The sequence below is a fragment of the Micromonospora sp. NPDC005299 genome (assembly GCF_042872345.1).
In the GTDB taxonomy this organism is placed as follows: Bacteria; Actinomycetota; Actinomycetes; order Mycobacteriales; family Micromonosporaceae; genus Micromonospora.
In genome coordinates, this window is record NZ_JBIAKG010000003.1 from 714,246 (window position 1) to 757,631 (window position 43,386).

General features: G+C 74.9%; 37 protein-coding genes (1 of these 37 cut by a window edge). 18 read left to right on the forward strand and 19 right to left on the reverse strand.

The annotated features are described in order from the left end of the window. The 5 genes in view from ACFYPD_RS12865 to ACFYPD_RS12885 are tightly spaced (at most 55 nt apart) and all read left to right on the forward strand, a layout consistent with a single transcriptional unit that may run on beyond the window. Positions 1 to 1,168 carry the 3' portion of a cytochrome P450 gene (locus ACFYPD_RS12865; protein WP_387112189.1) on the forward strand. 35 nt of this gene lie to the left of the window's left edge, so 1,168 of the gene's 1,203 nt are visible here — the last part of the coding sequence; its start codon lies beyond the left edge, outside the window; it ends in the stop codon at positions 1,166 to 1,168. A gap of 42 nt (positions 1,169 to 1,210) precedes the next feature. After that, on the forward strand, positions 1,211 to 2,422 hold the full coding sequence (locus tag ACFYPD_RS12870) for a cytochrome P450 (protein WP_387112192.1): 1,212 nt from the start codon (positions 1,211 to 1,213) through the stop codon (positions 2,420 to 2,422). Positions 2,423 to 2,477: 55 nt separating this feature from the next. Further along, positions 2,478 to 3,590 carry a class I SAM-dependent methyltransferase gene (locus tag ACFYPD_RS12875; protein WP_387112195.1) on the forward strand — a complete coding sequence of 371 codons (1,113 nt, stop codon included), beginning with the start codon at positions 2,478 to 2,480 and terminating at the stop codon, positions 3,588 to 3,590. A gap of 34 nt (positions 3,591 to 3,624) precedes the next feature. After that, positions 3,625 to 5,085, forward strand: coding sequence for an alpha/beta fold hydrolase (locus ACFYPD_RS12880; protein ID WP_387112198.1), 1,461 nt, complete (start codon positions 3,625 to 3,627; stop codon positions 5,083 to 5,085). Beyond that, positions 5,082 to 5,978, forward strand: coding sequence for an NAD(P)H-binding protein (locus tag ACFYPD_RS12885; RefSeq protein ID WP_387112201.1), 897 nt, complete (start codon positions 5,082 to 5,084; stop codon positions 5,976 to 5,978). Before ACFYPD_RS12880 ends, ACFYPD_RS12885 begins: the two co-directional genes overlap by 4 nt. 118 nt (positions 5,979 to 6,096) lie before the next feature. On the opposite strand, the gene ACFYPD_RS12890 is transcribed toward ACFYPD_RS12885, so the two are convergent. After that, positions 6,097 to 6,600 carry an ester cyclase gene (locus tag ACFYPD_RS12890; RefSeq protein ID WP_387112204.1) on the reverse strand — a complete coding sequence of 168 codons (504 nt, stop codon included), beginning with the start codon at positions 6,598 to 6,600 and terminating at the stop codon, positions 6,097 to 6,099. A 36-nt stretch (positions 6,601 to 6,636) separates the two neighbouring features. Continuing rightward, positions 6,637 to 7,065 carry an ester cyclase gene (locus ACFYPD_RS12895; RefSeq protein ID WP_387112207.1) on the reverse strand — a complete coding sequence of 143 codons (429 nt, stop codon included), beginning with the start codon at positions 7,063 to 7,065 and terminating at the stop codon, positions 6,637 to 6,639. Between the two features lie 213 nt (positions 7,066 to 7,278). Here ACFYPD_RS12895 and ACFYPD_RS12900 point away from each other — a divergent pair, with 213 nt between their 5' ends. Together ACFYPD_RS12900 and ACFYPD_RS12905 are read left to right on the forward strand one after the other, a co-directional pair. After that, complete coding sequence (locus ACFYPD_RS12900) at positions 7,279 to 8,415, forward strand: FAD-dependent monooxygenase (RefSeq protein WP_387112210.1); 1,137 nt, start codon at positions 7,279 to 7,281, stop codon at positions 8,413 to 8,415. A gap of 10 nt (positions 8,416 to 8,425) precedes the next feature. Continuing rightward, complete coding sequence (locus ACFYPD_RS12905) at positions 8,426 to 9,682, forward strand: ABC1 kinase family protein (protein ID WP_387112213.1); 1,257 nt, start codon at positions 8,426 to 8,428, stop codon at positions 9,680 to 9,682. A gap of 63 nt (positions 9,683 to 9,745) precedes the next feature. On the opposite strand, the gene ACFYPD_RS12910 is transcribed toward ACFYPD_RS12905, so the two are convergent. Genes ACFYPD_RS12910 through ACFYPD_RS12920 form a run of 3 tightly spaced genes read right to left on the reverse strand, consistent with a single transcriptional unit; the run spans position 9,746 to position 12,988 of the window. Beyond that, a complete protein-coding gene (locus ACFYPD_RS12910; protein WP_387112215.1) occupies positions 9,746 to 10,609 on the reverse strand; it encodes a helix-turn-helix transcriptional regulator in 864 nt (287 codons plus the stop codon). Beyond that, a complete protein-coding gene (locus ACFYPD_RS12915; protein ID WP_387112218.1) occupies positions 10,606 to 11,457 on the reverse strand; it encodes an SRPBCC domain-containing protein in 852 nt (283 codons plus the stop codon). The genes ACFYPD_RS12910 and ACFYPD_RS12915 overlap by 4 nt, the downstream gene beginning before the upstream one ends. A 37-nt stretch (positions 11,458 to 11,494) precedes the next feature. After that, positions 11,495 to 12,988, reverse strand: a complete 1,494-nt coding sequence (locus ACFYPD_RS12920) for a KR domain-containing protein (protein WP_387112221.1) — start codon at positions 12,986 to 12,988, stop codon at positions 11,495 to 11,497. Positions 12,989 to 13,134: 146 nt separating this feature from the next. Here ACFYPD_RS12920 and ACFYPD_RS12925 point away from each other — a divergent pair, with 146 nt between their 5' ends. The 3 genes from ACFYPD_RS12925 to ACFYPD_RS12935 all read left to right on the forward strand — a co-directional run bounded on the left by ACFYPD_RS12925 (position 13,135) and on the right by ACFYPD_RS12935 (position 16,344). After that, a complete protein-coding gene (locus tag ACFYPD_RS12925) occupies positions 13,135 to 14,460 on the forward strand; it encodes a HEAT repeat domain-containing protein (protein WP_387112224.1) in 1,326 nt (441 codons plus the stop codon). A 21-nt stretch (positions 14,461 to 14,481) separates the two neighbouring features. Further along, positions 14,482 to 15,114: a DUF6073 family protein gene (locus ACFYPD_RS12930; RefSeq protein ID WP_357343664.1), complete on the forward strand. Its 633-nt coding sequence runs from the start codon at positions 14,482 to 14,484 to the stop codon at positions 15,112 to 15,114. A gap of 117 nt (positions 15,115 to 15,231) precedes the next feature. Next, positions 15,232 to 16,344 carry an SRPBCC domain-containing protein gene (locus ACFYPD_RS12935; protein ID WP_387112227.1) on the forward strand — a complete coding sequence of 371 codons (1,113 nt, stop codon included), beginning with the start codon at positions 15,232 to 15,234 and terminating at the stop codon, positions 16,342 to 16,344. A gap of 32 nt (positions 16,345 to 16,376) precedes the next feature. On the opposite strand, the gene ACFYPD_RS12940 is transcribed toward ACFYPD_RS12935, so the two are convergent. Genes ACFYPD_RS12940 through ACFYPD_RS12950 form a run of 3 tightly spaced genes read right to left on the reverse strand, consistent with a single transcriptional unit; the run spans position 16,377 to position 18,903 of the window. Continuing rightward, complete coding sequence (locus tag ACFYPD_RS12940) at positions 16,377 to 16,949, reverse strand: copper resistance protein CopC (RefSeq protein ID WP_387112230.1); 573 nt, start codon at positions 16,947 to 16,949, stop codon at positions 16,377 to 16,379. After that, the gene (locus tag ACFYPD_RS12945) at positions 16,946 to 17,512 is read right to left on the reverse strand and encodes a hypothetical protein (protein WP_387112233.1); all 567 of its coding nucleotides are present in this window, start codon (positions 17,510 to 17,512) and stop codon (positions 16,946 to 16,948) included. The genes ACFYPD_RS12940 and ACFYPD_RS12945 overlap by 4 nt, the downstream gene beginning before the upstream one ends. Before the next feature lie 29 nt (positions 17,513 to 17,541). Beyond that, positions 17,542 to 18,903 carry an ABC1 kinase family protein gene (locus tag ACFYPD_RS12950; RefSeq protein WP_387112235.1) on the reverse strand — a complete coding sequence of 454 codons (1,362 nt, stop codon included), beginning with the start codon at positions 18,901 to 18,903 and terminating at the stop codon, positions 17,542 to 17,544. 110 nt (positions 18,904 to 19,013) lie between these two features. Between ACFYPD_RS12950 and ACFYPD_RS12955 the strand changes: the two genes are divergently transcribed. Then, entirely contained in the window at positions 19,014 to 20,909 is a 1,896-nt protein-coding gene (locus tag ACFYPD_RS12955) for a BTAD domain-containing putative transcriptional regulator (protein ID WP_387112237.1), read from the forward strand. Here the strand turns inward: ACFYPD_RS12955 and ACFYPD_RS12960 are convergent. Beyond that, positions 20,873 to 21,796, reverse strand: a complete 924-nt coding sequence (locus ACFYPD_RS12960) for a hypothetical protein (protein ID WP_387112240.1) — start codon at positions 21,794 to 21,796, stop codon at positions 20,873 to 20,875. The genes ACFYPD_RS12955 and ACFYPD_RS12960 overlap by 37 nt on opposite strands. Before the next feature lie 69 nt (positions 21,797 to 21,865). Between ACFYPD_RS12960 and ACFYPD_RS12965 the strand changes: the two genes are divergently transcribed. Next, a complete protein-coding gene (locus ACFYPD_RS12965; RefSeq protein ID WP_387112243.1) occupies positions 21,866 to 22,540 on the forward strand; it encodes a winged helix-turn-helix transcriptional regulator in 675 nt (224 codons plus the stop codon). Positions 22,541 to 22,545: 5 nt separating this feature from the next. Here ACFYPD_RS12965 and ACFYPD_RS12970 read toward each other — a convergent pair whose 3' ends face one another. From ACFYPD_RS12970 to ACFYPD_RS12995, 6 genes are read right to left on the reverse strand one after another with little or no spacing between them, the layout of a single operon-like run. Continuing rightward, a complete protein-coding gene (locus tag ACFYPD_RS12970; RefSeq protein WP_387112246.1) occupies positions 22,546 to 23,205 on the reverse strand; it encodes an NADPH-dependent F420 reductase in 660 nt (219 codons plus the stop codon). Further along, positions 23,202 to 23,636 (reverse strand): acyl-CoA thioesterase, encoded by a 435-nt coding sequence (locus tag ACFYPD_RS12975; RefSeq protein ID WP_387112249.1) that lies wholly within the window; start codon positions 23,634 to 23,636, stop codon positions 23,202 to 23,204. Before ACFYPD_RS12975 ends, ACFYPD_RS12970 begins: the two co-directional genes overlap by 4 nt. 4 nt (positions 23,637 to 23,640) lie before the next feature. Further along, on the reverse strand, positions 23,641 to 29,367 hold the full coding sequence (locus ACFYPD_RS12980) for an SDR family NAD(P)-dependent oxidoreductase (protein WP_387112252.1): 5,727 nt from the start codon (positions 29,365 to 29,367) through the stop codon (positions 23,641 to 23,643). Positions 29,368 to 29,403: 36 nt separating this feature from the next. Beyond that, positions 29,404 to 30,390, reverse strand: a complete 987-nt coding sequence (locus ACFYPD_RS12985) for an enediyne biosynthesis protein UnbU (protein WP_387112255.1) — start codon at positions 30,388 to 30,390, stop codon at positions 29,404 to 29,406. A 29-nt stretch (positions 30,391 to 30,419) separates the two neighbouring features. Beyond that, positions 30,420 to 32,318: a CRTAC1 family protein gene (locus tag ACFYPD_RS12990; protein ID WP_387112257.1), complete on the reverse strand. Its 1,899-nt coding sequence runs from the start codon at positions 32,316 to 32,318 to the stop codon at positions 30,420 to 30,422. Between the two features lie 59 nt (positions 32,319 to 32,377). Then, positions 32,378 to 33,364, reverse strand: coding sequence for a DUF1702 family protein (locus ACFYPD_RS12995; RefSeq protein ID WP_387112260.1), 987 nt, complete (start codon positions 33,362 to 33,364; stop codon positions 32,378 to 32,380). A gap of 201 nt (positions 33,365 to 33,565) precedes the next feature. Here ACFYPD_RS12995 and ACFYPD_RS13000 point away from each other — a divergent pair, with 201 nt between their 5' ends. Genes ACFYPD_RS13000 through ACFYPD_RS13010 form a run of 3 tightly spaced genes read left to right on the forward strand, consistent with a single transcriptional unit; the run spans position 33,566 to position 37,142 of the window. Further along, on the forward strand, positions 33,566 to 35,443 hold the full coding sequence (locus ACFYPD_RS13000; RefSeq protein WP_387112263.1) for an ATP-binding protein: 1,878 nt from the start codon (positions 33,566 to 33,568) through the stop codon (positions 35,441 to 35,443). Beyond that, positions 35,444 to 36,040, forward strand: a complete 597-nt coding sequence (locus ACFYPD_RS13005; protein ID WP_387112266.1) for an NTP transferase domain-containing protein — start codon at positions 35,444 to 35,446, stop codon at positions 36,038 to 36,040. Beyond that, a complete protein-coding gene (locus ACFYPD_RS13010) occupies positions 36,033 to 37,142 on the forward strand; it encodes an XdhC family protein (protein WP_387112268.1) in 1,110 nt (369 codons plus the stop codon). The genes ACFYPD_RS13005 and ACFYPD_RS13010 overlap by 8 nt, the downstream gene beginning before the upstream one ends. A 10-nt stretch (positions 37,143 to 37,152) precedes the next feature. On the opposite strand, the gene argS is transcribed toward ACFYPD_RS13010, so the two are convergent. The 4 genes from argS to ACFYPD_RS13030 all read right to left on the reverse strand — a co-directional run bounded on the left by argS (position 37,153) and on the right by ACFYPD_RS13030 (position 40,970). Then, complete coding sequence (gene argS, locus ACFYPD_RS13015; protein WP_387112270.1) at positions 37,153 to 38,871, reverse strand: arginine--tRNA ligase; 1,719 nt, start codon at positions 38,869 to 38,871, stop codon at positions 37,153 to 37,155. A gap of 282 nt (positions 38,872 to 39,153) precedes the next feature. Then, positions 39,154 to 40,212: a tryptophan--tRNA ligase gene (gene trpS, locus ACFYPD_RS13020; RefSeq protein ID WP_387112273.1), complete on the reverse strand. Its 1,059-nt coding sequence runs from the start codon at positions 40,210 to 40,212 to the stop codon at positions 39,154 to 39,156. 90 nt (positions 40,213 to 40,302) lie between these two features. Beyond that, positions 40,303 to 40,470, reverse strand: coding sequence for a hypothetical protein (locus ACFYPD_RS13025; RefSeq protein WP_387112276.1), 168 nt, complete (start codon positions 40,468 to 40,470; stop codon positions 40,303 to 40,305). Positions 40,471 to 40,523: 53 nt separating this feature from the next. Continuing rightward, positions 40,524 to 40,970 carry a PRC-barrel domain-containing protein gene (locus ACFYPD_RS13030; protein WP_387112278.1) on the reverse strand — a complete coding sequence of 149 codons (447 nt, stop codon included), beginning with the start codon at positions 40,968 to 40,970 and terminating at the stop codon, positions 40,524 to 40,526. A gap of 287 nt (positions 40,971 to 41,257) precedes the next feature. Between ACFYPD_RS13030 and ACFYPD_RS13035 the strand changes: the two genes are divergently transcribed. From ACFYPD_RS13035 to ACFYPD_RS13045, 3 genes are all read left to right on the forward strand, one after another. Beyond that, entirely contained in the window at positions 41,258 to 41,725 is a 468-nt protein-coding gene (locus tag ACFYPD_RS13035; RefSeq protein ID WP_387112280.1) for a hypothetical protein, read from the forward strand. Between the two features lie 70 nt (positions 41,726 to 41,795). Beyond that, positions 41,796 to 42,356, forward strand: coding sequence for an alpha-ketoglutarate-dependent dioxygenase AlkB (locus tag ACFYPD_RS13040; RefSeq protein WP_387112283.1), 561 nt, complete (start codon positions 41,796 to 41,798; stop codon positions 42,354 to 42,356). A gap of 38 nt (positions 42,357 to 42,394) precedes the next feature. Next, on the forward strand, positions 42,395 to 42,649 hold the full coding sequence (locus tag ACFYPD_RS13045; RefSeq protein WP_387112286.1) for an SCO4848 family membrane protein: 255 nt from the start codon (positions 42,395 to 42,397) through the stop codon (positions 42,647 to 42,649). Positions 42,650 to 43,386: the final 737 nt, after the last annotated feature.

Consider the following 43,386-nt stretch of genomic DNA (forward strand, 5'->3'; position numbering starts at 1 on the left):
CACCCGGGACGTCGGCCTGACCATCGACCAGCGGTACCGCCAGCTCCTGCACGAGCGGCCGGTCTCCCGGGTGACCCTCCCGTACGGCGGCGAGGCCTGGCTGGTGCTCGACCACGCGGCGAACCGGACCGTGCTGGCCGACCGCCGGTTCAGCCGGGCCAGGATCCTCGGTGCCGACCTGCCCCGGATGTTCCCCCAGCCGATGACGCAGGTGTCGCTGCTCAGCATGGACCCGCCCGACCACACGCGGATCCGCCGCCTGGTGGCGAAGCCGTTCTCCCAGCGCCGGGTCGAGCAGCTGCGGCCGGAGATCGGCCGGCACGTCGACCTGCTGCTCGACGACGTCGAGCGGGCCGGTGCCCCGGCGGACCTCATGTCGCTGGTCGCCGCCCGGCTGCCGCTCCGGGTGATCTGCCTGATCCTGGGCGTGCCGGAGGAGGACCGGGCGCAGTTCGACGCCTGGTCCGAGACCGCCATGTCGATCTTCACCCGGACCCGCGCGGAGACCGCCGAGGCGCTCGGCCACCTCTCCCGCTACATCGCCGGGCTGGTCGCCCAGCGCCGGGTACGCCCCACCGACGACCTGCTCAGCGAGCTGGTGGCGGCGCGGGACGGCACCGACCGGCTCAGCGAGGACGAGCTGGTCTTCCTCGGGGTGACCCTGCTGGTGGTCGGGCACGAGACCGCGGAGAAGCAGATCGGCAACCTGGTCCACACCCTGCTGGCCCACCCCGACGAGCTGGCCGAGCTGCGCAAGCGCCCCGAGCTGGTGCCCGCCGCGGTGGAGGAACTGCTCCGCTACATCCCGGTGCAGACCGCGCACGGGGTCTTCCCCCGGGTGGCCACCGAGGACGTGCAGCTCGGCGACGTGCTGATCCGGGCCGGGGAGACGGTCTTCCCGTTCTCCTCGGTCGCCAACCACGACCCCCGGGCCTTCGACCATCCCGACGAGCTGGACTTCGACCGGGAGTCGAACCTGCACCTCGCCTTCGGCCACGGCATCCACGCCTGCCTCGGCTCGCAGCTGGCCCGGATCGAGCTCCAGGAGCTGGTCCGGCGGCTGCTCGACCGGTTCCCGGAGCTGGCCCCGGCCGTGCCAGAGGCGGAGCTGGCCTGGAGCACGGAGGGATTCGTCCGAGGTCTGCGGGCGGTGCCGGTCACCTGGTGATCCGGCGGGGCCAGAAACCGATCCGACCATGGAGGCCGCAGCATGAGCACCCGATCCGACGCGACCGGCACGCGCCACGCCACCTTCCCGTTCCCCCAGGACGACCCCTGCCTGCCGCCGCCGCAGTACGCCCGGCTCCGGGCCGAGGAGCCGGTGACCCAGGTCGTCCTGCCCACCGGTGACCGGGCCTGGCTGGTCACCCGGCACGCCGACGTGCTCACCGTGCTCGGCGACGAGCGGTTCAGCCGCCGCGCGCTGACCGGCCCGGACGCGCCGAAGCTGGCTCCGATCCCGCCGCTGCCGTCGCTGTTCTACCTCGACCCGCCGGACCACACCCGGGTCCGCCGACTGGCCGCCCGGGCCTTCGACCCGGCCCGGCTGGCGCGGCTGCGGCCCCGGGTCGAGCGGGTCGTCGCCGCCCACCTGGACCGGCTGGCCGCGACGGACCAGCCGGCCGACCTGCTCGCCACGGTGGCCCGGCCGCTGCCGCTGGCGGTGGTCGCCACCGTGCTCGGTGTGCCCGACGACGAGTACGAGCCCTTCGCCGGCTGGATCCGCACCGCGTTCAGTTTCGGGGCCGTTCCGCCGGACGAGCAGATGGCGGCGATGGGCGGGCTCCAGCAGTACCTGGCCGGGCTCATCGGGAGCCGGCGCAAGGAACCGGCCGAGGACGCGCTCAGCGACCTGGTGGCCCCGACCGGCGACGACCAGCTCGCCGACCACGAACTGGTCGCGCTGGTCTTCGACCTGATCGGCGCGGGCGACCAGCCGGTCACCGCGGAGATCGTGCACCTGGTGCTCAACCTGCTGCGCGACCCGGCCCGGCTGCCGGCCCTGCACGCCGAGCCGGAGCTGGTGCCGACCGCCGTCGAGGAGCTGCTCCGGCACTCCCAGTCCGCCGGCGGAGGCCTCGGCTCGGTGCGGATCGCGGTGGCCGACGTGGAGCTGTCCGGCGTGACCATCCCGGCCGGCGACCCGGTGATCCCCTCGTTCAACGCCGCCAACCTCGACGAGGCGGTCTTCCCCGACGCCGACCGGATCGACCTGGCGCGGCGGCACAATCCGCACCTGACCTTCGCCCAGGGCATCCACCACTGCCTCGGCGCCCCGGTCGGCCGGATGGAGTTGACCGCGCTCCTCGCCGGCCTGGCCCGGGACTTCCCGAGCCTGCGGCTGGCGGTGCCCGAGGACCAGCTCCGGTGGCTGCCGGTGCCCGCGTTCCGGACCCCGGGCGAGATCCCCGTGCACTGGTGACCCGCGCCGCCCCGACCGACCGGCCACGAGCCCCGTCCCCTCCGAGGTGATCACCGTGAACCAGCCCACCCTGACCTCCGAAGCCCCGCAGCCGCCCGGCCCGCCGGGGCAGCTCGACATGTCCGCGCTGATGGCCTTCATGCAGCGCTTCGTCGCCGACGTGTCGGCGGCCGGCGTAGTCGTCATGTGTGCCCTGGGCAGCCGGCTCGGCCTCTTCGCCGACCTGGCCCGCTCGGGGCCGGCCACCGCCGCGGACCTCGCCCGCCGCACCGGCAACCACGAGCGGTACGTCCGCGAGTGGGCCCTGGCCCTGGCGAGTGCCGGCTACCTCACCCGGGACGCCGAGGGCCGGTACGCCCTGCCGCCCGGCCCGGCCGCCGCGCTCGGCGACGAGGACGGGCCGTTCTACATGGGTGACATGGCGCGGCTCATGCCCGCCCTGTCGGCGGTGCTGGACGGCGTGATCGAGGGCTTCCGCACCGGCTCCGGGCTGCACCCCGAGGAGTACCCGGCGGAGCTGTTCGAGACCGTCTGGCACAAGGACGCCAACCGGCTCGGCAAGGTGCTCGTCCCGCAGTGGGTGGTCGCCGTGGACGGGCTCACCGAGCAGCTCACCGTCGGCGGCCGGGTGGCGCAGGTGCACTGCGGCGACGGCCGGGCGCTGATCCTGCTCGCTCAGGCGTTCCCGAAGCTGCAACTCGTCGGATATGACCCCGTCGAGATCAACGTCCGTCGGGCCCGCGCCGAGGCGGCCGCGGCCGGCGTGGCGGACCGGATCCGGTTCAGCACCGCCGACCCGGCCGAGAACCTCGGCGACGGGCTGGCGCTGGTGCTGGCGATCGACGTGCTGCACGAGGCGCCGGACCCGGCCGCGCTGCTGCGCCGGATCCGCGACTCCCTCCAGTCGCACGGGGTGTTCCTGCTGCTGGCCACCAACGGCGAGGACGTGCCGCTGTCCAGCGCCGGGCCGGTGAGCAGCATGCTCTACGCGATCAGCACCCTCCAGCACGTACCGCAGGGCCTCGCGACCGGCGCCGCCGACCCGGCCGGGCTGATGGGGCTGCCGCCGGCGCTGCTGCGCAGGCTGTGCGATGAGGCCGGCTTCGGACGCGTCGAGAAGCTGATGGAGCCCAGCCCGTTCAACACCCTCTACGAGCTCCGGGCCTGACCGGCCACCCGTGGCGACGAAGGGAGAACGTCACATGTCCGCCGATGTTCTGCACACCTCGACCAGCGACGGGCCGGCCGGGGGTGACCTGGCCGGCTACCGCCGGCAGCGGCTGACCTGGCAGCCGGCCGAGGGCGAGGCGGGGACGGAGACCACCCGGGTCACCGTCCCGCTCGACTACCGCGACCCCGCCGGGCGCACCATCGAGATCGCCGTGGCCCGCCGGCCCGCCGGTGATCCCGGGCGGCGGATCGGGGTGCTGATGATCGCCCCCGACGACCCGGGCAACCGGGGCATCCCGCTGATCGGGCAGCTCGTCGGGGCGCTCCCCGCCGAGGTGCTGGACCGGTTCGACCTGGTCGCCTTCGACCACCGGTTCAGCGGCGACAGCCACCCGATCGAGGTGGACTGGACGCCCGAGGAGCGGCTGTGGGTCTTCCACCGGCCGCAGAGCCTCACCGAGGAGATCCGGTTCCAGTCCAAGGTGGCCGCCAAGGTCGCCGACGTCGCGCTGGACCTGCTGCCCCACGCCAGCACCCGCAACGTGGCCCGCGACATGGACGTCGTCCGGGCCGCCCTCGGCGAGGAGCGGATCTCCTACCTCGGCTGGTCGTACGGAACGTACCTGGGCGCGGTCTACACCCAGCTGTTCGGCGAGCGGGCCGATCGGGTGGTGCTGGACAGCGTGCTCAGCCCCGACTGGCCCTGGCGTGGGCTCTTCCTCAACGTCGCGGCCAGCACCGAGGCGGCCGTGAATCGCTGGTGCGGCTGGGCCGCAGCCCGCGACGGCGAGCTGCGCCTGGGTGACACCGCCGAGGCGGTCCGGTCCCGCTACGACGAGCTGCTGGAGCGGGCCGGTCGGGAGCCGCTGGCCGTGCCCGGGCTGCCCATGCCGCTGGACCGGTTCGCGCTGGAGTTCTTCTCCGTGGTGATGCTGACCGCGGACCGGACGTACCCGCTGCTCGGCGCGGTGCTGAAGGCCGCGGTGCACGGCGAGCCGGTGCCCGGCCCGGCGGTCGGCGAGCTGATGGGCCTGGTCAACCAGCGCCAGGACAGCACCCCCGCCGGGCAGCTCGCCATCCTCTGCGGCGAGTCGAGCTGGCCGCGCGACCTCGACCGGTACGAGGCCGAGATGGCGAGCGTGGGCGAGGAGCTGCCGTTCATCGGGCGGACCCTGGCCTCGGTGAAGGCCGGCGCCTTCTGGCCGACCTCGCCGGTGGAGCCGCTGACCGAGATCGGGCCGGGGAACACCGCCCGGTCGATCCTGCTGGTGCAGTCGGAGGCGGACATCTTCACCCGGGCGGTCGGGGCGTGGCGGCTGCGCGAGTTGCTGCCGGAGAACAGCCGGCTGGTGCTCGCCACCGACACGGCGTGCCACAAGCTCTTCCCGTTCGGCGGGCACCCGGTGGTCAACGAGCTGACCACCCGGTACCTGCTCACGGGCGAGCTGCCGGAGAAGGACGTCACCGTCGAGAACCACCAGGCGCCGGCATGAGCGGGGCGATCCTGGTCACCGGGGCCACCGGCCGGGTCGGGTCCGAACTGGTCCGGCTGCTCGCCGCGGCCGGCGTACGGCCCCGGGCGCTGGTCCGCGACGTCGAGCGGGCCCGCAGGAAGCTCGGTGACCGGGCGGAACTGATCGCCGGCGACCTGAACCGGCCGGCGGAGCTGGACGCCGCGCTGGCCGGGGTGGACCGGGTGTTCGTGCTCACCGCGACCAGCCGGGGCCAGCTCACCCAGGAGCGCCACGCGATCGACGCGGCGGTACGCGCCGGGGTGCGGCACGTGGTGAAGCTGTCGGTGCTGGACGCCGGCCGGGAGTCGCCGCTGCGGCACGGTGTCTGGCAGGGCGACGCCAACGCGCTGCTGGTGAACTCCGCCGTCGACCACACCGTCCTGCAACTGGCGTTCTTCATGCAGAACCTGTTCGGGATGGTGGCCGGGGGCGCGATCCGCAGCTCGGCCGGGGACGGCCGGGTGGCCATGGTCGACGCGCGGGACGTGGCGGCCGCCGCGGCGGCGGTGCTGACCGACTGCCCCGAGTGGGCGCGCAACCGGACCCTGGTGCTGTCCGGGCCGGAGGCGCTCTCCTTCGACGACACCGCGAAGGTGCTCGCCGAGGCGACCGGGATTCCGGTGCGCCACCTGCCCGTGCCGCGCGAGCAGGTGGCCGCCATGCTGCGGCAGTTCGGCGCCGAGGAGTGGTACGCCGAGGACGTGGCCGTGTTCAACGACCTGATCGCCGCCGGCCGGGTCCAGGCCGTCACCGACACCGTACGGCGGCTGACCGGCGCCGAGCCCCGCTCGCTGGGCGACTTCGCCCGGGAACACGCGGCCGTCTTCCAGCGGGCCGCCGCACCGCCGCCGGGCGGGTGGCAGGCCGGCTGACCGGCGGGGACCGACGAGGAGACCCGGGCGCACGATGCCCGGGTCGCCTCGTGTCGGCGTACCCATGACGCGGGCCCCGCCGGATCGCCGGCGGGGCCCCAGCGGGGGTGGCGGGTCGTCAGCCCTTGCCGGTCGTGCCGATCTCCTCGCGGTCCCACATGGACGACCAGCCGCCGGCCGCGCCCGGCTCCCCGGCCAGCAGGTCGGGGATCTTCGCGACGTCGAAGACGCCCCAGTGCTCGGCGATCCTGCCGTTCTCGAACCGGAAGGTGTTGGACCCGCCGATCTCGAACCGGCGTCCGGTCGCCGGGATGCCCATGAACGGCCCGGTGTGCTCGAAGTGCAGCAGGATGGCCTGGGCCAGGATGTCGCCCTCGCACACCGACACGAGCACCTCGACCTTGCGGGTGGTGAGCACCTGGTTCGCGTGGTTGAACCGGTGCGCCACGCCGTCGCGGCTCGGCGGGTCCCACGGCGGGGCGAAATGGTCGACGAAGCCCGGCGCGAGGACGTGCTGCACCGCGGTGAGGTCGTAGTCGAACAGCACCGCCTTGCGGAAATTCCGCACGGTCTCCTCGAACTCGCGCTTGCGCCGCGCCAGATCCGGGTGGTGTCCGGTCATGTCGTTCTCTCCGTTCCCTCGAAATTGCCCGGCTACTCAGGAAAAGGCGTTGGACAGTTCGGAGGGCAGCATTCCGATCTGCACGAGGATGCCGAGCGCGTCGGCCACACCCCAGTGGTCGACCACGACGCCGTCGACGATCCGCAGCTGCCCCATCAGCGCGCAGCTCACCTGGCGGCCGGTCGGCGGGATGCCCATGTAGGCGCCGGTGTGCGTGGCGTGCACGGTCATCCGGGTGGCCACCAGTTCGCCCTCGGAGACGATGCTGTGCAGCTCCATACGCAGGTCGGGGAAGGCGTCGAGGAACCGCCGCATCTCGGCCGCGGTGTCCTCGGCGCTGATGGTGCCGGCCCGGCCGTGGTGCACCATCGTCGGGGACCAGAAGGTCATGAGGGCGTTGATGTCGCCGTTGTTCCAGGCGTCGATGAGTTGCCGCACGACCGCCTTGTTGTCAGGTGCTGACACCGCAACCTCCGAATTTTTGGTCGGGCCGCGCGCCCGTCGTACCGGGTCGCTGCGGCACCCGGGATCACCTGTCGATCCTCGCCCGTTGTCGGCCGTTTCCCTTATCCGGTGTTGCTGTCTTTCCGGCCGGCGAATCGGAACAGCAATCGGCGAGAACCGGCCCACCGGCACGCCGCTCTACCGTTTCCGCAGATGACCGGAAAGGCGGGCGACATGACGACTCGACGGGCGCTCGTCGTCGGCGGCGGGCCGGCCGGCCTGGCGACCGCGCTGGCCCTGCGGGACGCGGGCTGGGACGCGGTGGTCTTCGACCGCGCGGCGGACGCGGGGCCGTCCGGCGTGGCTCTCACCCTCTGGCCGAACGCGCTGTCCGCGCTCGCCGCCGTGGGTGCCGACAAGCCGGTACGGGCGGCCGGCTGCCCGGCCGACGGCAACCAGATCCGCGCTGCGGACGGGCGGATCCTCGACGACGTGCCCGGGCCGTTGATGGCGGAACGTTTCGGGGGGCGGGGCCTGGCGCTGCTCCGGGCCGACCTGGTCGAGGCGCTGCGCGCTCAACTCTCCCCCGGCATGTTGCGCACCGGCGCCCGCTGCGTGGGCTGGACCGAGGCGGGCGGCCGGGTGCGCGCCACCTTCGCCGACGGTGGCACCGAGGAAGGCGACCTCCTGGTCGGCGCGGACGGGCTCCGCTCGGCGATCCGCCGGCAGTTGCTCGGCGGCGGGGCGGATCCGCTGCGCTACGCCGGCTACCCGGTCTGGCGCGGCGTCGCCCGGTACGACCTCGGCGCCGCGCCGGGCCTGCTCACCATGGGGCGGGCCGCCCAGTTCGGGCTCTTCCCGCTGCCGGAGGGGCGGGCGTACTGGTTCGCCACTCTGCCGCTGCGCCGGGGGTGGGGCGCGGAGTTGCCCCGCCGGGTCTGGTCGGCCCGGTTCGACGGCTGGCACGCGCCGATCCCGCAGGTGCTGGCCGCCACCCCGGACGAGGACATCCTGGTCACCGACATCTACGACCGCGCGCCGGTGCCCCGGTGGCACGCCGGCCGGGTGGTCCTGGTCGGCGACGCCGCGCACCCCAGCACCCCGAACCTGGGCCAGGGCACCTGCCAGGCACTGGAGGACGCCGTGGTGCTCGGCCGCTGCCTGCGCGAGCACGACCTGGCCCGGGCGTTGCCGCGCTACGAGGCGACGCGCCGCAGTCGGGCGGACGGCCTGACCCGCCAGGCCCGGATGCTCGGCCGGGTCGGGCAGTGGAGCAACCCGGTGGCCTGCTGGATCCGGGAGCAGATGATCCGCCGCGCCCCGGCCGGCCCCCGGCTGCGGCAGATGGCGGAGATGTTCGCCTTCGAGTGAGGAGTGACCGATGTCGCTGCGGATGTTCCTGCGGGTGCTGGCCATCGTCGCCGTGGCGTCCGGGGAGGCGCTGCGGACCCTGCCGGCGTCCCTTGTGCTGCGGGTGACCCGGGGGCGCGAGGCGGCGGCCGAGCGCCGGTACCGGGGGATGGTGCGGGCGCTGCAACGACTGGGGCCGACCTTCGTCAAGTTCGGGCAGATCGCCGGCACCCGCCGGGACGCGCTGCCGCCCGCGCTGTGTGCCCGGCTCGGCAGCCTCTTCGACGAGGTGCCGCCGATGTCCCCCGCGGCGGCCGGCGAGGCGCTGCGCCGGGCCCGGGCGGAGCAGCCCCGGCTGGTGCTGCGCTCGGTGGACGCGGAGCCGCTGGCCAGCGGCAGCATCGCCTCGGTCTACCGGGCTGTGCTGGACGACGGCAGGGTGGTGGCGTTGAAGCTCAAGCGCCCCGGCATCGACGACCGGATGCGGGCGGACCTGCGGTTGGTCGAGCTGATGGCGCGGCTGGCCGCGCGGGCGCCGAAGATGAAGGGCATGCCCATCGCCGACCTGGTCGGCTACCTGAGCGCGGCGATCCTGGGCCAGCTCGACTTCCACCGCGAGGCGGCGAACAGCGAGCGGCTCCGCGCCGAGTTGGCGGAGCTGCCGGAGGTCCGGGTGCCCCGGCTGCACCGGGACCGGTCGGCGTCGAACTGCCTGGTCTTCGAGTATGTGCCCGACCTGGACGGACGGACCGTCGAGCGGCTCGACCCGCGGGTCCGGGAGCATCTCGCCGGGGTGGTGCTGACGGCCGTGCACCGGCTCTTCTTCGGCGCCGGATTCGTCCACTGCGACCTGCACCCGGGCAACCTCTACCTGACCAGCGACGAGCGGGTGGTCGTCCTCGACGCGGGCTACTGCGTTCAGCTGCCCGACGGCGTACGGGCGGCGATCGGCGAGTTCTTCGCCCGGCTGGGGGCCGGCGACGGCCGGCGGTGCGGGGAGATCGTGCTGGCCAGCGCGGTGGACGCCGGCGCCGGGCTGGACCGGGACGGCTTCGTCCGGGACGTGGCGGAGCTGGTGGCCCGGACCGCCGGCCCGGACAACGAGTTCGACATGTCGGTCTTCGGCAACGGCGTGTACGACCTCCAGCAGCGGTACGGCATCTACGCCGCCTCCGACTTCGCCTTCCCGCTGATGTCCCTGCTGGTGGTGGAGGGCACGGTGCGCGGGATCAGCCCCGACGTCGACTTCCAGCGGGTCGGTGGGCCGGCGCCCACCCCGCACGCCTGACCGCCCGCACCGGGCGCGGTGGCCTCCCCGACCAGGGGGAGGCCACCGCGGGCGCGTCCGCGCTCACGAACGGGCGGCGAGGGGAAGCACCGGCAGGCCGGTGAGGATCGGCGGGTCGATGGGGCGGGCCGGGGCGAGCCGCACGGCCAGCGGGCCGGTGGTCCGGCCCGGGCGTACCGCCACCGGCGCGTCGGCCACGCCGACCCAGACGTCCGGATCGCGGGCGCCGGCCAGTACCTCGCCGACGGTGACCGCCTCCGGGTGCGCGCAGGCCAGCAGGTGCCAGGTGCCCTCGGGCACGCCGGTGACGGCGAACGGGCCGTCGCCGGTGACGGTGGTGCAGGCGACGGGCAGCCCCTGGGCCAGCGGGGTGGGGAAGAGCCCGACCAGCACCAGCCGGGGATCCTCGGCCGGGGTGTGCACGGTGCCGGTGACCACGCCGCCGGGCACCGCGTCCTCCTCGTCCGCCGGCTCGGCCTCGGCGGCGACCACGTGCTCCAGCGGACGGTCCCCGTGCGCGGCGTCCAGCCGGCGCAGCCGGCCCGGCCCGACCCCGACCTGCTCGGTGAACTGGGTGGTGAAGGTGCCCAGGCTGCTGTAGCCGACCGTGGTGCAGATGTCGGTGACGTTCATCCGGCTGGAGACCACCAGCCGGCGCGCCTCGGCCATCCGCAGCGCGGACAGGAACCGCCCCGGCGGGGTGCCGGTGACCAGCCGGAACACCCGGCTGAAGTGGAACGGGCTGAGGTACGCCACCTGGGCCAGCCGGGTCAGCGTCCACGGCTCGTCGAGCCGGTCCCGCATCGCCCGGATCACCCGGGAGACCGCGTCCCGGTGCTGCTGGAGGATCGTCGGCCGGCCGCGCCCGTGCGCCGGCTCGCTGCGGTCGCCCCGGACCGTGGCGCGGTCGTGGGCCAGCGCGGTCACGGCAGCTCCTGCCGGGTCCGGGCGCACTCCTCGGCCAGCGCGAGCGCGGCCGTCCAGGTGGCGGCGAACCGGTGCCGCAGCGTCCGTTCCTGGAGGTCGCTGAGGCCCAGCCGGTGCCAGCCCTGGTGGGAGACGGAGAGCGTGCGCCCTCGCTCGCCCGGGTCGGTCCGGACCTGGCAGGCGGTGACCGTACGCGCGCCGGGGATCTCGACCGCGAAGCGGAGCGCCTGCTCCCGGTCGAGTTGCCAGTCGCGCAGGGTGAACCGGCGCGGGCCCTCCTCGTCGACCACGAAGAACCAGCCGGGGCCGGCGCCGTTGCTGGCGATGGGGAGCCAGTCCACCACGGTCTCCTCGCGGAGCGGGTGCCAGGAGCCGTTCGGCAGCACCACGGTGCCGTCGATCTCCTGCCGCCAGTCGTACCGGGAGGGCTTGCCGGTCTCCAGGTAGCGGGCCAGCCGCCCGACGAAGTCGAGCCACCCGGCCTTGAGCTGGGCCACCTCCGACCCGGGGCGGCCCGGGCAGCTGTCGTCCACGGTCAGCGTGGTGGCCTCCGCGCCGCCGGTCAGCGTCCAGCCGACCTGGCACTCCGGGCCGACGCCGAGGAAGCTCCAGCGGAACAACAGGCGGTCGCGCGGCTCGACGTGGTCGACCTCGATGTCGAAGAAGTCGCCGTCGCCGAAGTCCACCCGGTTGCTCGCCCCGGTCGTCATGGGCGCGGTCAGGTGACCGAACCACTGGTCGACCCGCCGTGGGTCGGTCACCGCCTCCCACACGTCGCCGATCGGGGCCGGCACGCTGACCATCACGCGCACCCAGTCGTCGGGCAGTTTCAGATATCCGTCGGGCATCGTTCTCACCTCTTTCGGGAGCGGGCGGACGGGCGTCTCAGGTGCCGGCGGGCAGCAGTCGGTAGCGGGAGGTGCGCAGCGCCGGCCCGTCCGGGTCGGTCCCGGAGCGGACCACGCAGTCCACCCCGTCGCCGGTCGCGGTGGCCCGGACCAGCAGCGGGACGCCGTGGCCGGCCGTCCCGTCCGGGACCAACGCGGCGCCGCCGGCCGCCGCCTCGGCCACCGCGCGGATCGCGGTGTCGAGGTCGCCGCCGGCCGGCACGACCAGGGCGGCGTCCACTCCGGGTACGCCCTCCGGCCGCCCCGACCAGGCGCCCTGCGTGCCGGGGCGCTCGCCGTAGACGAGCAGCGAGTCGGGCAGGTCCTCCTCGGGCGGGGCGTCGACCAGTGCGGCGAGCAGCCGGACGGCCGCGGCGACCCCGGTGGCCACCGGCACCGGCACCATGCCGAGCTGCCGGGCGGCGACCCGGGCCACCTGCCGGGCCATGCCGGCGCCGGACCAGAGCGACCACTCGGCGGTGCAGCAGCGGACCCCGGGGTGGGTGGCGGCGTACCGGGCGGTGGCCCGGTGCAGCAGCTCGTTGGCGAGGGCGTAGCCGGCGAGCCCCGGGTGCGCGCCGTGCGCGGTGAGCGAGCCGAAGGTGAGCACCGCCCGCAGCCGCTTGGGGCGGACCGCGGCGAGCACCGTCTCCAGCGTGGTGACCTTCGCGGCGACCAGGGCGTCGACCTCGGCGGGACCGAGTCGTACGCCGGTGCCGCCGGCGATCCGGCCGGCGCAGTGCACGATCGCGGTGGGCCGCAGCCCGGCCAGGGCGGCGCGGGCCGCCGCCGGCTCGGTGAGGTCCACGGTGAGCAGCCGGGCCCGCGCGCAGCGCCGGCGCAGCACGGTGAGCATCCGGCGTACGTCGGGCGGGGCGTCGCCCGGCGTACGCACGTCGAGCAGGACCGGGACGGCGCCGGCGGCGGCCAGCGCGACGGCGAGGCGGCTGCCGAGCCCGCCCAGCCCGCCGGTGACCAGGACGGTGGCCCCGGCGAACCGCGCTGCCCGGCCGGGCAGCGGGGCGGCCCGCCAACCGAGGGTGTGCACGGTGCCGTCGGCGGCCACGGTGAGCTCGTCGCCGGCGGCCGGCGCGGCGAGCAGGCCGGCGGCCCGGCGCACTGCCGCCGGGGTGGGCTCGCCCAGCGCGACCGTGCCGACGGGCCGGGCGTCCCCGGCGGCGAGCCCGCGCAGCAGGCTGCCGCCGCCGGCTCCGCAGTGGACCAGGGTGAGCTGCCGTTGGCCCGCCCGCCGGTACGCGTCGAGCAGCACGGCGGTGCCCCCGTCCGGCCAGCGTCCCTCCAGGACCAGCACGTCGGTCTCGGGGCCGGCCGCCGGATAGGGCTGTCGGCGCAGATGCCGGACGAGGGGATGGTCGGCGGGCCCGGTCACCCGCCAGCGGGCCGCGCGGGGGGTGGGCCGGACGGGCGCCGGCGCGGGCCGCAGGGCCCGCAGGACGATCCGGGAGGGGCGGGAGAGGGGCTCAGGTGACATGGGGCACCTTCCGCTGAGCAACTTCATAAAGATATATCGATAGTGGTCTTGAGGCAATCACAGGGCTGAGCAACTTGAAAGAACTATAGGGACCACGGAGGCCCTAGCGTCGAGGCCCAGGCCAGAAAGCGCCGAAGGAGGCAGCAATGGCAATCGATCTCTGTAACAAGTCGCCGGGTGCTCTCGCCGAGGGCGCCCAGGGTGCGTGGGAGGAGGCGGTCCCGGCCGAGGCCGCTCCCGTCAACCTGGACGCTCTCTCGGCGGACCAGCGCGACGCGCTCAACTTCTCCTACCGGACCACGCTGCCGGCGATGGACCCGCGCTTCGTCGCCGGTGACCCGGCAGCCTGGGCGAGCGACTTCGGATACGCGCTGAACAAGGTCGCGGTCCGGCTGGACAACCGCACCAACCAGGAACTGCGCGACGCCGCGCTGAACCACCCCGACGCGGCCATGCGCGAGCAGGCCCTGTTCGAGTACGCCGACCGCGACCTGCCGGACGCGATCGAGCTGCTCGGCCAGGCCGTGCTGCACGACCCCAACCGCGAGGTCCGCTGGGACGCCCTGTGGGCCATCGAGAAGCTGGGCGGGGCCCACGCGGTGACCACCCTCAGCAAGTTCGCCAAGGACGCGGACCCGGAGATCGCCGAGTGGTCGCACCTGTTCCGCAGCGAGCTGCAGACGGGTGACCCGGCGTTCGACGGCCGGGGCGGCAAGTTCACCCCGGGCCGCACCTTCGACGAGACCATCTACCTGCTGATCCACTGCGACCTGTACGTGCGGCTGGACGACTCCAACCAGCACTGGGGCAAGATCTCGCTGGCCCCGCAGGGCCTGGCCCGGATCTACGGCCAGGCGCACGCCTGCCCCAACGTGGCGACCCGCGAGCGGCAGCTCGTCATCGCCAAGACCATCGACGGGCTGCACGCCGACGGCTCGCCGCACTGCGACAACTACCTGTTCCGCGGGTTCACCGACCGCACCCGCCGGGACCGGGGCAACTTCTTCTTCGAGTCGCTGGTGCCCCGGACGTTCTTCAAGTCCGGCCGCGCCGACGACCCGAGCGAGGGCACCCGCCAGGCCAACATCGGCTTCGCCCGGTACGGCACCTGGCACCTCGACCCGAAGTTCCAGATCCACGACGAGGCGGCCATCCGCTACGTCCGCGGTCGCTTCCAGGGCTGGGGCCACATCAACCTGGCCCGGGTGGCCGGCCGCTCGATGGAGGAGATCCTCCAGCCGGGCAACGGCGTGCTCTCCACGCTGCACGACCCGGAGATCGGCCACATGACCAACGCGTTCATCCTCGGCACCTTCAAGGGGAAGCTGAACGACTGGGACGGCGACGGGGTCATCGACATGAACTCCCGCGACGTCTACTCGACCGTCGACGGCGAGATCGACATGAACCAGGACGGCGTGGCGGACCAGCCCGGCCTGACCTGCTGCGACCACACCTCCCTGCTGCCGTAACGAAGGAAGAGGACACCAGAGATGAGCACCAAGAGCGTTCTTTTCGGTCGCCCGGTCCAGACCGAGGGCGTGCCGAACGTCTACGCCGGCGCCCCGGTCGTGCCGTGGACCCCGCCGGAGCCGGGCATCGACAACCTGGGCATCAACTCGATCGACACCTTCGCGGTGCCGGGCGTGGGCGAGTACACCGTCGCCTTCGACGGCTGGGTGCGGGTGGTCCGGTCGCCGTCCACCTCGGGCGACTGGGCCGACGCCGAGGTCTACACCAACCTCATCGAGATGAAGATGGTCGGTGAGTGCGAGGAGCTCGGCAAGATCACCGTCACGCTCAACCCGGACTGCCTCTCCGCCGGCCAGATCCGCACCCCCTTCGACCCGTACGCGGGTGAGGGGCCGTCGGCCAAGGCCTGCCGGATGGCGGTCGGCGCGATCTTCGACATGCCGAAGCTCGGGCTGAAGCTGATGAACCGCGAGCCGATCATCCTGACCATCGACGACGTGCGCAGCATCCCGCCGGCGGGCGCCCCGGGCAAGGGGCAGATCTACCGGATGATGCCGCTGCTCGACGTCAACGACCCGGACGGCCAGCCGGTCGCGTACCTGACCAGCCTCCGGTTCAACATGGGCGGCTACCTGCAGCCCGACCAGATGTGATTCCCCACGGTGCGGGAGGCCGGCTCCGGCCGGTCTCCCGCACCGGCACGACCGCCCCGCCCACCAGCAGGGCCGGGGCGCGGCAACCCGAAGGAGCGACGACAGTCGGAGGTTGGCATGCCCGTGGACGACCGGAGCGCACCCGCTCCCCGGCTGGAGCCCCGACCGGGCTTCACCGGGGTGGAGCCCGATGACTTCCCGCTGCTGCACCGCAACGGCGGCTATCCGCTGGCCCAGGACCGCTGGGAGCGGCTGGTCAGCCAGGTCCACATCCCCGCGCCCGCCGACCGGGTCTGGTCGGCGCTCACCGATCCCGAGCAGGTCGCGCAGTGGCTCGCGGTCTGCCGGGGCGAGTGGGCCACCGCCGACGGCGAGGCGATCCTCGACTTCGAGGACGGGGAGTTCTTCTTCTGCCGGATCCGCGACGTGCGGGAGCCGGCCTCCGGCGGCGAGGGCCGCCTGTCGTACCTCTGGCGCTGGGTGGGGGTGGGTCCGGCCACCGAGGTGACCTGGCAGCTCACCGCGACCCCGCACGGCACCCAGGTCACCGTCGTCGAGGAGGCGTTCAACCCGCCCTCGGACTGGCGGTCCTGGAACGGCATGGGCTGGCCCGGCATCCTCGACCAGCTCGCCGACTACATCCGCACCGGGGTGCCGTGGCGCTGGCCCTGGCGCCGGATGGGCCCGTACGTGCAGACCGAACTGCCGGGCACCACGTTCGAGGTCTGGGGGCTGCTCACCTCGACCCCGGCCACCCAGTTCTGGCTGAGCCGCACCAGCGGCAGCCTGGACGCCGGCAGCGAGGTCGGCCTGATCCTCGGCGACGCCAGCGGGGTGGCCACGATGACGGTCACCCGGCACGTCGAGGCGTACCAGCAGTTCCCCTCGTACCTGCCGCGGCTGGAGTTCCGCCTCGGGCGGCCGGGCTGGCCGGGTGAGCTGGAGGGGCACCTCTGGATCGAGCCGGCCGGGCTGGGCGGCAGCATCATCCAGGTCTTCCACTCGAACTGGGAGGCGCTGAGCACGATCGCCCCGCCGCTGGACGAGCGCAAGATCCTCACCGGCTACTGGGTGGGCGCGTTCGGCCGGGCCGCGATGCTCTGCCAGCGGGCGTTCGGGGACTCGTTCCCGGCGGCGCCGCCCGGCCGGGACCTGGACATCCCGGCCGACCTCAACGGCACCGGGAACGGTCAGCGGGTCGACGCCGGCCCGCACGGCTGGAGCCGGTAGGTCCGGGTGGCGGCGCGAGCGGAGGGCAGTCATCAGGACCTCCGGTGGCGCCGCCACCACACCAGCCGGGCGCCCAGCACGACCAGCATCACGGCGTTGGCGCCCAGCACGGCCAGGGTGAGCGGATCGGGCGGCCCGGCGTGCCCGGCGTGGCCCTCGGCCTCCGCCGGCGCCGCCGCCCCGGCGTCCACCTGCGGCGGCGGGCCGGCCGGGCGGCCGACCGCGAAGGCGTACGCCCCGCTGGGCTCGGACCCGTCGGCCAGGGTCACGTGGTACGTCACCACGTACCAGCCCTCGCCGAGCGGGGGCAGCGTCTCGCGTACCCCCTTGTCCTGGACGGTGGTCACGCCGCGGTCGACCCGCTGCCCGGCGGCGGCGGTGACCGTGACGTGCGCGTCGCCCCGGCGGGGGCGGCTGCCGAAGGCCAGTTCCACGGCGGGCGGGGCGGCGGCGAGGACCGCCCCGCGCGCCGGGGTCGCGGCCACCACCGGGTCCTCCGGCGCGCGGAACAGCGGGCGCAGCAGCACCACCGCGCCGATCAGCAGCACCAGCGCCGCCGGGACGCGGCGCAGCGCCGCGCCCCGGCGGGGATCCGCTGGAGTCATGCCGACACCCGGTGCGACGCGGCCCGCTCCGGCACCGCCGCGGTGGACCGGCGGCCGGAGTCCCGGAGGTAGTGGTACATGGCCACGACCATCGGCAGGAAGACCACCGCGTTGTAGAACAGGTGCAGCTGGACGCGGGGGAACCAGAACTGGAGCACGCTGGTCGGCGCCGGCCGGCCGGCCAGGTGCGCGCCGGTCTGGGCCTGGATCAGCAGCAGCAGGTGCTCGATGTGGTGCCAGAACTGGATGGCCAGGGCCACCGTCCACCAGGTGCGGGCCGGGCCGGTGAAGCCGGGTCGCAGCGCCCAGAGGCCGACGAGCATGACCAGCGCGTAGCCGTAGTGCAGCCACTCCGAGCTGATCAGCCACGGGAACGGGAGGCCCAGCACGCCGCGGGCCTTCGGCACCGGCCAGCCGAGGCCCCAGATCTGCACGGCCTGGGCGATGTGCTCGGCCCAGTGCCCGAGGACCACCAGCATGAACAGCATCGCGGCGGTCCGGTGGTGGCGGCCGTTGAGGCTGGTCAGCAGCCCGTTGCGGTCGGTGTGCGGTCGGTCGGTCACGGTCTCCTCCTGGGTTCGGGGTGCGACGGTCAGCCCGCCCGGCGTTGCGGGGCCAGGTGGGCGGTCTCGGCGGCGGCGCGCAGCAGCATCGGGCGGGCTGCCGCCTGGAAGTCGATGTCGGGGTCGAGGTCCCGGACCGTCCCCTCGATCACCAGCAGGGACAGCAGCGGGAAGACGAACTCGGACGCGGCGTACAGGCCGAAGTCCCGTTGCAGGGTGAACAGTTCGGTGCCGAAGCGGGTGAGCTGGAACTCCTTGGCCGGCACGCCGGTGTTCCGCTTGACCAGCTCGGCCACCCGGCCGATGAAGCCCTCGACGTCCGCGTCCGGCGCCACCCGGACCGCGCTGTCCACCACCACCTCGCCGCACTGCCGGCCCCGGCCCAGCGCCAGGCCGAGGAAGAAGTCGGCGAACTGCCGGCGTACGGTCGGGTTGAGCCGGATGCTGAACCCGGCGTCCAGCAGGACCACCCGGGGTCCCTTGAAGTAGACGTTCCCGGGGTGCAGGTCACAGTGGACGAAGCCGTCGAGGAAGAGCATCTGGTAGACGGCGCTCACCGTGCGGGCGGCCAGCCGGGGCCGGCGGGCCGGATCGATCTCGGCGACCGGGCGGGCCACCAGGTCCGGGATGAACTCCATGGCCAGGCAGTTCGGCCGGCACAGCTCGGGCAGTGTGGCCGGGACCCAGACGTTGTCGGACTCGGCGAAGTTGCGCCGCAGCTCGGCCAGGTTGGCCCGCTCTCCGGCGAAGTCGAGCTGCCCGAGCACGGCCGCGCAGACGAAACCGGTCAGCTCGGCCAGCGGCACCCCGCGGCCCGGGGGCAGCTTCTCCGCCAGCGCCGCCGCGCCGTGGATGAGGGCCAGGTCGAGCGCCATCCGGCGACGGATGCCGGGGCGTTGCAGCTTCAGCGCCACCTCCCGGCCGTCCGTCCGGACGGCCCGGTAGACGCCGGCGATGCTGCCGCTGGCCCGCGCCGTCGGCTCGATCTCGGTGAAGTGCCGGGTCAGGTCCGGGCCGTACGCGTCGCGCAGCGCGCGGCGCACCTGCCCGGCGGACATCGGCCGGACCCGGTCGTGCAGCCGCCCCAGCTCGTCGCAGAGCAGGGGCGGCAGGAGGTCCTGCCGGGTGCCCATGATCTGGCCGAACTTGACCGGCGCCGGGCCGAGCCGTTGCAGGTGCCGGACCAGCCGGCGATAGAAGAAGCGGGCCGCCGCGGTGCGGCCGCGCAGGGGTCTCAGCACCGCCGCGCCGGCCGCCGCCGGCAGCAGGTACGCGGCGCTGCTGGCCACCACGAACGCGCCTCGGGTGGCCATGGCCAGGCGGGACTGGCGGGGGATGGTGCGGGAGAGTCCGGTGGGGCGGTCGCCGGGGAGGGGGTTCTCCGGGAGCATCAACGCCTCCTTGGGCACGGTGGGGATGTGCGTTGGGTAATCCAGAGGTGGCGCACTGTCATGGACAGGGTTCTATAGATCCCATAGCCTCTTGATGGGGGGAGGCGACGATGGGCGCTGCCGTGAACACTGTCCGGATAAGGGTTTTGGGCCCGGTCGCCGCGTTCCGCGACACCACGGAGGTCCCGTTGGGCCCGTCCCGGCAGCGCGCGGTCCTCGGCTGTCTCGCCCTGCATCCCGGGCAGCCGGTGCCGCTCGGCGCGCTCACCGAGGCGGTCTGGGGTGACGACGCCCCGGCCAGCGGCGACCATCTCGTCCGGACGTACGTGGCCCGGCTGCGCCAGGTGCTGGAGCCGGACACCGCGCCGCGCGCCCGGACCAACGTCATCGCCTCGGTGCCCGGCGGCTACCGGCTCGACGTGCCGCCGGAACGCGTCGACGCGTCGCACTTCCAGCAGCTCCTCGGCCGGGCCCGCGCCCGGCAGGCGGCCGGTGACCCGCACGAGGCCTTCGAACTGCTCGACGCGGCGCTCGGGCTCTGGCAGGACCCGACCCTCGCCGACCTCGGCGGCCTGCTGGCCAGTCCCCGACACCTCACCGCGCTGCGCGACGACTGGGTCGACGCCGGCCTGCGTCACGTCACGGTGGGCCTGACCCTCGGGCAGGCGTCGGTGGTGCTGCCGGTGGCCCAGCAGCTCGCGGCCGTCGAGCCGCTCCAGGAGGCGGTGCAGGCCCGCTACCTGGAGGCGCTCACCCGCAGCGGGCAGCGGGCCGCCGCCGTGCACCACTACCTGAACGTCCGGGCCCGCCTCCGCGCCGAACTCGGGGTGGAGCCGGGCCCGGAGCTGCGCCGGATGTACGCGGCCCTGCTGCACGCCGGTGACGAGCCGGAGCCGGGCGTCGAACCGCCCGCCCCGGCCGCCCCGGACGCGGGGCCACCCGACCGGCGGCCCGGTTGGCGCGGTCCCGGCCCGGCCATCGGTCCGCTGATCGGCCGGGAGGACGACGTCGCCCGCTGCGCCACGCTGCTGGTCGCGCACCGGCACGTCACGATCGTCGGGCCGGCCGGCTGCGGCAAGTCGGCCACCGGGCTGGCGGTCGCCGAACGGGTCGCGGCCGCGTTCCCCGAGGGGGTGGCCACGGTCGACGCGGCCGAGGCGCGGGACTGCGGCGAGGTGCTGCGCCTGCTGGCCGAGACGCTGGAGCTGCCGGGGCCGACCGCCGACCCGCTGCGCGCCGTCGGGGACCAGCGGATGCTGCTGGTGCTCAACGACGTCGAGCACCTCGGCGCCCGGGCCGGCGAGATGGTGGAGCACGCGCTGCACCGCTGCCCGCGTACGGCCATGCTGGTCACCTCGCGCCGCCGGCTCGGGCTCGCCCACGAGGCGGTGTTCCGGCTGGCGCCGCTGCCGCTGCCCGAGGTCGACACCCCGGACGCGCTGACCGACAACCCCGCCGTCCGCCTCTTCGCCCACCGGGCCGGGCTGGTCCGGCCCGGTTTCCGCCTCTCCCCGGCGGACGCCGTCACCGTGGCGCGGATCTGCCGCGGGCTGGACGGCCTGCCGCTGGCCATCGAACTCGCCGCCGCCTGCCTCTACACCGACAGCCTCGACGGGGTGCTGCGCCGGGTCGACGACCCGCTGGACGAGCTGCGGCCGCAGCGGCGTGGCCATCCGCAGCACCACCGCTCCCTGCGTGCCGCGCTGCACCGCAGCCTGGCGGCACTCGCCCCGGTCGACCGGGCCTGCCTGGTCCGGCTCGGCGGCGGGGACCGGTGCTTCTCGCTGGGCGAGGCGGCCGCCCGCTGCGCCGACCTGGTCCCCCCGGCCCGGCTCCGGGCCGTGCTGGACCGGCTGGTCGACGAGTCCCTGCTGGACCCGAAGCCCGGGCCCGACGGCCCGCGCTTCCGGCTGCTCCGCACGGTGGCGCTGGCGGCGGCCACCGGGGCGGAGAGCGGAGCCGGGGAGCATCAGGCGTTCCACGGCATGGTCGGGAACCAGCCGTAGCCGAACATGGCCGGCAGGCGGACATCCCAGTAGAAGACCAGGAACGCGCCCAGCGCCAGGAGGCTGACCCCGACCAGCAGAGCGGCCCGGCCGGGGCGGGACAGCCAGCGCTGGAAGGCGCCGCGGGTGCCGAGCACCAGCACCAGGGCCAGCACCGCCATGATCAGCACGTTGCCGAGCGACTGGAGCACCAGCACCAGCGCGCCGTAGAACGGGTTGTGGCTCTCCACGGCCTGCTCCAGCAGCTTGTGGAACAGCGGGTACGGGCGGCCCACCAGGAAGCCGCCGACCAGCGCGCCGAGCGTCACCAGCCGGGCCACCGGCCGGCCGGCGAACGGGTCGGGGAGCAGGCCCAGCGCGGCCAGCCCGAGCCAGGCGAAGGCCAGCCCGATCACGCCGAACACCACGGACGCCTGGACCAGCCGGACCGGGAGGCCGTCGCCCACGGTGTCGGTGGAGAGCTGTGGCAGCCGGGAGCCGATCAGGACGGCCAGGAAGCCGTACACCGCCGCCACCGAGACCAGCCCGAGGGCCAGCCAGCCCAGCGGGGTCAACGCGGCGGCCAGCCGGCCACGGCGCGGCCCGGCCGAGCACTCGGCGACATCCGGCAGCGCGCCGAACACGGCGATGTTGCAGGCGGTGAACGTGCCGGCGAACCCGGAGACGAAGGCGAACACCACCCCGGCCGCGGAGCCGGCGATGGCGCTCTGCTTGGCGTCGGTGCCGAGCACCGAGTTGGCGACGTTGTCGCCGATCACGTGGTCGACGAACTCGAACGACCAGAGCACGGCGAGCAGCAGGCCGCCGAGCACGCCGGCGACGGCGGCGACGGGTCGACGTCGGGTGGAGGTTAGTGCGGTACGAGTGGAGCTGGCGAGGGCGGTCATCTGGCGGTCCTCTCCGTGGCCGGAACCATGGAATAGTGAAGGGATGGAATGCCCGAAAGGGAGCGAGCGATGGGGCTGCTGAAGGACCGACGCACCTACGACCAACAGTGCGGACTGGCCTATGCGCTGGACGTTCTCGGCGAACGCTGGACGCTGCTGATCGTCCGGGAGCTACTGATCCGGCCCCGTCGCTACGGCGAACTCCTCGATGCTTTGCAAGGAATCGGCACCAACCTCCTGGCCGACCGGCTCGGCTTCCTCGTCGAAGCGGGGCTGGTCCGGCCGCTCGACCCGCAGCGGCGGACCGCGGGCTACGCGCTGACCGAGCTGGGTGAGCGGATGCGGGAGCCGGTGCTGAGCCTGGCCCGCTTCGGTCTGACCTACGCCGCCCACCAGCCGCCGCCGGCCGCCTCGGTGACCCGGCCGGCCTGGGCGATCCTGGCCACCGACGCGATGCTCGACGACGCCCGCGCCCCCGGCGTCGACGAGGTCTACGGCTTCGACGTCGACGGCGAGCAGTTCCACGTCGTGGTCGAGGGCGGCCGGGCGGTCCTGCACCCCACCGCCGCGTCGGAGCCGACCCTGCACGTGAAGACCGACGCGACGACGTTCTTCCAGCTCGGGGTGCGGCGGCTGGACCCGCTGGAGGCGGTGCTCGCCGGCTCGGTGCAGGTCTCCGGGCCGCCGGCCGCCATGTCGCGCTGCCTGCGGTTGCTCGGGCTGGCCGGCAACCCGCTCGGCTGACCCGGTCAGCCGGCCCGGCACGCCGTCTCCCGCACGGTACGGTCGCCGCTCGGCACTCCGATGTGGATGGACACCTGACCGCGCAGGCCCTGCCGGTCGCTGACCGCCATCAACAGCCCGGTCAGCGCCTCCAGGTGGCGGGCCGCCCGGATGCCCCCGGCGTCCAGTGGCGCGAAGCCCAGTGCCTCGGCCAGCGCGAAGACGTCCCGCACCGCCGCCGGATGGTCGGCGGCGACGGGCAGCGACACCGGCAGGCCGTTGACCCGGCAGCGGGCGAGCACCCCGGCCGGCACCGTGTTGAACGCCTTCGCCACCCGCCAGCCCTCGCCCGGGTGGCCCGGCCCGGCGGCCCGGTCGGCGGCGAGTTCAGCCAGCAGCTCGCCGCCGGAGCGGCCGGGCGGCACCAGCGGCGGCTCGCAGAACACCGGGTTGGTGGGGTCGACCAGGGTGCGGCCGCGGCCGCGCCGCCCGGCCGGCCCGCGCAGGAACTCGACCGCGGCCGGGAACGGCACCGCGAGCACCACCAGCGCGGCCCGGTCGAGCAGCCGGGCCACCCGGAGCGGGTCGCCCCGCCCCGGCACCAGGAGGGAGTGGCGGCCGGCCTGCCGGAGCGCCTCGGCCAGCCCACGGCCCATCCGGCCCTGGCCCAGGATGCCGACGGTCATCGGGCCACCACCGCGTACCGGCTCAGGGCCCGGCGCAGCTCGGCCGGGACCTCCACCGGTTCCAGGCCGTGCCCGCCCCGGCGCATGCAGGCCACCGTCTGGCGGCCCTGGGCCAGCAGCGTCGGCGGGCCGGGCGCCACCCGGACGTAGTCGAAGGACATCGCGATCCGGTGACCGTCCAGCCGGTCGAGCATCATCCGCACCTCGACCTCGTCGAAGGCGTTGCCCTCGGCGTAGAAGTCGGCGTGGCAGTCGACGGTCACCAGGGCCAGCCCGTCGGCCAGCGCGGCCATCACGCCGGGCGCGTGCTCGGCCAGGAAGTGCTCCCGGCAGTGCCCCTGCCAGTGCAGGTAGTGGGCGAAGTAGACGTTCCCCACCAGGTTCGTCTCGTCGAAGGTCACCACGTGCCGGTGGACGTAGCTGTCGGGCATCTCCTCACGCCTCCCCGTCGGCGTCCGTGGCGACGGCCAGGCTCACCGCGACCGGCCCGGGCGTCGCCGGCACGACCGTTCCGTACACCGCGTGCCGGCCGGCGTGCAGCGCCACCCAGCCGTCCGGTCCGGTCTCGTCGCGCAGCACCAGCGGGGCGTCCACCGCCGCGCCCGCCTTCACCAGCGCCTCCAGCGCGGTCCACACCCGGGTCCCGGCGGTTCCCGCGTCCTCACCGGTGAGCCGGGCCAGCGCCTCGGCGACCCGGGCCGCAGCCTCGGGCAACGGTGGGGTGGGGGTGACCGCCTCCCAGTCCACGCCGACCGGGCGGTCCGCCGTGGCGGTCAGCAGGTGCCCGTCGAGGTGGCTCACGCTGATCCCGCGCCAGCCCAGCGGCGTGGCCGGTACGCCGGGCCGGAGCCGGCCGGTCGCGTCGGCGCGTACCTCGCCGCCGAGCAGCCAGCCGGCCAGCGCCCGGCTGCGGTCCCGGTCGGTCCGCCCGGCCGGCGCGGCGGCCAGGTCCACCCGCAGCTCCGGCCGCCAGCGGCGCAGCCGACGGGCCACCAGCGGCCCGACCAGCTCGGTCGGCCAGACCGCGTTGTCCACCGGGCCGACCGCCCGCAGCCGCAGCCCGGTCCAGCGCTCCACCGGCGAGCCGTCCGCGTCGATGACGGTGAGGTCGAAGCGGAACTCGTCGCCCGTCTCGGCGACCTGTCGGGCGTGGACGGTCAGGGTGCCCTCCGGGCGGGCGTGGATGTCGATCCGGTCCACCCCGACCGGCAGCACCCGCCGGTCCGGCACGCACGCCTGGAGCAGGTGCAGGAAGGCGTCCCGCACCCCCGGGTCGCCCAGCTGCAGCCGCTGGTCGTGGAACCCGCCGAACCAGGTCCCCGCCTCGGCGTGCACCTCGGCCACGCACCGGTACGCGCTCAGCCCGTGGTAGCCGGCCACCCGCTGAAACCGGGGGCCGTGGAAGAAGGCCGGGCCGTAGAGCGGACCTCCGGGCACCAGCAGCCCGGTCGAGGGTGGCGGCACCGGCTCGCCCGAGGTCACCGCCCCGCCGTACGTGCCGGTGAGGTGGTCCACGGCGAAGCCGGTCTCGGCGCTGCGTACCGCCGCCCGGACCGTGCCGTCCGGGGCGGTCAGCGCGGCCACCCGGACCGGCCGGGGCTCCCGGTCGCCGACGGTCACCGGGCGGGTCAGCGCCACGTCCCGGATCACCGTGGGCACCTGCTTCGCGCCGAGCGCGGCGGCGGCCTGCGCCATCGCCTCCAGCCCGAGCACCGCGGGCAGCACGGCGGCGCCGTCGATCCGGTGGTCGTCCAGGTAGGGGTCGGCGCCGAGGGAGAGCCGCACCTCGGCGACCAGCTCCACGCAGGGCGTGCCGATCAGCCGCGACTCCAGGAAGCGGCCGTGCTCCTCGGCGCACTCGTCCCACTCCAGGGTGTCGCTCACCGGCAGCCGGCCGGCCACCAGCACCACCGGCGGCAGCGCGGGCGTGGCGAGCAGTTCCAGCAGCAGGCGGGTGCCCTCGTCCGGCGGGATCGGGCTGACCCCGCGCCGGAGCAGCCCGTCGAGCACGCCCAGTCGGACGCCCATCCCGGTCCCGGACCAGACCGACCACTCGATGCTCAGCCAGCGCACCTGCGGCACGGTGGCAGCCAGCTCGGCGCAGCGCCGGGAGAGGTACTCGTTGGCGGTGGCGTACGCGGCCTCGCCGGGGAGCCCCGCCCGGCCGATGACCGAGCCGAACGCCACGGCAAAGCGCAGCTCGTCGGCGTCCAACGCGGCCACCACGTGCTCGAAGCCGTACGCCTTCGGCGCGAGGGTGCGGTCCAGCTCCGCGGCGGTCAGCTCGGTCACCGGCACGGGCTCGTTGCGCCCGGCCGCGTGCAGCAGCCCGCGCACCGGGCCGTGCTCGGCGCGGACGGCGGTGACCGCCGCGCCCACCGCCGCCGGGTCGGTCAGGTCCACCGACCGGTAGACCGCGCCGGTGCGGCGTACCGCCTCGACCACCTCCGGGTCGTCGGCGGGGCTGCGGCCGAAGAGCACCAGCCGTGCCCCGGTGGCCTCGCCGAGGGCCGCCGCGCAGGCCGCCCCGATCCCCTTCGCGCCCCCGGTGACCAGGCAGACCTCGCCCGGGCCGAGCGGGATCCGCCGGTCGGTGCGGGGCTGCCCGTCCAGCAGCCGGGTCACCGGCACGGTGCGTACGCCGTCTGCGCCGTACACCACCTCCTGGTAGCCCGACCACTGCCGGGACGCCTCGGCGGCGGCCAGGCGGACCCCGGCCGGGCCCGGCGGGGTCTCCACGACCAGCACCGGCACGTCGGTCTCCGCAGCCAGGCTGCGGCCGACGGCCGCGCCGACGCCGCCGTGGTGCAGCACCACCAGCGGCCGGCCGTCGGTCGCTGCGGCGCGCAGCGCGGCGACCACGTCGGCGGTCGGGATGTCGGCGACCCCCGGCGGCAGGGCGAGCAGGCGGCCCGTCGGCGCCCTGGCGTCGACCCGGAACGCGGTCCGCACCGCCTCGGCGTGCGGGTGCCCGGCCAGCGGGCCGACCACCTCCCAGCGGGGCGCCTCGGCGGCCGGGGCGGCGGTGGCCGGCCGGGGCACCAGGTGGTGGCGGAACACCCGGACCCAGGGGCCGACCCCGGCCGCGGGCAGCTCGGCGGCGGGTTCGTCGGCGGTCGGCAGCCCCTCGATCGCGGCGGCGAACTCGCCCACCGTGGCGTTCGCCAGGGACAACGGCGTGGCGGGCAGCGCCCGGCCCAGTTCCCCGGCGATCTCGGCGGCGAGCTGACCGACCCGGATCGAGTTCAGGTGCAGGTCGGCGAGGAGTCGGGTGCCCGGGCCCACCTCGGCGGCCGGCAGTTCGGCCAGGTCCGCCACCCGGGCGGCGACCAGCTCGGGGGTGCTTCGGCCGTCGGCCGCACGGGCCGCCGGGACCGGCCGGGGGCGCGGGTCCGGCGTCGCGGGCCGGGACGCCGGCAGGGCCACCGCGGGTACCTCCCGCTCGCACGGGTTGACCAGGAAGTCCCGCTCCCGGTCGAGGTCGAACGGGCGGGTGAAGCGCGCGGCGAAGAAGGGCGTCACGTCGCCGACCGCACCGGCGGCGAAGAGGGCCGCGGTCCCGGCGGCCACGCCGGCCGCGCTCGCCGCGCCGACGTCCAGGCTGACCGCGGTACGCCCCGCAGCCTCGGCCAGCGCGGCGAGCATCTGCCCCGGGCCGACCTCGACCAGCAGGTCGGCGTCGAGCAGGCCGAGCGCCTCGCGGAACCGGACCGGCCCGGTGAGCTGCCGGACCAGCACCTCCACCGGGTCCTCGTCGGCCCACCACGCCCCGGTGACCGTGGACGCCACCGGCCGCTCCGGCCGCCGCCAGGGGATCCGCCCGGCCGCCCCGCGCAACGCCTCGGCGGCCGGCCCCATCAGCGGGGAGTGGAAGGCGTGCGAGACGGCCAGCGGAGTCGCCTCGATCCCGGCGCGCCGGGCGGCCGCGGCGACCCGGTCCAGCTCCGGGCGGGCGCCCGCCACCACCACGTGCCGCTCGCCGTTGTCCGCGGCCACCACCGCGCCGGTCCCGGCGGCCAGCTCCCGGGCGGCGGTCAGGTCGGCCCGGAGCGACAGCATCCCCGAGGGCACCTCCGTCGCGGTGGACATGGCCACACCGCGCGACCGGGCCAGGGCCAGGGCGTCCTCGGCGTCCAGCGCGCCGGCCCAGCTCAGCGCGGCCAGTTCGCCCAGGCTGTGGCCGAGCGCGCCGACCGGCCGGGCGCCGAGCCGGTCCAGCCAGCGGATCCCGGCCAGGCTGTCGGCCACGATGGCCGGCTGGGCCACCGCCGTGTCGGCCGGCACCGGCGGCGCGGCCCGCATTCGCTCCGGACCCCCGCCCGGCGACGCGGCGGCCGAATCAGGCCCGGAGGTGATCCGGGCGGCCGCGTCGTCGAGCAGCTGACCCAGCGCCCCCCGGTCGGCGTGCACCGGGGCGGCCTGGCCCGGGAAGAGCAGCCCCACCCGCAGCGCCCGGCCGACCACCAGGAACACGCCGTGACGCGGGTCGAGCAGGCGCCGGCCGCCCTCGGCCAGGTGCCCGAGCGCCCGGTCGACGGCGGCCACCAGCCCGTCGGCGTCGCGGACGACGGCGGCGAACCGGGCCGGGGCGTCCCCCCGGTGGCCGGCGGCGAGGCCGGCGGCCAGGTCGGTCAGCTCGGGGCGGGACAGCGCGGTCGCCGCCGCCCGGAGCCGGGTGAGCAGCCCGGTCAGCGCCGCCGCGTCCGGCGCCCCGCAGACCACCAGCTCGTGGTCGGGGTGCGGCCGGCCCAGCCGCCGCACGTGCGCGCTGAGCGGCCGGGGCGTCGACGCGGTCGTCCCGCCGAGCACCACGTGCGTGTTGATGCCACCGAAGCCCATGGCGCTGACCGAGGCGTACCGCTCGCCGGCCGGCCAGGGCCGGGCCTCGTCGACGACCCGCAGCCCACCACCCTCGGCGAGCAGCGGGTGCGGCCGGTGGCAGCCGGTGGTCGGCGGCAGCACCTCCCGGTGCACGGCCAGCACCGCCTTGATCAGACCGGCCACCCCGGCCGCCGCCTTGGTGTGCCCGATGTTCGCCTTGATGCTGCCCAGCACCGCCGGGGACGCGGCCGGTCCGCGTACGCCGAGCAGCGCCCGCAGTTCCGCCTCGTCGCCGACGGCGGTGCCGGTGCCGTGTCCCTCCACCAGCCGGACCGCGCCGGGCTCGATGCCGGCCCGGTCGTACGCCCGGCGCAGCGCCAGCCGCTGGCCGCTCTCCTCCGGCCGGGTCAGCCCGCCGCTGCCGTCGGACGAGGATGCCCAGCCGAGCAGCCGCCCGTACGGGCGCAGCCCCCGCTCCAGCGCGTACCCGGCCCGGGCGAGCACCACCACGCCGCAGCCCTCGCCGGGCAGGAACCCGGTGGGCCGGGCGTCGTACACCCGCATCTCGTCCCCGGCCAGCGCACCGACCCGGGAGAAGCCGACCAGCTCCAGTGGGTCGAGGCTGAGGTCCACCCCGCCGGCCAGCGCCACGTCGAGCTGGCCGGCGGCCACCGCCTCCGCCGCGGTGATCACCGCGAGCAGGGACGAGGCGCAGGCGCCGTCCACGGTGTAGCCGGTGCCGTGGAAGTCGAACTGGTTGCAGATCCGGCCGGCGATGGTGTTGGCCAGCGCGCCGGCCAGGGTCTCGTCGCCGGGGACCGGGAACGGCGCTTTGAACCGCTCCTCGACGCGGTCCAGCAGCGCCGCGACCTCGTCGGTCGCCAACCCCCCGTCGACCAGACCGGCGGCCACCGCCCGGCGCACGTACGGCCAGCGGATCCGCATGGCGGCGGCCCGGGAGAACTCGCCGGTCAGCGAGTTGCCGATGATCACGCCGATCCGGGACCGGTCGGTGCCGGTCCCCTCCGGCAGGCCGGCGTCGACCAGGGCGTCCGCGGCGGTCTCCAGCGCCAGCCAGTGGGACAGGTCCACGGCCCGGAAGGTGCTGCCCGGGATCCGGAAGCGGGCCCGGTCGAAGCGCCAGCCGTCCAGCACCGCGGCCCGGCGGACCGTGGTCCGGTCGGGGCCGTCGCCGCCGTACTCGGCCAGCGGCAGCCGGCCCGCCGGCAGCGGACGGAACGCCTGCCGCCGGTTGAGGACGTTCTCCCACAGCTGGGCCGGGTTGTCCGCCGCCGGGTAGCGGCAGGCCAGGCCCACGATCACCACGTCGTCGTCGACCATCACGGTCTCCTTGCGCTCGTACGAAAGGGGGTGCGGTCAGGCGGCGGGCACCGTCAGCTGACCCACGTCGACCGGGGTGGCGTCGGTCGGCCGGTCCCCGGCGGGCCGCTCGGGGGCCGGCGTCGGGGTGCCCTTCGTCCGGTCTCGGAGGTTGGCGCCGAGGATCACCAGGGCGCGCAGCCCGCAGACGATGACCAGCGCGAAGAACAGGCCGAAGGTGATGTGGGCGAGCACCAGCAGCCCGTAGACGGCCGCCGTGGCCAGGCCGAACACCACCTGCCGGCGCGGGGCGGCGGGCGTCGTGCCCGGGTCGGTGATCATGTAGTTGGTGAAGAGGATGAACGCGATCCCGGTCATCGGCAGCAGCGCGGCGGCCAGGTGCGCGTCGAAGAACACCGAGCGCAGCACCGCCTGGAGGACGAAGCCGCCGGCCCAGCCCAGGATCAGCGGCAGCCGCCGGGTCAACTTGCCGTTGAGCATGGTGCCCGCGGCCAGGATGGCCAGCGGGATCACCACGTCGACCGGCCCGTCCACGTCCTCGCTGAAGTGGTACGGCGGGGCGATGCTGACCCAGCTGAACAGGATCAGCGTCACGCTGATGCCGAAGTTGCTCGGGTTGAGCACGTGCCGCAGGCTGCCGCGGACCCGCAGCCGGATGACGTACTTGCTGCTCACGGCGACCGCGGCGGCGAACATGGTGGGCGCCAGGCTCTGGTTGCCGTAGAGCAGCATGGCGCAGGCCAGGCCGGCGATGTGCGCGGGCAGCAGGAAGTTCAGCAGCGCGACCGGCCCGCCCCGGTAGCGCTCGGGGCGCCCGGTGGCGCGCGCCTCGACCGTCTCCAGCAGCAGGTCCACCGTGTACGCGGTGAGCACCGCCACGACCGGCGTGACGTACGCCTGCTCGAAGCCGAGCAGCAGGTGCCCGACGATGTTGAAGACGGTGATGGACAGCGCGAACCGGCGCAGCGCCGTGATCCGTGGGTCCGGTCGGTTCGCCGTTCGGGGAGTGGCCTGTTCGGACACGGTCGACCTCCTGAGGGCTCGACGGTCGGCTACGCGGTCGGGGCGAGCACGAGGCTGTGCCACCCGGGGTTCAGGGACCTGGTCATGGCGTGCTGGCCGGCGCCGTCGCGCCAGGTCACCGTGACGCTCACCGGGCCGGACGAGTCGCCGAGCCCGAAGAGCAGGTCGGGGGAGTTGCCGCCGGTGTGACCGTTGGCGGGGTAGAGCTGGCCGGTCAGCGCGGTGCCGTCGGCCTTGCGCACCTGGACCGTCGCGCCGACCGCGGGCCGGGGCTTCCCGCCGGCGGCGCCGGCCGGGAGCAGCAGTTGCAGGCCGAGGTGGGCGCGGGCCGGGCCGGTGTTGTGCAGGAACTGGGACCGGGCCCACTGGTTGGCCACCACCAGGTCGAGCCGCCCGTCGTGGTCGACGTCGCCGACGGCCAGGCCGCGGGTGGTGGCGTGCTGCCGGAAGGCGAGCCGGTCGGAGACGTCCACGTAGCGGCCGTCGTCGCCGCGGACGAAGAACGGGTTGCGCTGGTGCCCGGCGATGTCGTCGCCGTCGCGGAAGTTCGGCCAGGCGTACGGGTACTGGAGGAACACGTCGTTGCCCATGGCCAGCTCCTGGAGCTCGGCCCAGCGGTTCACCGTGCCGCGCAGGAAGCCCAGCGCCTGGACGATCTCGTCGGTGCCGTCGCCGTCGAAGTCGGCCACCTTGATGTCCCATGCCCAGCCGGTGCGCGCCAGGCCCAGCCGCTGGCTCTCGTCCCGGTAGGGGGCGTGGTCGGTGAGCGGGGCGGCGTCGGTGCTGACGAACGCGAAGTTGCTCTCCTGGAGGGCGTACGGGGTGGTGATGTTGCTGACCAGGATGTCCGGCCGCAGGTCGGCGTTGAGGTCGGTGAAGGCGACGCCCATGCTCTTGAACGAGTCGTTGCCGAGCACCTTGGACTTCGGCATGTCCGCGTCGCGCCGGCCGGGCAGCTCGGCGAACCGGATCCGGCCCGGCTGGGACACGTTGTGCAGCAGGTAGTCCCGGCCGAAGTCGTTGGCCACGTACACCTCGGGCAGGCTGTCGCCGTCCAGGTCCTGGCCGCCGATGGCCAGGGTCCAGGAGTGGGCCTGCTCGTCGGTGAGGGCCGAGGAGGCGTCCGCGTACGCCGGGCGGGCCGGGCCGCCGGCCACCGGGGTGAGCCCGGTGAAGCGCAGGATCCGGTTGCGTCCGCCGTTGCGGGCCCAGGACATCGAGTCCTGCATCCGCATCCGCGGGTCGTCCTTCGCGGCCGGGTCGAGCACCCGCGCCCCGTCCGGGAAGTAGTTGCCGACCACGATGTCGAGGTGGCCGTCGCCGTCCAGGTCGAGCACGTTGGCGGTGGTGCTGTTCCACAGTTCGGTGGGGTGGTCGGTGACGTCGACGGCGGTGAACGCGGCCGGCCCGAACGGCACGTCGGCGCGCTGCAACCAGGCCAGCGGCGCCCGGCCCCAGTAGTAGACCAGCACGTCGAGCCGGCCGTCCTCGTTCAGGTCGGCGGTCGCGCAGCCCATCGGCGCGGTGGTTCGCGCGTCGTACGCCACCCCGGCGGGGCGCAGCGGGAAGGCCGGGTAGCGGGCGGCCCGGTCCGGGGTCGGGGTGACGCTCACCGAGTCGTCCCGGGGGTCGACGAGGCACGTGTCGTTGGGCAGGCCGTCCCCGTCGAGGTCGGCCAGCGCCGCGCCGGCGCCGACGGAGGAGATCCAGGCCCGCAGGTGTTCCAGGGCGGGTTCCACGACCCGCTGGGTGCGGGCGCCGGCCGGGTCGGCGTTCAGGTCGCCGACCGTGAAGGCGAACCGCCCGGCGAGGGCCCGCCGGTCGGCGGCGCTCGCGTCCGGTAGCCGGCTGGCCAGCCCGAGGGTCGTGGCGATCAGGACGGCCAGCAGCGGGGCGATGATCCTGCGGGTGCGATGGGGACTGGGCATGGCGGCTCCTTGTCGCAGGTGCAGCGGGTGGGGGCGCGGGGTCGGCGGCGGACGCGCGCTCAGCCGGCGACGTGCCGGGCGGCGAGCCGCTGGACGCGGGCCCGCCACTCGCCGTAGTCCGCCGGGGTGGCGCCGGCCCGGTCCAGGCCGTGCCGGGCCTGCCAGGTCCACTCGGCGGCGCTGTCCGCGGACACCCCGGTCAGGGTCCGGGCGGCCCCGTCGACCGCCGGGCCGGCCGTGCCGTCCGCCCGCCGGGCCTCCGCCGCGAACGCGGCGCCCTGGGCGAGGGCCGGCCGGTGGTTGTCGGCGAGCCGGAGCAGCAGGGCGTGGTCGGCCGGGGAGACCCCGTTGGCGTACGTGGCGGCGAGGCCGACGCCGCTCCACACGTCGCCGCGGTGCGAGGCCGGCAGGCCGGCGATCCGCTCGGCCAGGGCGGCCGGGTCACCGCAGTCGCGGAACCAGAGGCAGCGGCCCAGCCCCTGGTAGCGGATGGCGCAGGTCGGGTCGCAGGGCTTCCGGTGCCGGCGCCAGCCGCCGAGGGTCGGATCCTTCTGGAAGAAGACCTTGAAAAAGCCATAGCCGTCGTACGCCAGCCAGCGGAGCAGGCCATTCTCCGATCCGAGCCGGCCGAGCCGCCCCAGCGCTCCGGCCGAGATGGCGTCCAGCTTCGCCAGCGCCCAGCCCGCGCCGACGTGCAGCAGATAGTCGTGGCGCGGGTGCCCGCGCAGTTGGGCGGCGAAGCGGCCGTGCCGCCGCGGGGACAGCCGGTCCAGCAGGACGGCCGACATGGCACACCCCTCGGCGGCGAATCCGTGCAGCTCAGCGGGGATGCCGTCCAGTGTGGTGGGTTGCCCGTACGGCGTGTCGAGGCCGCGGTTGTAGCCGTCGAGGAAGGCGGTGGCGGCGCGTTCCAGGATAGCTCTCGTCTCGGGTCGGTCGGTGCGGAAGCCGCGGTTGGCGAAGTCCACCAGGTCCGGACTGAGGGCCAGCCGGCTCCGCCAGCCGCCGGGTCGGTGCACCCCGTCCCGCGTGAGCGTCGATGTCATGTGCTCCCCCTTGGTCTGCGCCCGGCGCAAGTTCCACACCGGGGGCGGCAAACATGAAGCAGCCTGACACGAGCGGTATGCAGCATTCTTGAAGCGCATATAGTGGGACGCTCACGCCCCGCAACGGTTCATGTCTGGAAAGTGATCGCCGTAGTGCCTACGCTGCTGGGGAGACAGGCGACTGGAAGGATCACCGATCCCGTGAAACGTCAGCTGTCGGTCACCGTGCTCGACACGGTCCAGGTCCACGACGGCACCGCCCCGGTGGATCTCGGCCCGTCGAAGCAGCGTGCCCTGCTCGCCCTGCTGGCACTCCAGGTGGGCGAGAACATCCCCGTCGGCACGCTCGCCCTGGCCCTCTGGGGCGACAACCCCCCGCCCAGCGGCAGCCACCTCCTGCACACCTACGTGGCGCGGCTGCGGCGGGCGCTGGAACCCGGCTCGCCCCGGCACGCCCGGACCAACGTCATCGCCTCGTCGCCCCGGGCGTACCGGTTGCAGCTCTACGCCGACCAGGTCGACCTGACCCGGTTCCGCAGGCTCACCGAGGCCGCCCGGGAACTGGTCCGCCGGGACCGGCGGTCGGCCGCGTTCGAGTTGCTGGTCGCGGCCGTCGGCATCTGGACCGACCCCGACCTGGCCGACCTGCGGGCCCTGCTGCCCGGGGAGGAGACGGTCGCCGCGCTGCGCCGCGAATGGGTCAGCGCCTGCCTCGACCTGGTCACCCTCGGCCTCGAGCTGGACCGGCCGGCCGAGGTGCTGGCCACCGCCGAACACCTCGCCGCCGCCGAGCCGCTGCACGAGGCGGTGCAGGCGCGGCACCTCACCGTGCTGGCCCGCACCGGCCGGCGGGCGGCGGCCCTGGACCGGTTCGCCGGGATCCGCGCCCGGCTCGCCGCCGAACTGGGGATCGAGCCGGGCCCGGAGCTGACCGCCGCCCACCGCGAGCTGCGGCACGGCCCCGCCGCCGCCCGGCCGGAGACCCCGCCGGCCCGCTGCGTGGTCAGCCGGCCCCGGCCACCCTGGCGCGGCCCGCGCCCGGCCGCCACGGAGCTGATCGGCCGGGAGACCGACCTGGCCCGGCTGACCGGGCTGCTCACCGACCATCGGGTGGTCACCGTGGCCGGGCCGGCCGGCTGCGGCAAGTCCGCCCTGGCCCTGGCGGCCGCCCGCCGGGCCCACCCGGAGTACGCCGACGGCGTCCTCTCCGTCGACCTCGCCGCGGCCCGTACGCCCGAGGACGTCACCGGGGAGATCCGTCGGCTGCTGCGCCTGCCGGGCCCCCAGCGGGGCGGCGTGCCCCGGCTGCTGGCCGACCGTCACCTGCTGCTGGTGCTGGACAACGTGGACCATCTCACCGACATCTGCGCCGGGCTGGTCGACGACGTGGTGCAGGTGGGGCGCCGGGTGTCCGCGCTGGTCACCTCGCGGGAGCCGCTCGGCCTGGCGTACGAGTCGGTGTGGCGGCTGCCGCCGCTGCCGGCGCTCAGCACCGGCCCGGACGGCGTCCGGGGGATGCCGGCCGTGCAGCTCTTCGCCCGCCGGGCGGCCCAGGCGCGTCCCGGCTTCGAGGTGGGCGCGAAGGACGTCGGCACGGTGGCGGTGATCTGCGGTCTGCTCGACCGGCTCCCGCTCGCCGTCGAGCTGGCGGCCGACCGGATGGCCGACGAGAGCCTCGACGAGCTGCTGCGCCGGCTCGACGACCCGCTGACCACCCTGCGCCGGCCCGGCCGGCGGGGCCAACCGGCCCACCAGACCTCGCTGTCCGCAGCCCTCCAGCGCAGCCTGGACTGCCTCACCCCGGCCGAGCGCTGGTGCTTTGTGCGGCTCGGCGCGTTGCCCCGGCTCTTCGGCCTCGACGAGGTGGACCGGGTCTGCGGTGCCGCTCCCTGGTGGCGGCTGCGGACCAGTGTCGTGATCGACGGCCTGGTGGCGAAGTCCCTGGTGACGGTCCGCCACCACGCCGGCCGCCCCACGTACGCGATGCTGCGCACCGTGCACCAGTTCGCCGCCCGGCTGCTCGCCGGCGAGCTGGGCCAGTACGGTTCCGCCGCGGCGCTGTCCGGCCGGGCGGGTTGAGTGTCCGCGCCGCCCGCCCGCCCGGCCGGCGTGCTGCTCGCGGCCGGCGCCGGCCGCCGGTACGGCGGTCCGAAGGCGCTGGTCCGGCACGCCGACGGCCGGCTGCTGGTGGAGCGGGCGGCCGGGGTGCTGGCCGACGGCGGCTGCGCGCCCACCGTGGTGGTGCTCGGCGCGGCCGCGGCCGAGGTGCGGGCCCACGCCGACCTGCCCGGCGCGGTGCTGGTGGACAACCGGGAGTGGGCCGGCGGGATGGGCTCCTCGCTGCGCGCCGGGCTGGCCGCGCTGGGTGGCACCGACGCACCGGCGGCGGTGGTGCTCCTGGTCGACCTGCCCGGCGTCACCGCCGCGGCGGTCCGCCGGGTGGCCCGGCACGCCACCGCCGACAGCCTGGTGACGGCCGGGTATCCGGCCGGCCGCCGGGGGCATCCCGTGCTGCTGGGCCGCCGGCACTGGCCCGGTGTGGCGGCGGTGGCGGTCGGCGACACGGGCGCCCGCGCCTACCTGCGGGCGCACCGCGACGAGGTCCGGGTGGTCGACTGCGCCGACGTGGCCGACGACGCCGACGTGGACCTGCCGCCGGGGCTGACGGATGCGTGACGTCCTGCCCGACCTGCTGCGCTGGTGGCGTGCCGGCGCGCCGGTCGGCATGGCCACGGTCACCCGCACCTGGCGCAGCGCCCCCCGCCGGCCGGGCGCCACGCTGCTGGTCGGCCCGGACGGCAGCGCGGTCGGCAGCGTCTCCGGCGGCTGCGTCGAGGCGGCGGTCTACGAACTGTGCCGGGAGGTCGTCGCCGACGCCACGCCCCGGCTGGTCCGCTTCGGGGTGAGCGACGACGACGCCCTGGCCGCCGGCCTGACCTGCGGCGGGACCGTCGAGCTGCACGTCGAGCGGGTCGACCGGTCGAGCTTCCCGCAGCTCGACCTGGTCGCCGCCGAGGTGGCCGCCGGCCGGCCGGTCGCGGTGGCGACCTGTGTGGGCGGCCCGCCCAGCCGGCGGGGTCGGCGGCTCGTGCTGGCCGCCGAGGGGCGGCACGGCAGCCTGGGCGCGCCGGCCGTGGACGCGGCGGTGGCCGCCGACGCGCAGGCGCTGCTGCGCGCCGGCCGCTCCGGCGTGGTCCGGCCCCGGCCGGCCGGGGAGGAGCTGTCCGTGCTGGTGGTGGCCCATCCGGCGCCGGCCCGGATGCTCGTCTTCGGTGCGATCGACTTCGCGGCCGCGGTGGCCCACGTCGGCCGGTTCCTCGGCTACCGGGTGACCGTCTGCGACGCCCGGCCGGTCTTCGCCACCGCTCGGCGGTTCCCGCAGGCGCACGAGGTGGTGGTCGACTGGCCGCACCGCTACCTGGCCGCCGAGGCCGCGGCCGGCCGGGTCGACGAGCGGACCGTGGTCTGCGTGCTCACCCACGACGCCCGGTTCGACGTGCCGGTCCTGCGCCACGCGCTGGACCTGCCGCTGGCGTACGTCGGGGCGATGGGCTCCCGGCGCACCGCCGAGGACCGGCGCCGCCGGCTGCGCGAGGCCGGGGTGGGTGACGCGGCGCTGGCCCGGCTGCACGCCCCGATCGGCCTGGACCTGGGCGGGCAGAGCCCGGAGGAGACCGCCGTCAGCATCGCCGCCGAGATCGTGGCGGTACGCCACGGCGGTCGCGGCGCCCCGCTCTCCGCGTTGACCGGCAGCATCCACGACGGCGCCGCCCGCTGAGGCCCCGCCCTCACAGCCGCTCCGGGGTGCGGATGCCGAGCAGGTGCAGGCCCTGCCGGAGCACCCGCGCGGTCAGGTCGCAGAGCACCAGCCGGCTCTCCCGGACCTGTTCGTCGGCCCGCAGCACCGGGCACTGCTCGTAGAACGCGCTGAACGCGGCGGCGAGCCGGGACAGGTAACCGGTCAGGTGGTGGAACTCCAGGTTCTCCGCCACCTCGCCGACCACCGTCCCGAAGCCGGCCAGCTCGAAGGCGAGCGCCCGCTCGGCCGGCTCGGCCAGGGAGATCCCCGCGTCCGGCCGGGCCGCCACCCCGCCGCGGCGGAAGATCGACCGGATCCGGGAGTACGCGTACTGGAGGTAGGGCGCGGTGTTGCCGTCCAGCGACAGCATCCGCTCCCAGTCCAGTACGTAGTCCCGGTGCCGGTCGCTGGAGAGGTCGGCGTACTTGACCGCGCCGATGCCGACCGCCCGGCCCACCTCGGCAGCCTCCGCCTCGCCCAGCTCCGGGTTCCGCTCGCGGGCCAGCGCGGTGGCCCGGGCGATTGCCTCCTCGAGCAGCCCGACCAGCTTCACCGACCCGCCGGCGCGGCTGCGCAGCATCCGTCCGTCCGGCCCGAGGATCGAGCCGAACCCGACGTGTTCGGCGCGGGCGGGCGGGGCCAGCCAACCGGCCTGCGCGGCGGCGGCGTAGACCATCTCGAAGTGCCGCCGCTGCGGCAGCCCGACCACGTAGAGCAGGCGGGTCGCGCCCAGCGTGCCGGTCCGGTGTCGGATCGCCGCCAGGTCGGTCGCTGGATAGCCGTACCCGCCGTCGGACTTGCGCACGATCAGCGGCAGCGGCTCACCGTCCCGGCCCACCGAGCCGGGCGGGAAGACGCAGGCCGCCCCGTCGCTCTCGCGCAGCAGCCCGAGCCGGTCCAGCTCCTCGACCACCGGGCCGAGCAGGTCGTTGTAGCTGCTCTCACCGTGGAAGTCCCGCTCGGTGAGGGTCACGTCGAGCAGGTCGTACACGGTCAGGAAGTAGCGCTCGGACTGCTCCACGAGCAGCCGCCACAGCCGCAGCGTCGCCGGGTCCCCTCCCTGCAACGCCACCACGCGCAGCCGGGACCGCTCGCGGAACGCCTCGTCGGCGTCGAACTTGGCCCGGGCCGCCTTGTAGAACGAGTCCAGGTCGCCCATGGACAGCTCCTGCACCGCCTCGGCCTCGCCCAGGTCGGCCAGGTGCTCGATCAGCATCCCGAAGGGCGTGCCCCAGTCGCCGAGGTGGTTGGCCCGCAGCACCCGGTGCCCCAGCCACTCCAGCAGCCGGGCCGCCGCGTCGCCGATCACGGTCGAGCGCAGGTGCCCGACGTGCATCTCCTTCGCCACGTTCGGCGCCGAGTAGTCGACTACCACGGTCTCCGGTGCGGTGGTCGCCGGCACCCCGAGCCGCGGGTCGGTGGCCAGCGCGGAGACCAGCCCGGCCAGGGCCTCGTCGGCGACGGTCAGGTTGAGGAAACCGGGACCGGACACCTCCGCCGCGCCGCACAGGTCCGCCAGCTCCGCGCGCTCCAGCACCTCGGCGGCGACGGCGCGCGGCGGCCGGCCGATCCGCCGGGCCAGCGCCAGCGCCGCGTCGGACTGGAAGTCCGCGCGCTGGGAGCGCCGCACGACCGGGTCGACCGGCACGCCGGCCACCGTCGCGAACGCCGGCGCCAGTCGGTCGGTCAGCAGTTTCTCCAGATCCATGGGTACGCCGATCTCGCTCGGATCCGCCGCACGCGGATCACGGGATGGGGATGCGGGCGGACCGAGGACGATCGGCGATGACCGGCGGCTCGATCCGCCGGTCGCAGTGAGGAATGCTCAGCGCAGGCGGTCGCGGGACCGCCGGCGTCGCAGCGCGCCGACCAGGACGTCGGGGGACGCCGTCGGGAACGCGTGCGAGCTGGTCATGCCGGCAGCCTAACCGGTCGGGCCGGGGGCGGCGCAAGGCCGTACCCGGGCCGACCGGCCGGCGTACCCGGAATCTCAGACCGGCGTGCCGGCGGCCTTGCGGTAGCGCTCTGCCCGCCGCCGCACCTGGGTGTACGCGCTGGTCAGGCCCATCGCCCGGCGGACCTCGACCAGGGTGCGGCGCACCTCGGCGCGGGTCCGCTCGGTGCCCTCGACGATCAGCTCGTCGACCAGGCCGGGCTGCCCCTCGAATCGGGCCCGCCGTTCCCGGACCGGGTCGAGGAACCGGTTGAGCGCGCCCGCCAGCTCCTCCTTGACCTCGACGTCGCCGACCCGGCCGGCCCGGTAGCGCGCCTTCAGCTCCTCGACCGTCGCCCGGTCCGGGTGGAACACGTCGAGGTACGCGAAGACGGGGTTCCCCTCGACCGTGCCCGGCACGTCGGCCCGGACCCGGTTCGGGTCGGTGTACATCCCCATGACCTTGCGCCGCACGGTTGCCGGGTCGTCGGAGAGCGCGATGGCGTTCCCCTTGCTCTTGCTCATCTTCCCGGCGCCGTCGGTGCCCACCAGGGTGGGCGTCTCCGACATGATCATTTCGGGTACGGGGAAGATTTCGCCGTAGAGGTGGTTGAAGCGCCGGGCGATCTCCCGGGTCACCTCAACGTGCGCGGCGTTGTCCTTGCCCACCGGCACGACCTGCCCCTTCACGCAGAGGATGTCGGCGGCCTGGAGGACGGGATAGCCGAGCAGTCCGTACGGCATCTCCTCCTTGCCGGCGTCCCGGCTCATCTCCTTGAGCGACGGGACCCGTTCCAGCCGGGGCACGGTGACCAGGTTCTGGAACAGGGTGTTCAGGTCGCCGACCTCGGGGATCGCCGACTGGAGGTAGAAGGTGGCCCGGTCCGGCTCGACGCCCGCGGCGAGGATGTCGGTGACCATCTCGCGGGCGTTGCGGGAGACCTGCTCGATGTCCTCGCGGCTGTTCCGCGTGGTGAGCATGTGCAGGTCGGCGATGATGAAGAAGCTCTCGTAGCGCTGGTGCAGCTTCACCCGGTTGGCGATGCTGCCGACGTAGTGGCCCAGGTGCAGCCGCCCGGTCGGGCGGTCACCGGTGAGCATCCGTGCTGCGGACATGGTCGTACGCCTCTCGTGGCTGTTCGGTGCAGGACGCGCGGGCGCGCGGGCGAGACCCGGGGTGTGCCCGGATCAGTGGGGGTTCGCTCGTCAGTGCGAGCGCCGCCATCGCCCGCCGGCGCGGAACCGCAGCCCACCGGCACGGAGGACGTCGAGGATCTGCTCCCGACCGTCGTCGACTCGGGTCGGGAGAACCGGAGCGGCAGCCGCCGGGAGACCGTCGAGGGTCTCCGGGGCGCAGGTGCTCGGCCGGACCATGCCTGACACGGTAGCCGGTCCACCGCTCTCCGCGCAGACCGGAAACGCCCTGCTCAGTCCCGCCGGTAGCTCTCGGCGTAGTAGTCGCCGACCTGCTCGCGATACTCGGCCCGGCCGAAGTCGTCCGGGTCGAAGGCCGGTGACTCCTTGACCTGATCCCGGGTCCGGTCGACGTGCACGACGCGCTCCCGGTGGTCGACCCGGGCCACCGTGCCGACCGGCAGCAGCACCTTCCGGCCGAAGATCCACGGCCCGGTGTCCACCACCAGGTAGCCCGCGCCGGCGTCCTCACTCGCCCGGTCGATCGCGCCGATCCGGCCGTCGGTCGCCTCCACCCGGTAGCCGGTGAGGTCGATCGGGGTGCCCGGGCCGGGAGCGTCGGGGCCGTCGTCGGCGGTGCTCTCCGACCGCTGCCGCGGCACGTCGTCCGGGCGGCTCTGCTTGTAGCCGCCCGCGAGGGCGGACGGGTCCCGCCAGATCCACGGATTGAACGGCTGCATGGTGGCCACCTCCGGGTGTCGTCGTATCTCCGTGTGAAACAGTGCCCGACGGGCGAATGCGGGAAACACGAATGCAATTCCGGATTCGTCGGGGACCAATTCTGCGAGATACCTCATAATCGGCGCCCGCCGATCAATTCCGTTGCTCCGGTGCAGGTGGTGAGCCTCGTCGCGGCCGGTCGGCACACCGGGACGCGGGCCGGAGTGTTCAGCGCGCACATTCGTCCGGGCCGGCGGCCACACCATTCTGATCCCGCATCCGTCGGCACCACGGAAAGGGAATGCAGATGCACAGGGTTGTTGGACGAATCGGGATGGCGACGGCCGGGGTGGCCGTCCTGGTGGCGATGGCGGGCACCGGCGCGCGGGCCGCCGTGGTCAACCCGTACACGCCGCAGGCGCTCTGCGGGCCCGGCTTCACCGCCGTCGACCAGGACCCGATCCACGACGCCGCCACCGGCGCGCGGCTCGGCACCGTCCACCTGCTCCGCAACCCCCTCACCGGGTACGGCTGCACGGTCACCCTCAAGTCCGCGTACGCCGGCACGCTCACCGGAACCCGCGTCTACCTCGACCCGGAGTGGACGACCTTCGGCGTGGACGAGGGCAGCCGGCGCTACGCCGCAGGCCCGGTCCACCTGTACCTCGGCGCCGGCTGCGCGATCTGGGGCGGCTCGATGACCGACCCCGCCGGCGTCGTCCACCAACACGACCGGGCGAACCCGGCGATCGGCGGGGCGGTCACCTGCTTGTGACCAGCGAGCGGCGGGCCGGATTCGCGCGGCGCGCGGGCCGGCCCGCCGTTACGGTCGCGGGGTGGGCAGGATGCGGGGAATCCACGAGCGGCCGGCGGGGCTCACCTACCAGCCGGACCTGGTCGACGACGACGAGGAACGTTCCCTGGTCGCCACCCTCGACGCGCTCGACTTCCACGAGGTCCGCATGCACGGGCAGATCGCCCGGCGGACCGTCCGGCACTTCGGCTACGACTACGACTACGGCTCCTTCCAGCTCACCGCCACCGAGGCGCTGCCGGTGGCGCTGCGCTGGGTGCGCGAGAGGTGCGCGGCCCTCGCCGGCGTCGACCCCGAGGCGCTCGCCCAGACGCTCGTCACCCGCTATCCGCCGGACTCCGTCATCGGCTGGCACCGGGACGCGCCCGCCTTCGGGCCGACGGTCGTCGGCCTTTCGCTGGGCTCCGCGTGCCTGTTGCGGTTCCAGCGGGGCACCGGGGAGAACCGCCGGGTGTACGAGCTGGAGCTCACGCCCCGCTCCGGGTACGCGCTCACCGGGGCGGCCCGGACCGCGTGGCAGCACAGCATCCCGCCGGTGCCGGCGCTGCGCTACTCGCTGACCTTCCGCATGCTCCGGTCCTCGCGCTCCTGACCTGACCTGCGGGGACCCCGCTGGCATACTGGCCAGCCATGGTGCTGTCGCGTGGCTGGTCGCTGTTCCTGGTCGGGGTCGGGGTCTGGACCTGGGTGATCTGGCCGAGGTTCGCGGTCGCCATCTGGAACGACCCGCGGGCGTGGTCGGCCGGCACGGTCGGCGAGGGCAGCCCCACCAGCTTCCTCTGGGTGCACGTGCTGCTCATCGCGGCCTCGTTGGCCATCGGCACGACCGTCGGGGTGCTCGGCATCCGGGGCTGGCTCGCGGCCCGCCGCCGGCCGACCGCCTGAGCGTCGCCTCCTGGCGCTGGCGAGTCGGATTTCCGTGGCCGCCCGGGAATGGGCAGGCCCCCGGAGGCGCTGTGTCTCCGGTACGCGGTCCGCCCGGCCCTGGTCGGAAGCGCGGATTTCGTCGCCGCCGCACGGTCGAGCAGGGAAGATAGCCCTGCGGTGATGATGTGACGCGGGACGCCACCGCTGGATTTGACGATCAAACCCGAGGCCGCGTAACTTTCTCTCTGCCAGCGCGGAACGGGGCAAACGGGACGAAGGTCCTGGGCCCCCGGACCGGGGATCGGCACCGGCACCGACGGGGTTACGCCTCGGCGGCACCGGGCCGGGCGGGGCTCGCCGAAACGCCGCAGGGCGGATTTGGCGGAGCGGAACCGACCGGGTAAGGTTGACGACCGGCAGGGCACCGGGCGAGCTAGCGGGAGACCGCAGCGGCCGGCCTGCCAAATCCGATGACCAAGCACAGCGGTTCGCCGCTGCGCAAGTTCAGCGGCGCTGACCCGTACGAAGCATGACAGACCGGGACACACGGTTTGACACGGCAGAGACGGTGAGGTAACGTAGTAAAAGCGCCCGGCGCGAGAGCGGCGGGTGTGGACGAACGAAATGCCCCGGATGGGGGTCCTGCTGGTGCGGGGTTTCCGATGGTGTGTGGTTGTTCTTTGAGAACTCAACAGGGTGCTTGATAAGCCAGTGCCAAATTGATTTATACCCCGGACTGGTCAGGCTGTGGTCTG

Coding starts and splice junctions, on each gene's coding strand:
- ACFYPD_RS12870 (WP_387112192.1), top strand. CDS start 1,211: ATGAGCACCCGATCCGACGCGACCGGCACGCGCCACGCCACCTTCCCG.
- ACFYPD_RS12880 (WP_387112198.1), top strand. CDS start 3,625: ATGTCCGCCGATGTTCTGCACACCTCGACCAGCGACGGGCCGGCCGGG.
- ACFYPD_RS12885 (WP_387112201.1), top strand. CDS start 5,082: ATGAGCGGGGCGATCCTGGTCACCGGGGCCACCGGCCGGGTCGGGTCC.
- ACFYPD_RS12890 (WP_387112204.1), bottom strand. CDS start 6,600: ATGACCGGACACCACCCGGATCTGGCGCGGCGCAAGCGCGAGTTCGAG.
- ACFYPD_RS12900 (WP_387112210.1), top strand. CDS start 7,279: ATGACGACTCGACGGGCGCTCGTCGTCGGCGGCGGGCCGGCCGGCCTG.
- ACFYPD_RS12905 (WP_387112213.1), top strand. CDS start 8,426: ATGTCGCTGCGGATGTTCCTGCGGGTGCTGGCCATCGTCGCCGTGGCG.
- ACFYPD_RS12915 (WP_387112218.1), bottom strand. CDS start 11,457: ATGCCCGACGGATATCTGAAACTGCCCGACGACTGGGTGCGCGTGATG.
- ACFYPD_RS12920 (WP_387112221.1), bottom strand. CDS start 12,988: ATGTCACCTGAGCCCCTCTCCCGCCCCTCCCGGATCGTCCTGCGGGCC.
- ACFYPD_RS12925 (WP_387112224.1), top strand. CDS start 13,135: ATGGCAATCGATCTCTGTAACAAGTCGCCGGGTGCTCTCGCCGAGGGC.
- ACFYPD_RS12930 (WP_357343664.1), top strand. CDS start 14,482: ATGAGCACCAAGAGCGTTCTTTTCGGTCGCCCGGTCCAGACCGAGGGC.
- ACFYPD_RS12935 (WP_387112227.1), top strand. CDS start 15,232: ATGCCCGTGGACGACCGGAGCGCACCCGCTCCCCGGCTGGAGCCCCGA.
- ACFYPD_RS12940 (WP_387112230.1), bottom strand. CDS start 16,949: ATGACTCCAGCGGATCCCCGCCGGGGCGCGGCGCTGCGCCGCGTCCCG.
- ACFYPD_RS12950 (WP_387112235.1), bottom strand. CDS start 18,903: ATGCTCCCGGAGAACCCCCTCCCCGGCGACCGCCCCACCGGACTCTCC.
- ACFYPD_RS12955 (WP_387112237.1), top strand. CDS start 19,014: ATGGGCGCTGCCGTGAACACTGTCCGGATAAGGGTTTTGGGCCCGGTC.
- ACFYPD_RS12960 (WP_387112240.1), bottom strand. CDS start 21,796: ATGACCGCCCTCGCCAGCTCCACTCGTACCGCACTAACCTCCACCCGA.
- ACFYPD_RS12965 (WP_387112243.1), top strand. CDS start 21,866: ATGGGGCTGCTGAAGGACCGACGCACCTACGACCAACAGTGCGGACTG.
- ACFYPD_RS12970 (WP_387112246.1), bottom strand. CDS start 23,205: ATGACCGTCGGCATCCTGGGCCAGGGCCGGATGGGCCGTGGGCTGGCC.
- ACFYPD_RS12975 (WP_387112249.1), bottom strand. CDS start 23,636: ATGCCCGACAGCTACGTCCACCGGCACGTGGTGACCTTCGACGAGACG.
- ACFYPD_RS12980 (WP_387112252.1), bottom strand. CDS start 29,367: ATGGTCGACGACGACGTGGTGATCGTGGGCCTGGCCTGCCGCTACCCG.
- ACFYPD_RS12990 (WP_387112257.1), bottom strand. CDS start 32,318: ATGCCCAGTCCCCATCGCACCCGCAGGATCATCGCCCCGCTGCTGGCC.
- ACFYPD_RS12995 (WP_387112260.1), bottom strand. CDS start 33,364: ATGACATCGACGCTCACGCGGGACGGGGTGCACCGACCCGGCGGCTGG.
- ACFYPD_RS13010 (WP_387112268.1), top strand. CDS start 36,033: ATGCGTGACGTCCTGCCCGACCTGCTGCGCTGGTGGCGTGCCGGCGCG.
- argS (WP_387112270.1), bottom strand. CDS start 38,871: ATGGATCTGGAGAAACTGCTGACCGACCGACTGGCGCCGGCGTTCGCG.
- trpS (WP_387112273.1), bottom strand. CDS start 40,212: ATGTCCGCAGCACGGATGCTCACCGGTGACCGCCCGACCGGGCGGCTG.
- ACFYPD_RS13025 (WP_387112276.1), bottom strand. CDS start 40,470: ATGGTCCGGCCGAGCACCTGCGCCCCGGAGACCCTCGACGGTCTCCCG.
- ACFYPD_RS13030 (WP_387112278.1), bottom strand. CDS start 40,970: ATGCAGCCGTTCAATCCGTGGATCTGGCGGGACCCGTCCGCCCTCGCG.
- ACFYPD_RS13035 (WP_387112280.1), top strand. CDS start 41,258: ATGCACAGGGTTGTTGGACGAATCGGGATGGCGACGGCCGGGGTGGCC.
- ACFYPD_RS13040 (WP_387112283.1), top strand. CDS start 41,796: ATGCGGGGAATCCACGAGCGGCCGGCGGGGCTCACCTACCAGCCGGAC.
- ACFYPD_RS13045 (WP_387112286.1), top strand. CDS start 42,395: ATGGTGCTGTCGCGTGGCTGGTCGCTGTTCCTGGTCGGGGTCGGGGTC.